Origin of the sequence: Sporolactobacillus shoreae (genome assembly GCF_004684935.1) — a bacterium.
Taxonomy (GTDB): Bacteria; Bacillota; Bacilli; order Bacillales; family Sporolactobacillaceae; genus Sporolactobacillus; species Sporolactobacillus shoreae.
On record NZ_SRJD01000003.1, the window covers coordinates 115,344 to 173,014 of the forward strand.

At 47.7% G+C, this 57,671-nt stretch carries 57 protein-coding genes, 1 other RNA gene, 1 pseudogene and 2 other annotated features (1 of these 61 only partly in view); of the genes and pseudogenes, 46 read left to right on the forward strand and 13 right to left on the reverse strand.

From position 1 onward, the window contains the following. Positions 1-120 precede the first annotated feature (120 nt). The 10 genes from minC (at position 121) to obgE (ending at position 8,041) form a co-directional block, all read left to right on the forward strand. The gene (gene minC, locus E4665_RS03945) at positions 121-813 is read left to right on the forward strand and encodes a septum site-determining protein MinC (RefSeq protein ID WP_135347510.1); all 693 of its coding nucleotides are present in this window, start codon (positions 121-123) and stop codon (positions 811-813) included. Positions 814-841: 28 nt separating this feature from the next. After that, positions 842-1,639, forward strand: coding sequence for a septum site-determining protein MinD (minD, locus tag E4665_RS03950; RefSeq protein WP_135347511.1), 798 nt, complete (start codon positions 842-844; stop codon positions 1,637-1,639). A gap of 122 nt (positions 1,640-1,761) precedes the next feature. Next, the gene (locus E4665_RS03955) at positions 1,762-2,541 is read left to right on the forward strand and encodes a M23 family metallopeptidase (protein ID WP_135347512.1); all 780 of its coding nucleotides are present in this window, start codon (positions 1,762-1,764) and stop codon (positions 2,539-2,541) included. Beyond that, positions 2,534-3,388: a M50 family metallopeptidase gene (locus E4665_RS03960; protein WP_135347513.1), complete on the forward strand. Its 855-nt coding sequence runs from the start codon at positions 2,534-2,536 to the stop codon at positions 3,386-3,388. The genes E4665_RS03955 and E4665_RS03960 overlap by 8 nt, the downstream gene beginning before the upstream one ends. Before the next feature lie 74 nt (positions 3,389-3,462). Further along, positions 3,463-4,596, forward strand: a complete 1,134-nt coding sequence (locus tag E4665_RS03965; protein WP_135347514.1) for a ribonuclease E/G — start codon at positions 3,463-3,465, stop codon at positions 4,594-4,596. 84 nt (positions 4,597-4,680) lie between these two features. Beyond that, positions 4,681-4,778: a sequence feature (ribosomal protein L21 leader region), on the forward strand. Positions 4,779-4,794: 16 nt separating this feature from the next. After that, positions 4,795-5,103, forward strand: coding sequence for a 50S ribosomal protein L21 (rplU, locus tag E4665_RS03970; protein ID WP_135347515.1), 309 nt, complete (start codon positions 4,795-4,797; stop codon positions 5,101-5,103). Positions 5,104-5,114: 11 nt separating this feature from the next. Then, positions 5,115-5,471: a ribosomal-processing cysteine protease Prp gene (locus E4665_RS03975; RefSeq protein ID WP_135347516.1), complete on the forward strand. Its 357-nt coding sequence runs from the start codon at positions 5,115-5,117 to the stop codon at positions 5,469-5,471. Then, the gene (rpmA, locus tag E4665_RS03980) at positions 5,458-5,754 is read left to right on the forward strand and encodes a 50S ribosomal protein L27 (RefSeq protein WP_135347517.1); all 297 of its coding nucleotides are present in this window, start codon (positions 5,458-5,460) and stop codon (positions 5,752-5,754) included. The genes E4665_RS03975 and rpmA overlap by 14 nt, the downstream gene beginning before the upstream one ends. A gap of 467 nt (positions 5,755-6,221) precedes the next feature. Continuing rightward, entirely contained in the window at positions 6,222-6,779 is a 558-nt protein-coding gene (locus tag E4665_RS03985) for a Spo0B C-terminal domain-containing protein (RefSeq protein WP_135347518.1), read from the forward strand. After that, positions 6,761-8,041, forward strand: a complete 1,281-nt coding sequence (gene obgE, locus E4665_RS03990) for a GTPase ObgE (protein WP_135347519.1) — start codon at positions 6,761-6,763, stop codon at positions 8,039-8,041. The genes E4665_RS03985 and obgE overlap by 19 nt, the downstream gene beginning before the upstream one ends. Positions 8,042-8,087: 46 nt before the next feature. On the opposite strand, the gene E4665_RS03995 is transcribed toward obgE, so the two are convergent. Beyond that, positions 8,088-8,624, reverse strand: a complete 537-nt coding sequence (locus E4665_RS03995) for a transcription repressor NadR (RefSeq protein WP_135347520.1) — start codon at positions 8,622-8,624, stop codon at positions 8,088-8,090. A 167-nt stretch (positions 8,625-8,791) separates the two neighbouring features. Between E4665_RS03995 and E4665_RS04000 the strand changes: the two genes are divergently transcribed. From E4665_RS04000 to yajC, 9 genes are all read left to right on the forward strand, one after another. Beyond that, the gene (locus E4665_RS04000) at positions 8,792-10,240 is read left to right on the forward strand and encodes a LysM peptidoglycan-binding domain-containing protein (protein WP_167815106.1); all 1,449 of its coding nucleotides are present in this window, start codon (positions 8,792-8,794) and stop codon (positions 10,238-10,240) included. Positions 10,241-10,340: 100 nt separating this feature from the next. After that, on the forward strand, positions 10,341-10,895 hold the full coding sequence (locus tag E4665_RS04005) for a YhcN/YlaJ family sporulation lipoprotein (RefSeq protein WP_135347522.1): 555 nt from the start codon (positions 10,341-10,343) through the stop codon (positions 10,893-10,895). 236 nt (positions 10,896-11,131) lie between these two features. Further along, positions 11,132-11,860 (forward strand): YebC/PmpR family DNA-binding transcriptional regulator, encoded by a 729-nt coding sequence (locus tag E4665_RS04010; protein WP_135347523.1) that lies wholly within the window; start codon positions 11,132-11,134, stop codon positions 11,858-11,860. A 207-nt stretch (positions 11,861-12,067) separates the two neighbouring features. After that, positions 12,068-12,658, forward strand: a complete 591-nt coding sequence (ruvA, locus tag E4665_RS04015) for a Holliday junction branch migration protein RuvA (protein ID WP_135347524.1) — start codon at positions 12,068-12,070, stop codon at positions 12,656-12,658. Between the two features lie 16 nt (positions 12,659-12,674). Further along, a complete protein-coding gene (gene ruvB, locus E4665_RS04020; protein WP_135347525.1) occupies positions 12,675-13,676 on the forward strand; it encodes a Holliday junction branch migration DNA helicase RuvB in 1,002 nt (333 codons plus the stop codon). A 4-nt stretch (positions 13,677-13,680) separates the two neighbouring features. After that, a complete protein-coding gene (locus tag E4665_RS04025) occupies positions 13,681-13,881 on the forward strand; it encodes a DUF2905 domain-containing protein (RefSeq protein WP_135347526.1) in 201 nt (66 codons plus the stop codon). Positions 13,882-13,904: 23 nt separating this feature from the next. After that, on the forward strand, positions 13,905-14,951 hold the full coding sequence (gene queA / locus E4665_RS04030) for a tRNA preQ1(34) S-adenosylmethionine ribosyltransferase-isomerase QueA (protein WP_135347527.1): 1,047 nt from the start codon (positions 13,905-13,907) through the stop codon (positions 14,949-14,951). Then, on the forward strand, positions 14,948-16,090 hold the full coding sequence (tgt, locus tag E4665_RS04035) for a tRNA guanosine(34) transglycosylase Tgt (protein WP_135347528.1): 1,143 nt from the start codon (positions 14,948-14,950) through the stop codon (positions 16,088-16,090). Before queA ends, tgt begins: the two co-directional genes overlap by 4 nt. Positions 16,091-16,112: 22 nt before the next feature. Then, a complete protein-coding gene (yajC, locus tag E4665_RS04040; RefSeq protein WP_135347529.1) occupies positions 16,113-16,439 on the forward strand; it encodes a preprotein translocase subunit YajC in 327 nt (108 codons plus the stop codon). A 56-nt stretch (positions 16,440-16,495) separates the two neighbouring features. Here yajC and E4665_RS04045 read toward each other — a convergent pair whose 3' ends face one another. Then, positions 16,496-16,879, reverse strand: a complete 384-nt coding sequence (locus E4665_RS04045; RefSeq protein ID WP_135347530.1) for a TIGR04086 family membrane protein — start codon at positions 16,877-16,879, stop codon at positions 16,496-16,498. A gap of 257 nt (positions 16,880-17,136) precedes the next feature. Here E4665_RS04045 and E4665_RS04050 point away from each other — a divergent pair, with 257 nt between their 5' ends. Further along, positions 17,137-17,682, forward strand: a complete 546-nt coding sequence (locus E4665_RS04050) for a YetF domain-containing protein (protein ID WP_135347531.1) — start codon at positions 17,137-17,139, stop codon at positions 17,680-17,682. Here E4665_RS04050 and spoVB read toward each other — a convergent pair. Then, positions 17,679-19,232 carry a stage V sporulation protein B gene (spoVB, locus tag E4665_RS04055; protein ID WP_135347532.1) on the reverse strand — a complete coding sequence of 518 codons (1,554 nt, stop codon included), beginning with the start codon at positions 19,230-19,232 and terminating at the stop codon, positions 17,679-17,681. The genes E4665_RS04050 and spoVB overlap by 4 nt on opposite strands. 197 nt (positions 19,233-19,429) lie before the next feature. Between spoVB and E4665_RS04060 the strand changes: the two genes are divergently transcribed. The 10 genes and pseudogenes from E4665_RS04060 (at position 19,430) to ssrS (ending at position 32,036) form a co-directional block, all read left to right on the forward strand. Next, positions 19,430-19,711: a post-transcriptional regulator gene (locus tag E4665_RS04060; RefSeq protein WP_135347533.1), complete on the forward strand. Its 282-nt coding sequence runs from the start codon at positions 19,430-19,432 to the stop codon at positions 19,709-19,711. Positions 19,712-19,784: 73 nt separating this feature from the next. Next, positions 19,785-22,029 (forward strand): annotated as a pseudogene (secD, locus tag E4665_RS18790) (protein translocase subunit SecD). Positions 22,030-22,071: 42 nt separating this feature from the next. Further along, on the forward strand, positions 22,072-22,422 hold the full coding sequence (locus tag E4665_RS04070) for a LapA family protein (RefSeq protein ID WP_135347534.1): 351 nt from the start codon (positions 22,072-22,074) through the stop codon (positions 22,420-22,422). Positions 22,423-22,468: 46 nt separating this feature from the next. Continuing rightward, positions 22,469-24,823 (forward strand): single-stranded-DNA-specific exonuclease RecJ, encoded by a 2,355-nt coding sequence (gene recJ, locus E4665_RS04075; RefSeq protein ID WP_241654658.1) that lies wholly within the window; start codon positions 22,469-22,471, stop codon positions 24,821-24,823. Next, the gene (locus tag E4665_RS04080) at positions 24,813-25,325 is read left to right on the forward strand and encodes an adenine phosphoribosyltransferase (protein WP_135347535.1); all 513 of its coding nucleotides are present in this window, start codon (positions 24,813-24,815) and stop codon (positions 25,323-25,325) included. The genes recJ and E4665_RS04080 overlap by 11 nt, the downstream gene beginning before the upstream one ends. 343 nt (positions 25,326-25,668) lie before the next feature. Then, positions 25,669-27,837 (forward strand): RelA/SpoT family protein, encoded by a 2,169-nt coding sequence (locus E4665_RS04085; protein WP_135347536.1) that lies wholly within the window; start codon positions 25,669-25,671, stop codon positions 27,835-27,837. Between the two features lie 19 nt (positions 27,838-27,856). Then, the gene (gene dtd / locus E4665_RS04090) at positions 27,857-28,300 is read left to right on the forward strand and encodes a D-aminoacyl-tRNA deacylase (RefSeq protein WP_135347537.1); all 444 of its coding nucleotides are present in this window, start codon (positions 27,857-27,859) and stop codon (positions 28,298-28,300) included. Between the two features lie 84 nt (positions 28,301-28,384). Further along, positions 28,385-28,615: a binding site (T-box leader), on the forward strand. 110 nt (positions 28,616-28,725) lie between these two features. Beyond that, positions 28,726-30,000: a histidine--tRNA ligase gene (gene hisS, locus E4665_RS04095; RefSeq protein ID WP_167815107.1), complete on the forward strand. Its 1,275-nt coding sequence runs from the start codon at positions 28,726-28,728 to the stop codon at positions 29,998-30,000. A 2-nt stretch (positions 30,001-30,002) separates the two neighbouring features. Then, entirely contained in the window at positions 30,003-31,775 is a 1,773-nt protein-coding gene (gene aspS / locus E4665_RS04100; protein ID WP_135347539.1) for an aspartate--tRNA ligase, read from the forward strand. A gap of 78 nt (positions 31,776-31,853) precedes the next feature. Further along, positions 31,854-32,036, forward strand: a non-coding RNA gene (gene ssrS / locus E4665_RS04105) — 6S RNA. A gap of 76 nt (positions 32,037-32,112) precedes the next feature. On the opposite strand, the gene E4665_RS04110 is transcribed toward ssrS, so the two are convergent. Genes E4665_RS04110 through E4665_RS04145 form a run of 8 tightly spaced genes read right to left on the reverse strand, consistent with a single transcriptional unit; the run spans position 32,113 to position 39,661 of the window. Next, a complete protein-coding gene (locus E4665_RS04110) occupies positions 32,113-32,904 on the reverse strand; it encodes a hypothetical protein (RefSeq protein ID WP_135347540.1) in 792 nt (263 codons plus the stop codon). Between the two features lie 2 nt (positions 32,905-32,906). Then, positions 32,907-33,482, reverse strand: coding sequence for a hypothetical protein (locus E4665_RS04115; RefSeq protein ID WP_135347541.1), 576 nt, complete (start codon positions 33,480-33,482; stop codon positions 32,907-32,909). Further along, entirely contained in the window at positions 33,479-34,429 is a 951-nt protein-coding gene (gene pilM, locus E4665_RS04120) for a type IV pilus biogenesis protein PilM (RefSeq protein WP_135347542.1), read from the reverse strand. Before pilM ends, E4665_RS04115 begins: the two co-directional genes overlap by 4 nt. Before the next feature lie 18 nt (positions 34,430-34,447). Then, entirely contained in the window at positions 34,448-35,215 is a 768-nt protein-coding gene (locus tag E4665_RS04125) for a prepilin peptidase (RefSeq protein ID WP_135347543.1), read from the reverse strand. Continuing rightward, positions 35,215-35,682, reverse strand: a complete 468-nt coding sequence (locus E4665_RS18670; protein ID WP_135347544.1) for a prepilin-type N-terminal cleavage/methylation domain-containing protein — start codon at positions 35,680-35,682, stop codon at positions 35,215-35,217. Before E4665_RS18670 ends, E4665_RS04125 begins: the two co-directional genes overlap by 1 nt. A gap of 27 nt (positions 35,683-35,709) precedes the next feature. Beyond that, the gene (locus tag E4665_RS04135; protein WP_135347545.1) at positions 35,710-36,918 is read right to left on the reverse strand and encodes a type II secretion system F family protein; all 1,209 of its coding nucleotides are present in this window, start codon (positions 36,916-36,918) and stop codon (positions 35,710-35,712) included. Between the two features lie 7 nt (positions 36,919-36,925). Beyond that, positions 36,926-37,960: a type IV pilus twitching motility protein PilT gene (locus E4665_RS04140; RefSeq protein ID WP_135347546.1), complete on the reverse strand. Its 1,035-nt coding sequence runs from the start codon at positions 37,958-37,960 to the stop codon at positions 36,926-36,928. A 36-nt stretch (positions 37,961-37,996) separates the two neighbouring features. Beyond that, positions 37,997-39,661: a GspE/PulE family protein gene (locus tag E4665_RS04145; protein WP_135347547.1), complete on the reverse strand. Its 1,665-nt coding sequence runs from the start codon at positions 39,659-39,661 to the stop codon at positions 37,997-37,999. A 114-nt stretch (positions 39,662-39,775) separates the two neighbouring features. Here E4665_RS04145 and E4665_RS04150 point away from each other — a divergent pair, with 114 nt between their 5' ends. Genes E4665_RS04150 through E4665_RS04160 form a run of 3 tightly spaced genes read left to right on the forward strand, consistent with a single transcriptional unit; the run spans position 39,776 to position 42,049 of the window. Continuing rightward, positions 39,776-40,183, forward strand: a complete 408-nt coding sequence (locus tag E4665_RS04150; RefSeq protein ID WP_241654659.1) for a type IV pilus modification PilV family protein — start codon at positions 39,776-39,778, stop codon at positions 40,181-40,183. A 16-nt stretch (positions 40,184-40,199) separates the two neighbouring features. Continuing rightward, on the forward strand, positions 40,200-40,658 hold the full coding sequence (locus E4665_RS04155) for a prepilin-type N-terminal cleavage/methylation domain-containing protein (RefSeq protein WP_241654676.1): 459 nt from the start codon (positions 40,200-40,202) through the stop codon (positions 40,656-40,658). Next, the gene (locus tag E4665_RS04160) at positions 40,655-42,049 is read left to right on the forward strand and encodes a type II secretion system protein (RefSeq protein ID WP_135347549.1); all 1,395 of its coding nucleotides are present in this window, start codon (positions 40,655-40,657) and stop codon (positions 42,047-42,049) included. Before E4665_RS04155 ends, E4665_RS04160 begins: the two co-directional genes overlap by 4 nt. Positions 42,050-42,128: 79 nt before the next feature. On the opposite strand, the gene E4665_RS04165 is transcribed toward E4665_RS04160, so the two are convergent. Beyond that, positions 42,129-42,830: an RsfA family transcriptional regulator gene (locus E4665_RS04165; RefSeq protein ID WP_135347550.1), complete on the reverse strand. Its 702-nt coding sequence runs from the start codon at positions 42,828-42,830 to the stop codon at positions 42,129-42,131. Between the two features lie 184 nt (positions 42,831-43,014). Continuing rightward, complete coding sequence (locus E4665_RS04170; RefSeq protein ID WP_135347551.1) at positions 43,015-44,352, reverse strand: AAA family ATPase; 1,338 nt, start codon at positions 44,350-44,352, stop codon at positions 43,015-43,017. 271 nt (positions 44,353-44,623) lie between these two features. Here E4665_RS04170 and cymR point away from each other — a divergent pair, with 271 nt between their 5' ends. From cymR to E4665_RS04235, 13 genes are all read left to right on the forward strand, one after another. Continuing rightward, entirely contained in the window at positions 44,624-45,046 is a 423-nt protein-coding gene (cymR, locus tag E4665_RS04175; RefSeq protein ID WP_135347552.1) for a cysteine metabolism transcriptional regulator CymR, read from the forward strand. Between the two features lie 150 nt (positions 45,047-45,196). Next, positions 45,197-46,363: a cysteine desulfurase family protein gene (locus tag E4665_RS04180; RefSeq protein ID WP_135347553.1), complete on the forward strand. Its 1,167-nt coding sequence runs from the start codon at positions 45,197-45,199 to the stop codon at positions 46,361-46,363. Beyond that, complete coding sequence (mnmA, locus tag E4665_RS04185) at positions 46,360-47,493, forward strand: tRNA 2-thiouridine(34) synthase MnmA (RefSeq protein ID WP_135347554.1); 1,134 nt, start codon at positions 46,360-46,362, stop codon at positions 47,491-47,493. The genes E4665_RS04180 and mnmA overlap by 4 nt, the downstream gene beginning before the upstream one ends. A 46-nt stretch (positions 47,494-47,539) precedes the next feature. Then, positions 47,540-48,214 carry a tetratricopeptide repeat protein gene (locus tag E4665_RS04190; protein ID WP_241654660.1) on the forward strand — a complete coding sequence of 225 codons (675 nt, stop codon included), beginning with the start codon at positions 47,540-47,542 and terminating at the stop codon, positions 48,212-48,214. A 49-nt stretch (positions 48,215-48,263) separates the two neighbouring features. After that, a complete protein-coding gene (gene recD2 / locus E4665_RS04195; RefSeq protein ID WP_135347556.1) occupies positions 48,264-50,582 on the forward strand; it encodes an SF1B family DNA helicase RecD2 in 2,319 nt (772 codons plus the stop codon). Between the two features lie 361 nt (positions 50,583-50,943). Next, entirely contained in the window at positions 50,944-51,141 is a 198-nt protein-coding gene (locus tag E4665_RS04200) for a hypothetical protein (protein WP_135347557.1), read from the forward strand. A gap of 75 nt (positions 51,142-51,216) precedes the next feature. After that, entirely contained in the window at positions 51,217-52,278 is a 1,062-nt protein-coding gene (locus E4665_RS04205; protein WP_135347558.1) for an AI-2E family transporter, read from the forward strand. Between the two features lie 302 nt (positions 52,279-52,580). Further along, positions 52,581-55,223, forward strand: coding sequence for an alanine--tRNA ligase (gene alaS, locus E4665_RS04210; RefSeq protein ID WP_135347559.1), 2,643 nt, complete (start codon positions 52,581-52,583; stop codon positions 55,221-55,223). Between the two features lie 88 nt (positions 55,224-55,311). Beyond that, a complete protein-coding gene (locus E4665_RS04215) occupies positions 55,312-55,569 on the forward strand; it encodes an IreB family regulatory phosphoprotein (protein ID WP_135347560.1) in 258 nt (85 codons plus the stop codon). Continuing rightward, positions 55,566-56,009 (forward strand): Holliday junction resolvase RuvX, encoded by a 444-nt coding sequence (ruvX, locus tag E4665_RS04220; protein ID WP_135347561.1) that lies wholly within the window; start codon positions 55,566-55,568, stop codon positions 56,007-56,009. The genes E4665_RS04215 and ruvX overlap by 4 nt, the downstream gene beginning before the upstream one ends. After that, positions 55,996-56,313, forward strand: a complete 318-nt coding sequence (locus E4665_RS04225) for a DUF1292 domain-containing protein (protein ID WP_135347562.1) — start codon at positions 55,996-55,998, stop codon at positions 56,311-56,313. Before ruvX ends, E4665_RS04225 begins: the two co-directional genes overlap by 14 nt. 164 nt (positions 56,314-56,477) lie before the next feature. Next, entirely contained in the window at positions 56,478-57,569 is a 1,092-nt protein-coding gene (gene mltG, locus E4665_RS04230; protein ID WP_167815108.1) for an endolytic transglycosylase MltG, read from the forward strand. Between the two features lie 35 nt (positions 57,570-57,604). Then, a protein-coding gene (locus E4665_RS04235) for an O-methyltransferase (protein WP_241654661.1) crosses the window boundary here: on the forward strand, positions 57,605-57,671 show its 5' end (the start). The gene runs 614 nt beyond the window's last position; only the first 67 of its 681 coding nucleotides appear in the window; the start codon lies at positions 57,605-57,607; its stop codon lies off the right edge, out of view.

Sequence of the window (57,671 nt, forward strand, 5' to 3'; positions counted from 1 at the left end):
TAAATTCAGAGAAGAAATCTATAAAAATACTTATTTGATTTTCATAGTTTACTGATTACTGTGGGAAGGATTTTTGACTGTCTTTATTGAATATCAATCATAATGAGGTGAATGATTCCCATGTCTGCCAGCCAGCCACTCGTCACAATGAAGGGCAGGAAAGACGGCCTTGTACTTGTGATGGATGAAATGTGCGCTTATGACGCACTGATCGATGAATTAAAAGAGAAATTGTCGGTCAATCGTCATTTTTATAAGGAAGGGCCGATGATCTCGGTTAAAGTTCAGACGGGGAACCGTTATATCAGTGAATCTCAGCGATCTGAACTGGTCGCAGTGATCCGTTCCTATGACCATCTTCAGGTCGAGTCGATTGAATCAAATGTGATGACTTCTGAAGAATTTGAGAACAAGCGGATAAGGGAGAGGCTAACCCCTATTACCCGTATCGTGCGCTCCGGACAAGTTCTGTCTGTGGAAGGAAATCTGCTGCTGATCGGGGACGTAAATCCCGGAGGAACAGTATCCGCTACAGGTAATGTCTATATTCTTGGCGCGCTGCGTGGAATCGCCTGCGCGGGCAGTTCTGAAAATGAGAGTCGTTCGGTCATCGTTGCTTCGATTATGAAACCGACACAATTAAGGATAGGTGGACGGATCAGCAGAACTGAGGAAGAGCCTATGGATGAATTGAAGAATGATCATATTCTTGAATGCGCATATGCCGATCCGTCGCTTGACAAAATTGTAATTGACAGGCTTCAGACAGTACTGAAACGGATTGATCTGCCGGTTTTATTTGCGCAGCCGTAAATTTTCAATACACAGAGGGGTGTTTTCGATGGGGGAAGCAATTGTCGTAACTTCAGGCAAGGGTGGTGTCGGCAAAACAACGACATCGGCAAATATCGGCACAGTACTGGCTCTTCAGGGGAAAAAGGTTTGCCTTGTAGATACTGATATCGGGCTGCGCAATCTGGATGTGGTGATGGGGCTCGAAAACCGCATTATCTATGATTTGGTTGATGTGGCCAATGGACGATGCAAGCTGAGTCAGGCATTGGTCAAGGACAAGCGATTTGATTCCCTAAGCATGCTCCCCGCGGCGCAGACAACCGACAAACTGGCGGTCAAGCCCGAAGAAATGAAGAAAATGGTTGACGAGCTCAAGGCAGATTTTGACTATGTGATTATAGACTGTCCTGCCGGAATAGAACGCGGTTTTCGAAATGCGGTAGCGGGCGCGGATCATGCGATTGTCGTTACGACGCCAGAAATCTCCTCCGTTCGCGACGCGGACCGGATTATCGGACTTCTTGAACAGGAGAAGCAGATCACTCCCCCCCGCTTGATTATTAACCGGATCCGCCAGCATATGATGAAAAGCGGAGGCATGCTGGAAATTGATGAAATTATGAACATTCTGGCCATTGATCTTCTCGGCATCGTTCTCGATGATGATGTGGTTATCGCGTCCTCAAATAAGGGAGAACCTGTCGCGCTCAATCCGAATTCGAAGGCTTCCCAGGCATACAGAAACATTGGAAGAAGGATCCTTGGTGAAACCGTACCTCTGATGACCATTGAAGAAAAAGGCGGTTTTCTTCAGAAATTCAGAAGTCTTCTCGGCATGCGTTAATCCATGGAACCACTATTCGGCCTACTTTAGCGACCCTTACAGGGGTCTCATTTTTGTTTCTCATAATCCCCGCCTCACCGCATATGATTCACTAAGAGGACAAGCGGGAGAGGAAGAAAATCATGACTGCATATGAGGAATTCAAAAAGAGGCACAATGACAGGAAAGACAGAAGACTGCGAATGATCGGCGGACCGGATGGGCGGAATAAAATTTCAGATTATCCCGATTATTACAGGCGCTACAGTCCGGCGGATGACCCGGGGCACGGCCGAACGGATCCCGGCCGTCCGGGCCGGCGCTTTCTGGCCCAGTGCCTGATCGCGGGTGCGCTCTTTGGCTCTGTTTATTGGGTAGAAGCAAATAGCAGTGCCGTTTTCCTGCCCGTGAAAAACGCCATTGCGGCTTCAATGACTGATGAATTTCAGTTTGCGGCTGTGTCTTCCTGGTATGAAAAAAACTTTGGCAATCCGATCAGTTTTCTGCCTGGTGCAGTCAATCAAAACACGGGGAAATCTGCCACGACGAACGGTGCTTCCGCAACCCCGAATCCTAACTTTGCGGAACCGGTGATCGGTGAAGTGACAGCTCCTTATAGCAGCAAAACAAAAGGTGTGGTTGTGAAAACAACTTCCTATTCCTCAGTTAAAGCCGTGAAGGATGGACTGGTTGTTTTTGTGGGGAAAAAAACGGATACAGGTGAAACGGTTATTATTCAGCATAAAGGGAGCGACGAGTCCTGGTACGGAAAACTGGATAAAGCCAATGTCAAAGTCTATGACGAAGTGAAGCAGGGACAAATCATCGGGACGACCTCAGGTGGGAAACAAGGAACTTTCTATTTTGCTTTAAAGAAGGGAGCGAAATTCATTGATCCTATTCAGGTGATGTCCTTTGATTAGCTTCTTGTATTCAAAAATCAGCATTCATCCCGTATTCTGGTTGGTCATTGCGGCGGGAATGTTCACCGGACATCTTTGGGAAACCGTGATTGCTTTTGCGATCGTGCTCATTCATGAATGCGGACATGCCGTCGCGGCATACCGAATGGGCTGGAAAGTGGAGGCGATCGAACTTCTTCCATTTGGTGGCGTGGCAAAAATAGATGAAAGCAGAGAACATCCGTTCTGGCAGGAATGTATTGTTGTTTTAGCAGGTCCGTTTCAGAACGTCTGTCTCTTGTTTCTTGGCTTACTGGTTGCCCCGGGGCCCTTCTGGGGCATGCAGCAGCAGGAAATCTTTTATAATCAGAATATGGCTATTCTGCTCTTCAATTTGCTCCCAATTTGGCCGCTGGACGGAGGAAGGCTCCTCCATCTTTATTTGGAGAGACTGTACCCATTCAAACTGGCCTATAAACGGACCCTCCTGTTCTCTCTGATGGCTCTGCTCTCTTTAAGCGTGGTCATGGTTCTTTTTTACCCTCTATCTGTAAATCTTTGGGTCGTTATTTCTTTTATCGCACTGTCCATTTATAAAGAACGCCAGGTGATTCCGCTTCATTTCATGAGATTTTTGCTGGCTCTTTCCGCAAGAGCTGGACCCAGCCCAAAAATCAGACACCTGTTTTTTGAACCCGATACATCCATTGTTAACGTGTTTTCAATGTTCTATAAGCATACGGATCATCGTATCCACGTTGAAGGGAAGAAGGATATGATCCTGGATGACCGGAGGCTCGCATCTGCTTATTTCAAAGGATTCCGTGCGGATGGTACACTTGAGGACTGCAGCAATACTATGGGCTGAGAAGTGTCGCTGCGTTGCATCCTTCCGCAGAATTTGCGATAATGTGTGCAGCGTACCGGATAAGAGGTGTCCAGATGAGTAATGGCAATGAACCGGTTATTATTGTTGATCAAGATGAGTCCGGACTCCGCGCCGCTTTTCTAGAATATGGAGGCGTCCGGTCTTTTTATTTTTTTTCTGAGAACATCAATGTTGGTGATTTTTATTTAGCCAAAGCCAGTGACAGCCAGCCGGGGGAAATCGGCTGGTTTATGGATCTGGGTGATGGCCAATACGGCTTTCTACCCCGCAATAAAGCTCTTCCCGGGAAAAAACCATTCACGGGAGAATTGAGGATTGTGCAGGTTGAGAAAGAAGCTTGGGATGGAAAGCCGGCACAACTGACTGAACAGGTGCAGGTGGTCGGCCGAGGTATCGCCTATCTTCCGAACGGGGGCTATGTCGCTGTGTCTCGCCAGATCGCTGAACCTGCGAGAGAATCATTGCGGAAAATGGCATTGGAATGGTGCGGGAATCAGGAAGGGATCGTCATCCGGACCATTGCTTCCGGGATGTCACCGGATCAGCTTTTTTCGGAACTGGAAGGAAGCAGGGCTCGTTGGAAGAAAATTGAAAATGACGCGAAGAATATGGATAAGACAGGCATCATTGTCCGTCCGTTTTCTTTTATTGAATCCATATTAAATGAAAATCACAACCCCACGTTCTGCACCATTTACAGCAATATTCCGTTGAAGGAAAAATTTCCCGCAGACAGGGTAAAAATCATTTATCAGGCTCATAAAAATCTTTTTTCACTGCATGGCCTGAATAAGGAGTACGCGTCCGCAACGGAACACATTGTCCCTCTGCATGACGGCGCGACACTGGCTTTTGATTATGCTGAAGCACTGACCGCGATCGATGTGAACTCGGGATCGGCATCAGTGGGTACTGGCTGGGAAAAGTTCGCTCTGGATATCAATCTTCATGCTGCACGGGAAATCGCCCGCCAGCTCAGACTTCGGGAAATCGGCGGCATGATCGTCATTGATTTTCTGCGCCTGCATGATTCTGCGGATCAGGAAAAAGTGCTGATGGAATTAGAAGCTGAGCTCTCGCACGATCCGGCAACGATTAAAGTATTTGGTTTTACAGAAATGGGACTTTTTGAGTTGACACGGAAAAGGCGGCGCTCCGGGTTGAAAGACCGGGTGGCCGTCCGGTAGAGACCAAATAGCAGTGTTGACAGATGATCATAGAGTATGCTAAGATAAAAACTGTTATTGTCTGAAATAACACAGACGGGGAGCCTCTTGCTCCAACCGCACGGAAAAAGGCGGGATAAATGATTTTTCCGGTTCCCGAAAATGCCTTTGAGCTGCCCTTTCCGGCGAGTCTGAGATTAATGAAGGAGGTGCATCAGTATGTATGCAATTATTGAGACAGGTGGCAAGCAGTTGAAAGTAGAGGAAGGTCAGTCGATCTTCGTTGAAAAGCTCGCTGCGGAAGCAGGAGAAACAGTTACTTTTGACAAAGTCCTTTTCGTTGGTGGTGACGACGCAAAAGTCGGAACACCAACTGTTGAGGGAGCCAGCGTTACGGCGAAGGTTGTTGAACAGGGACGCGCTAAGAAGATTATCGTTTTCAAGTTCAAGAAAAGAAAGAATTATCGCCGCAAGCAAGGACACAGGCAGCCGTTCACAAAGGTCACCATTGAAAAAATCAATGCTTGAGGATCGCGGCTATGATCACTCTGAGGGTGGATCGCGAATCTGACGGCAGAATTACAGGTTTCCTTATGCAGGGGCATGCAGGCAGCGGCCCCCATGGGTTTGATCTCGTGTGTGCCGGCGCATCGGCTGTATCCTTCGGAGCTCTGAACGCAGTTGAGGAACTGGCTGACGTGGAACTCAGCGTCCGTCAATCACCGGACGGCGGATTTCTTCTGTGCAGTCTTCCAGCGGGTTCAGATCAAGGCGACCGTGCGAAAGCTCAGTTAATCATGGAAGCGATGCTCGTTTCCATGCGAACCATTGAAGAATCTTACGGAAAATATATTCATATTATTGATAAAGGAGGTACCGATCATGTTGAAACTTGATCTTCAGTATTTCTCATCCAAAAAAGGTGTCGGCAGTACAAAAAACGGTCGTGACTCGATCTCCAAGCGCCTGGGCGCAAAGAGGGCGGACGGCCAGCATGTCACCAGCGGTTCGATCCTGTACCGTCAGCGCGGAACAAAGATCTATCCGGGAACCAATGTTGGACGCGGCGGCGACGATACATTGTTTGCCAAGGCGGACGGCGTTGTCAAGTTTGAAAAGTTTGGTCACGATCGCAAAAAAGTCAGCGTTTATCCTGTTGACGCAGTCAAAGAAGCTTGATTGCGCTGCATGCATAAGCGTTAACTTCGGAGCATATAAAGAGGAGGCAGCGAATAGGTTTTTTGCAGAAGCAAAAGGCTATATTGGCTGCCTTTTTATCATGTTTATGGCAGAATAAGCGATGCGGGAGACCTGAATTCATTCGTTTTATTAATACTGTTAAGTATAAGGCTATGTTTAAATTCAATGTTGATCTTGCCACTCCGTTGATTGGAGCGAAAACAACAGACAAGTTTAATAAAGCCTAATATTAGAAAATTAAAGATTATTGTGCAAGGGCAAACAGAAAGCCGCGTCCTGTCGCTTGTTTGACATTAGGCCGTACCTGACTGTCACAACTAAGGTTCAGCCTGCACCAAAGGCTTGACTTCACAAAATTTTCTTTATCACTTGCGTCCGTGATGGAAATCACAGCCAATTATTTCTGATATACTTAACATATTGAGAAAAAACGGAAGGATGGTCGAATGATGATTGAGGAAGAGAAGGGAATCCAGTATATCAGTTCAGCAAGACATGTCTTACTCAACGATATTCAGCTGATTAAGGGCTATCTTTTTATGAACAGGCCAAAAAAGGCGAATGAGGTTATGGATCGGATCACTGAGAAGTTAAGAAACCATGCCCGGCTTTCCCATCTCCATATACCAGAATGCGCGTTTTATCTTATTGTTTATGAATGGGCGGCCCATCCTTTTCTCCTTCAATTAAAAGTTTCTTCAGATGAAAGAGATCTGTCGAGATATGACCGGTATTTTACTGATTTTTTCCGCGGGTTTTTCAGCATACTGGAAGAACAGGTTTCGGACAGGGTTGAAAATCTTGTTGAAATTATATTTGAAAATACGGAATCATCTTATAATATCGAAGTTATATTCAGCGGAGTGCTGAAAGATGCGATAAAAGCGCGCATCAGAATGAACGCGCTGAAATTGAATCAAACCGTCGATTGGGTTGAACACTATGTGATAAATGACAGCCCTAATGAGAAAATGAGGTGGAATCTGTGTTTGTCGATCAAGTAAACATTTATGTCAAAGGCGGTGACGGCGGCAACGGAATGGTCGCTTTCAGACGTGAAAAATATGTGCCGGACGGGGGACCGGCAGGCGGTGACGGCGGCAAGGGGGCCGATGTTATTTTTGAAGTGAATGAGGGTCTCAGTACGCTGATGGACTTTCGCTATAAGCGCCACTTCAAGGGTCAGAAGGGTGAAAATGGGCGAACCAAAAATCAGCATGGACGGAATGCGGAATCGCTCATTGTCCAGGTTCCTCCGGGTACGCTCGTCCGTGATAGGCTGACCAATCAGGTGCTCGCCGATCTGACGGAAAATGGCCAGAAACAGGTGATTGCTTCCGGAGGTCGCGGCGGAAGAGGCAATACCCGATTTTCAACGCCGGCTAATCCGGCGCCGTATATATCGGAGAACGGGGAACCGGGCCAGGAGCTTGAAGTCCAACTGGAGCTAAAGCTGCTTGCTGACGCGGGAATGGTAGGATTTCCGAGTGTCGGTAAATCAACTTTGCTGGCGGCTGTTACTTCAGCGAAACCCAAAATTGCTGCTTATCATTTTACAACACTTGTTCCCAATCTGGGTGTCGTTTCTGTCGATGAAGGGCAGAGCTTTGTTCTGGCTGACCTTCCCGGCCTTATTGAGGGCGCGAGCCAGGGCGCGGGGCTTGGGCACCAGTTTCTGAGGCACATTGAGCGTACACGGGTGATCATACATGTGGTTGACATGTCGGGTAGTGAAGGACGGGATCCTTTTGAGGACTATCAAAAAATCAATGAGGAACTTAAGAGTTATCAGATGCGTCTCACGGAACGTCCGCAAGTAATCGCCGCAAGTAAAATGGACATGCCGGACGCTTCACGGAATCTTGAACGATTCAGAGAAAAAATCGGTCCGGAAATCCCGATATTTCCGGTGTCATCATTGACCCACTCCGGGCTGAACGCGTTGACTGGCAAAGTTTATGAATTAATTAAAAGCACACCGGTTTTTCCTATGGAAGAAGAGAAAACGGATGATGCAACTGTTTACCGGTTTGAGGAGGAAGAAGTTCCTTTTGTCATTACAAGGGGAAGCGATGGTGTCTTTAATGTCTCCGGGCCAAAAGTGGAACTTCTGTTCAAAATGACGAATTTTCATCATGATGAGGCGATCCGAAGATTTGCGAAGCAACTGCGCAGTATGGGTGTAGATGATGAATTGAGAAAACGCGGTGTGACAGAGGGAGATACAGTCCGCATTATGGACTTTGAGTTCGAATACACGGACTGATCGGACCATTAAATAAAAGTATAAAATTTTTGCGAAGTAAAGCGGGTTAGAGCAGATAACCCGCTTTTTTTAATGCACGGACTGCATCGTCAATTTGTCTGTCGGTAGGCGCTTCAAACTGATGGAGATGGATTCCGCCCGTCAGGGAAGAAAGCAACGAGGCACCTGTTGTTTCAAGACGGCTGATAAAGTGGGCAATATCAGCATGATTGCGGATCATCAGGGAACCGGTGATTTCACCATAAAGCGGATGTTCCACCGTCACGTTAATAATGGTGACACCACAACTTACAACTAGGGTCAGTTCATTTTCTGTTTCCTGAACGCTGTGTCTGCAGGCGACAGTACGTGTTTTCAGATCAGATCTGGACCTACCGATGAACAGGTAACCTTGTGAGGTCGCAATGATCGGATACTCTTTCGCTTTTATCAGCGAAATATCCTGTACAATCACCTGACGACTGACATTCATCTGTTCCGCTAGCTCACTCCCTGTTATAGGGTCGGTGGATGACTGGAGGCGCTCCAGAATCAGGTGGCGTCTCTCCTTCGCAGTGATACGTTTCTCTTCTGTCTCAGTCATGCTCAACACTCCGCAACAATGTGTATTTGCTTTTTATTATAGACAATCATTGGACGACTTGCACGCTGAAGATTAATCGTCTGAGCATCCCCCTTTCTCTTTTAAGTGGCAAAAAGCCCAGATCAGCCATATATATATAAACGACATTCACAGGAGGGATGGAAACCGTGAAATTATATGTGGTTCAGAAAGGCGATTCAGTGGCGGCTATTGCTCAGAAACACGAGATGGCGATTAATGATTTCCGGGATATGAATAATGGTCTGACTGATGAAGAACTGATTCAAGGAATGAAGGTCAAAGTTTCTGGAAACGTGCAGCCCCTGAAGGTCGAACGTTCCGAAAAACCAAAAAAACAGGCACAGGTGCAGCCTTCGGTAACAGCACCTATACAGACCCAGAAGCCGGCAGCTTCTCCTTCACCGCAAGTCGAAGCTGCCAAGAAACCGCCCGCTGTCTCGGGGGCACAGGAAAAGGCAAAGGAGAGCCCGGCAACCGGTGGACATCCTACGGGCGGAGCGACTGATTTTAATACCATATTTTATCCAAAAGTCAGTCAAAATCAATATCAATATCCAGGGGTAACGGCGGGAGCTTTTCAGAATGTGCCTGGCTCGCTTCCATCCCAGAGTGCGCCGATGGGGTCAGGATACCCGAATTATCCAGGGCTGACAGGGAATATTGGAGGGGCTGTCAATTCTGCTGTATCACCTTACGGCATAAATCCGTATTCACCTGCTTATTCCGGGAATCCGGGCACCGCTGTAAGCCCCGCAGCACAGTCTGGACAAATGAGCCCTTATTCCCAGCCCTATCCTCCCTATTCCAATCCGGGAAACTTAGTCAGTCCGGCGATGCAGCCGAATCAGGCGTCACCCTATTCACCGGCTTCCGCAGGGAAAATGGGGAACGCGTACAGCCCGATATCGCAGCCTGCCGCGGTTAATCCTTATTCGGCGCTGTATCCCGGCAATCCATCGGGTACGGTCAGCCCCGTGACGCAGTCCGTACCTACGAATCCCTACTATCAGGCACCAATAACTCCTCAGGTTAGTCCGGTCGGGATCACCAATCCTGCTATGCAGTCCGGAGCCAGCAACAAAAAAAGTATGCCAATGATCGCGCCGGAGTATCAGAATCCCGTATCCGGAAAGACGGCGAAAGCATCCATGAACCCGACAAAACAGGCTGCCTATTCTCCTCTCTCCAAAGGAGCAATTCAGCCGGCCGCGGATTATCAGCTTCCAAACGCAGCTCAGGCACCCGTAAGCCCATGGATACAACCAGGCCAGCCCTCAGTTGCCAACGTGGGGACATCGGTGCAAAATGCGGCTAATCCGTTGGTTCAGGGGCAGCAAAGTATACCAACTCAACCGGCCGGTCAGGGAACTATTGGCGGTTATCCATATCCATATATGCCACCCATGGGTCAGCAAAGGCCATGCGGATGTGGCGGGCCTTCCGCTCAGCCCTATTCGCCTTTTGCCACATCGCCCACTTACGGGTATTACGGAGGGAATCTACCGCAGGCTGAAATGCCTTATTCAGAAATGGGGTCGATTCCTGCACCGGTATTTCAGCTTGAAAAACCGATTAAGCCGACCAGCAAAAAATAACTATTGTCTTTCTTGTTAATATTTACTGTCCCTGCGGAAAAATTCACCCGTGTAAAATCCTCTCTCATCACACAAAATAAGTGTGAAAGGGGGATTTGCATTGAAAAAAGCAGTACTTGCACTCAGCGCTATTCTGACAATAGGCGGCATATTGCCCGGCTGCGGGGCCTACAACTCTGCATACAATAATCCGAACGCGCCGCGTAATGTCACTTACAGGAACAATCCGAATACCACTTATCCAGTGAATCCGAATTACAATACCACTGAGCAGACTTACAGGACGGACCGTAATGGATATCGCAATGACCGCCTTTTGGCCAAGAAAATTGCCGATAAAGCGAATGCCGTGAGCGGTGTAAGCAACGCCTATGTTGTTGTAAACAATGGAAATGTCCTGGTCGGTATCGTGCCGGACAAAACCGTGACCAATACAGGTGCATTAACAAACAAGGTCAAAGCCGCAGTCAGGCCGCTGACTGGAAGCAGGACGATTTACGTCACAACGGACAATCGTTATATCCAGAGAATCAGAAGAGCTGCAACCAATTTTAATGCTGGTAAAGGCATGCGCGAAGTGAGCTCCGACATCACAGGAATAATTGACGATTTAGCGCGCGCGCTGAAACGCCCGTTTCAGAATAACAGCAAGTAATCAGACAAAAAGATAAGCAAAAAAGAGCAGGGAAGCGTTTCCTTGCTCTTTTTTTCAGGGACAAAAATAGGTATAATGAAATCGGTGTTGCGTTTGGATCTTGCGCGGAGTATATAGAGCAGCAATCTGAATGGGCTGGAATTCCGGGACTTCCCTGGGGTGTTTTCAGAGGGATGTTCAAGAAGAGAGGCCAGTGCTTCAGGCAAACTGACAGCGTGTATGAGAGGAGAAGAAATATGTCAGGACATTCAAAATGGAACAATATACAGCATAAGAAGAATGCGATGGACGCGATCCGCGGGAAAGCATTTATGAAACTTTCCAAGGATATTTTTCTTGAAGCGAGGCGAGGCGGCGGCGACCCGGATATGAACGCTGGGCTGAGGCACGCCATCGAAAAAGCAAAAGCCGCAAACATGCCGAATGATAACATTTCCCGGGCAATCAAGAAGGGGACTGGCAACCTGGATGGTGTCACATATGAAGAAATCACGTATGAAGGATACGGACCAGGTGGTGTCGCGGTCATGGTGGATGTGCTCACAGACAATAGGAACAGATCCGCATCGGAAATACGCCACGCTTTTTCAAAGAGCGGGGGAAATCTCGGCGAATCAGGCAGTGTCGCTTTTATGTTCGACAAGCAGGGATTAATTGAAATTGAAAAAAAAGACGGACTTGACGAAGATCAGGTGATGATGGATGCGATTGATGCGGGTGCTGATGATCTGCGCACCGAAGAGGATCGTTTTGTGATCACCACGTCTCCAGAGGTTTTTGACAGTGTCAAGAAGGCACTTGAAGAAGACAAGGGTTATGAAATTGACCGTGCGGAGGTCGCCATGGTTCCCAAAACAAAAACGGCGCTCTCAGGAGAGGATCTTGATAAAATGGATGCGCTGATGGATGCTCTGGAAGACAACGATGATGTTCAGGACATCTACAGCAATCTGGAGGAAGCCTGAACATTAATCCGCAATGCACTATCCAAACCATATAATTTTAAAAATACAGGAAAATCGGGACATTGATGTAAAAATGTCCTTTTCTTTTTGCCAGCTTTTTTTGCTTTTACTCCAGTAATTTTTGTGACAAATCCCGGCTGTGTGATATGATATTTATTATAACGAAAACAGGCAGGGTTCACACCAGCCCATTGAGGAGCAAAGCAAGTGTTTGATTATATAAGCGGTCTTTTATCTTATCTGTCGGGAAACGGCATTGTGATTGAACAAGGCGGCATCGGCTACAAGATTACGTGTGCCAATCCGTTCAGTTACCAGCCGATGATGAATAAGGAAACAAAGGTATATATTTACCAGTATGTGCGGGAAGACGCGATGATTCTGTATGGTTTTAAGACTAGAGAAGAACGTGAATTGTTTATCCGGCTTCTTAGTGTCTCGGGAATTGGTCCGAAAAACGCACTGGCCGTTCTTGCCTCCGGAAATCCGGATGAAATTATCCGGGCGATTGAGTCAGAGGATAATCGCTATCTGACCCGTTTTCCCGGAATCGGCAAAAAAACAGCAGGCCAGATTATCCTTGATTTGAAAGGAAAGCTTGCCGATTTCTCCATCTCCGGCATTTCAGAAAGTGGAACAGGCGATGAAAGTTTGGCCCTCAGCGAGGCGTTGGACGCTCTGGAAATGCTGGGCTATTCAGAGAGAGAAATTCACAAGGTGATCCCCGAGCTGAAAAAACAGGAACTGACGGCGGAAAATTATGTTAAAGAGGCGCTGCGCCTTTTGACGAACGCGTGATAAGGAGGCGGCTGAGGTGGAAAACGACCGTTTGCTTTCCAGTGAGTCCACACTGGAGGATCAGAGTATGGAGCGTTCCATACGTCCTTCTGATCTCGAGCATTACATCGGGCAGGAAGAATTGAAAAAGAACCTGAAAGTTTTTATTAAGGCTGCCAAAGAACGCCATGAGCCCCTCGACCATGTACTCCTCTATGGTCCTCCGGGACTTGGCAAAACGACATTGGCTATGATCATTGCGGGTGAGATGGGGGCACAAATCCGCACAACCTCAGGTCCCGCTCTTGAGAGGCCTGGGGATCTTGCGGCTGTCCTTTCATCTCTTGAGCCGGGGGACGTTCTTTTTATCGATGAAATACACAGGCTAAGCCGGCATGTTGAAGAAGTGCTTTATCCGGCGATGGAAGATTTTTGCATGGATATTGTGATTGGAAAGGACGACACGGCACACTCGGTCCGTCTGAATCTGCCTCCGTTCACTCTTGTCGGAGCGACAACGCGCGCCGGCTACCTGTCACCTCCGCTCAGAGACCGTTTCGGGGTCATCAGCCGTCTGCAGTTTTACAGTCCGGATGAGCTGTCACAAATTGTCCGGCGGACGGCATCTGTTTTAAATGCCGAGATCAGGGATGATGCCTGTAAGGAAATTGCCGGCAGATCTAGGGGGACGCCGCGCATTGCCAATCGTCTGCTGAAGAGGATACGCGATTTTGCCCAGATTGAAACGGGCGGAATTATTGACAAGGAGACTGCTCGGATGGGGCTGACGAGGCTTCAGGTCGATGAAGCAGGGCTTGACCGTGTGGATCACCAGTTACTTGAAGGAATGATCCATAAATTCGGTGGTGGTCCTGTTGGCCTGGATACCCTTGCGGCCGCGATTGGCGAAGAGCGGCACACCATAGAAGATGTCCATGAACCGTTCCTGCTGCAGAACGGTTTTATTCAGAGGACGCCTCGTGGACGCGTGGTTACGGACTTGGCGTACCGGCATTTCCATATTGAAAGGAATGATTGAATCCATGGGGGATATCGGTAAGTTTCTGATGATCGCCGGTGTCGTCCTTTTTTTAATCGGATTGTGCTGGCCGCTCGTTGGCAGGCTCCCGGGTGATTTTATTATTAAAAAAGGAAATGTCACCTTTATGTTTCCGATTGTCACGTGTCTTGTGATCAGCATTGTAATATCACTTATTTTTTATATCATTAACCACCTACGTTAACGGAAAGAGAGTGCATAAGAGTTATGGATGTTTCAGATTTTGATTACGATCTACCTGAAGAACTGATTGCCCAAACACCGCTGAAAGACCGCGCGGCATCAAGATTGATGGTGCTGAATCCGAATAGCGACAGGATTGCCCATCATCATTTTTCGGAAATTATTGATTATCTGAATCCTGGCGACTGCCTGGTTCTGAATGATACGAAGGTACTTCCGGCACGCCTGATCGGCCATAAGGAAGAAACCGGTGCAAAAATTGAACTGCTGCTGCTGAAACAGACGGAAGGCGATTCGTGGGAATGTCTTGCCAAACCGGCGAAACGCGTACATGAAGGTGAACATATCCAGTTTGGCGACGGCAGACTTGAAGCGGTTTGTACGCAAGAACTGGACGAAGGGAGAAGAATCGTCACTTTTCATTATGAAGGCATCTTCTATGAAGTGCTTGAAGAACTGGGGAAAATGCCTCTTCCTCCATATATTAAAGAACAGCTGGATGATCCTGATCTCTATCAGACGGTTTATGCGAAACACCGCGGGTCTGCAGCGGCACCGACAGCCGGCCTTCACTTCACAAAAGAATTGCTGGCTAAAATTGAAGAGAAGGGGATTCATCTGGTTTTCATCACGCTTCATGTCGGGCTTGGCACATTCCGCCCGGTCAAAGTGGACAAGATAGAAGAGCATACCATGCATTCGGAATTTTATCAGATGTCCGCGCAGGCTGCGGACACACTGACCAATGCCAGAGCGGAAGGGCACAGGATCATCGCGTGCGGGACTACAGTCATCCGCACATTAGAGACGATCACGGCTAAGTACGATGGAAAATATCAGGAAGCTTCCGGATGGACCGATATTTTTATCTATCCGGGTTTCCAGTACAGAGCTATTGACGGGATGATCACAAACTTCCATCTTCCGAAGTCCACTCTGATTATGCTTGTCAGCGCATTTGCTGGGAGAGATTTCATTTTAAAGGCATACAGGGAAGCAGTGAAAGAAAAATACCGCTTTTTCAGCTTTGGCGACGCGATGTTTATTGAGGAAGGAAACAAGAATAAATGACCGTACCCGTTACTTATGAATTAATCAAGACTGACCGGCAGACCGGCGCCCGGCTCGGACGGCTGCATACACCGCATGGGGTATTCGACACGCCGATGTTTATGCCTGTCGGGACGCAGGCGACTGTGAAAACAATGAGCCCACGTGAGCTTAAAGAGATGGGCGCCGGAGTCATTCTGAGCAATACCTATCACCTTTGGCTCAGACCAGGCGAGGATATTATAGAAGAGGCCGGCGGGCTTCACCAATTTATGAATTGGGATCAGGGCATTTTGACGGATTCCGGCGGATTCCAGGTTTTCAGCCTGAGCAAACTGCGTGATATCACAGAAGAGGGCGTCCATTTCCGTAATCACCTGAACGGCGCAAAAATGTTTCTGACTCCGGAAAAATCGATTGCCATCCAGAACGCGCTTGGATCGGATATCATGATGTCTTTTGATGAATGCCCGCCCTATCCGGCCACTTATGAGTATATGAAGCAGTCGGTTGAACGGACAAGCCGGTGGGCGGAACGATGCCTTGCCGCGAACAGCCATCCTGACCGGCAGGCCCTTTTCGGTATTGTCCAGGGAGGCGTCTTCAAAGAACTGAGGAAACAGTCGGCACAGGAGCTGACATCGCTGGATTTCCCGGGGTATTCCATCGGGGGGCTTTCAGTCGGGGAGCCCAAGCCGGCGATGAATGAGATGCTGGCCTACACGACACCTTTTCTTCCGGCGGATAAGCCGCGGTATCTGATGGGTGTCGGATCACCCGATTCTCTGATTGACGGTGCAATCCGCGGCATTGATATGTTTGATTGCGTGCTGCCGACGCGTATCGCCCGCAATGGCACCTGCATGACATCACATGGACGGCTGGTTATAAAGAATGCCGAATTTGCGCGTGATTTCGGACCGATCGACGATCAATGCGACTGCGAAGTCTGCAGAAATTACTCACGGGCTTATATCCGTCATCTGGTCAAAGCGAATGAAACTTTTGGATTTCGCTTAACCTCTTACCATAACCTGTATTTTTTGATAAAATTAATGGAGCATGTCCGATCAGCCATTCGGGAAGATCGGCTGCTTGAATTCAGAGAACAATTCTTTGAATCTTATGGTTTTAATAAACCGGATGCGAAAAACTTTTAACATCGGAAGGATGGATTAAGAAATGCAAAGTTTAGGTCAATTTGCTTTACCTCTGATTATCTTTGTTGCGATTTTCTATTTTCTGATTTTGCGCCCGCAACAGAAGCAGAAGAAGCAGGTACAGGAAATGCAATCTTCACTGTCGCGAGGCGACAAAATTATCACAATTGGAGGACTTCAGGGTACTGTTGAATCGTTCGACGACCAGAATATTGTCCTGAGAAGCAGCGGAAGCAAGCTCTCTTTTGAACGCAGCGCGATTCGTTCAATAATTAAAAAATCCGGTTCAGCTGCCGAAGAAGATTCAAAGAAGAAAGATGATAAAGAAACGACTGCTGAAAAAGAATAAGTGCAACCGTAAAAAAGCGACCCCAATCGGCCGCTTTTTTATTTTGGAAAGAGCGATCAGTACCTATGCTTTCCTGAAAAGAGATTGACGCCGATGGTGCCTCCGAGCGCGGCCGCCGCGATATTGGCAAGAAAATAAACAAGCTGTATCAGCCCCGGCGCGCGGTCAAGGGCGAGGTACTGGAAACTGAGGCTGAACAGACAATAAAAAAGTCCGGTAATTGCGCCAATCATGAGACCTTTTTCCTTCATTTTTGAGCCTGCAATTGTCCCTCCGATAAATAAAGCAATAGCGGAAATGATTATTGGAAGAGCGGTTCCGCTGGTTTCCGCGAATGAAGTAAAGCGGAGCAGCGAAGCAAGAAGTACAGCGGAAGCAAGGATAATGATGAAGGATGCGACCATCCCGTAAGTAATGGCGGAAAGCCAGTTGCGAGTCATACAAAACGCCTCCTGTGAATCCAGAAAATTTTATTTCAGGCGGAATGAGTCGGTTAATGCTAAATGGGAAGAAGAAACGGCCAGTAAAATTTATGACCAGAGCGACATGTGTTCCGGAAGAGCCTGTCAGCCTGAAATCCTGCTTAAAGTCTATTCGGACAGCCTGTGTTTGATGACTTAATCTGAGAAACATCGGCTTATGTTATCTGCCCGTCTGCACATAATAACCTATAGAAAATAATCAGGGGAGAACAGCTATGGGTACTTCGGCCGCAAGGATGTTGCTTTTTATCATACTTCTGAAATTTGGGCTCCGTGATATTCTGGGCGCAAAACCGGCGGAGCGGACTTTGGCGGATTTCACCGTTCTTTTTTTCGCGGCCGATCTATCGCTTTTAGCGGTGATCCGTCCGAATCAGCCGTTAGCCTATTTTCTTGTACCGTTCGGCATACTGATTCTCACTTACCGGCTTCAAAAGATCGTTCAGCAGTCCTCTGAAAAATGGCTGACACAGGATCCTTCTGTGCCGCCTTCAATGGTGCGTGAGCATGAGCTCTCTATGTCCGGAGCGGCGTACGCATCCGGCACGGATCATAAATACTGCCCGCCGATGGCACTGCCCCTGATCGAGAACGGAAAAGTGCGCGGTGACAATCTCAGGAAAATCGGCAAGACACAGCTTTGGCTCAGGCGGGAACTGAGAAATTTCGGTTATCGGGACTTGCGGCAAGTCAATTATCTGACCATGGACGATACAGGAAACTTTTTCATGGATCTGAAGAATTATTCTCCAGAAAATTAGCGAATCCATTTGCCGATTACGAGAAACTGAGCAAGCTGATCTTTCTGAATCATCCCGAGAAATAAAGCGAAGAGGGCATAGAACAGGGCGATCAGGGAAATCAGGAGAAGTGTCCGCGGAACAAGGCTCATGGCGGTGAAGCTTCTCTGAATCAGCAGATGTGAAAGAAAGCCGGAAAAGGCGATCAGAATGCCTGTCCGGACATAATCTTTAAGTATCAGTGAAAAACCGATGGCCCGGAACATCACGGCAGCATGCAGCATGGTGACCAGCACGACATTGAAACAGATGGCCAGCGCCGTACCCTTGATACCGTACTCGGGACGGCTCGTTAAAAAGAAGAGCAGGAAGATTTTCACTAGAGCTCCTATAAACGTATTGATCATTGCCGCCTTAGCCAGATCGAGCGCCTGAAGGACGGCATGCATCGGAGCCTGAAAATAGAAAATCATGAAGAAGGGCGCCATTGTATAGAGAAACTGCGCCGCTTCAGGCGCGTCATAAATAATTTTCATCAGAGGCTGGGCAAAAGAGTAAGTGACAACAATGGAAAGGCCGCCGGTCAGCATGGCAATGCGAAGCGCCTGATTGAGGCGGTAGTGAATCATCCCATAGGATTTTCGGGCGAAGGCTTCACTGACTGCCGGAACAAGAGAAACATGCAGCGCATGGGTAATGAAGCTGGGCAAAAGGAGAAGGGTCATCGCGTAACCGGTCAGCTGTCCGTACAGTTCAGCTGAGGCTTTGATCGAATAGCCTGCCATGACGAGGCTGTGCGAGACAATCATCGGTTCAAGAAAATTCCCAATTGATGCAATCAGCCGGCTCCCCATGGTCGGAAGCCCGATGCCGAGCAAGTGCCGCAGGGTGGTACGGCTTCCCTGCAGCGATTTGCGCCCTTTTCCTTTAAATAAGTGATTGCCCTCTTTCTTAAACGCATGGAGCATGTATAACAGTGATGCGCATTCGCCAGCGGAACCGGCGATCATTGCGCCCGCGGCTGCGTAGGCGACGCCATAGGGCATCAGCAGATTGGCAAGCGTGGCGACCAGTGAGATACGCACCACCTGTTCGACGATTCCGGACCAGGCGTATGGCTTCATATTGCGGATTCCCTGGAAGTAGCCGCGGAGTACGGAACTGACCGCGACAATCGGAATGACCGGAGTAATAGCAATTAAGGGGTAAACGACGCGCGTATCAGCAAACATGTATTTAGCAGACACCGGGATGAGGACAAGCATAGCGAGAGTCAGGATAATGCTGATTGTTCCAACGATCGAAAGCGACAGAGCGAGAATCAGTTTAATACGCCGTTTGTCGCCGAAAGTCTCCGCTTCGGCGACGAGCTTAGAGATGGCGACAGGCAGCCCGAGTTCGGTCAGTGTGACGACAAGCAGCATCGCCGGGAAAGCCATCATGAAAAGGCCAACGCCCTCATCGCCGATCACCCGGGCCAGCACCATCCCATTGATCATGCCAAGTATGCGTGTAACCAGACCTGCAGCCATCAAAATAAATGATCCTTTTAAAAATGATTGCCGTGCCATGGGCTTGTCCGCCTTTTCTTCTTAAAGTTGCGGCTGTGACGCACGCTTAATGCATTTATATGCATGGAGCGCGTCTCCACATGACAAGCCCTTGGATTATTCTCCGGATTCGCTTCAAAAGGTTTATCGGAATACCGATTTTGTGTTTCGTATTATCTGCCAATTATGCTATGATAAACATTATGGGAGGAATAGACATGCCGGAATCCTTTGATGATCTGGAAAAGTGGCGGAAAGAAATTGCTCCGTTTCTGCAAAGCAAACTGGATGAGTTTCACTTGCTTGGGCTCAACCATCTGAAGATGGACGAATTCTGGCAGTTTGTAAAGGAATCACTGGAAAAGAAGAAGGAGGACAGGCCGGAAAGAATCCATGAAGTCGTGGCTGCTGTCATGTCGCTGACCGTGAACGATTACATGAACAAAATCCGCATGGATATGTTCAAAGACAATTCACTGAGTCTTGATGGCCTCAATTAAACAAGTCGAATAAACAGAGAGCGGGTTCGGATAAGCCCACCCTCAGAGATAGAGAAGGGAGCAAGTTAAGGTCATGGTTAAGAAAGGACATATTTTTTCCTTTTTTGCAATTCTTATTGTTGCAGCGGTCATAATGGGTTTGGTTACAGCACCAATCATACATAACGTGAAATTGGGCCTTGACCTGAAAGGCGGCTTTGAGGTTCTTTATCAGGTCAAGCCGCTCAAGGCCGGACAGAAAATCGATCAAAATACAATGAGCAACGCGGTTGCGGCACTTAATAAGCGTATTAATGTACTCGGCGTCAGCGAGCCGAGTATCTCCATTCAGAACGGCAACCGGATTGATGTTCAGCTGCCCGGGGTTAAAGATGAAAAACGCGCACGTCAGTTATTGTCGACGACCGCCAATCTAACATTCCGGGACTACAAGGACCACTTGATGTTGGACGGATCGGATCTGCAACCGGGTAAAGCGCAGGTTGCTTTTGACAGCCTGAACCATCCGATGGTCACGCTGCAGCTGAAAGACCCGAATAAATTTGCCAGCGTTACCAAAAAGGTTCTCAGCTATGGTTACCCGAACAATGTTTTGGTCATCTGGATGGATTTCGGCAAAGGTGATTCTTATCAGAATGAAGTGGGGAAAGCGAATCACAAATTTATTTCCAATCCCTCAGTTGACAATGTATTGAACACAAGCGATGTCCAGATCTCGGGCAATTTTACGGTCCCTGAAGCGACCACTCTGAAGGATCTGCTTAATTCAGGTTCGCTTCCGGTGAAGATGACTGAAATCTATTCGACATCCGTCGGCGCTCAGTACGGACAAAATTCCATGAAGGATACCTTGTTTGCCGGCGCATTGGGCGTTGCGGCGATTCTCCTGTTTATGCTGCTCTTCTACAGGTTCGGGGGACTGATCGCCAACATCACACTCGCTTTTTACATTTATATTGTAATGGGCGTTTTTGTCGGCTTGCAGGCTGTGCTGACATTACCGGGCATCGCTGCGATGATCCTCGGTATTGGTATGGCCGTTGATGCAAATATCATCACTCTTGAGCGTATAAAAGACGAGATACGAAGCGGTAAATCGATTCTGTCCGCATTCCGGGCAGGGAGCAAGCGCGCCCTGCCGACGGTAGTGGACGCGAACCTGACGACAATCATCGCCGCAGCGGTTCTTTTTATGTTCGGTGAAAGTTCTGTTAAAGGCTTTGCTGTTATGCTGCTGATCAGCAACTGCGTCACTTTCATTACTTCTGTTTATGGCGCGCGCCTGTTGCTCGGGCTTCTGGTCCACAGCAAGGCCCTGAATGATAAACCGTGGCTGTTCGGCATCAAGAGGAGTGATATTCGTGAACACTAATAGCAACATGAATTATAAGCATTACAATAAATTCTATGGCCATCTTGACTTTATGAAATATAGAAACGTTTTTTTCATATTTTCAAGTGCTTTGATTATACTGGGGATCCTATCGCTTTTTGTATTTAAACTTAACCTCGGTATTGATTTTTCGAGCGGTACCCGGATTGATATTCAGGGCAGCCAACCGATGTCGGTGGCGAAAGTGGCAAGGGTGTTCACGGATATGGGTTATAATGCCGAGACGCCAGTGCTTGCTGGTAATCAAAATAGTATGGCTACTGTACGCCTGAATCAGGAACTGAACCAGGGACAGATCGCGCAGATCAAGAGCGTGATTCAAAAGCAGTTTGGCGTTAATCCGAACGTCAACACTGTTTCTCCGCAAGTCGGGCGGGATCTCGCAAAGAACGGATTGTACGCTTTGATCATCGCTTCAATTTTCATTATTGTCTATGTATGGATTCGGTTTGAATTCCTTCAGGGGCTGACGGCGGTACTCGCCCTGATTCATGATGCGTTTTTCATTGTGACAGTGTTCAGCCTCTTCCATATCGAAGTCAATATCCTATTTATCTCGGCCGTTCTGACCATTGTGGGTTATTCGATCAATGATACAATCGTGACGTTTGACCGTGTCAGAGAGAATATCAAGCTGAGCCGGAAGCGGCTGACGACGCTGCAGGAACTCGGCGATGTTGTCAATCTCAGTATCCGTGAAACGCTCACCCGGTCGGTGAACACCGTATTGACGGTGCTGTTCCCGGTTATTTTCCTGCTGATCTTTGGCAGCGAGTCGATTCGGACCTTCACGATCGCGCTTTTAGTCGGACTGATCTGCGGGGTTTACTCCTCGATCTGTATCGCATGTCCGCTCTGGGCAGTGATGAAATCCCGTTATCTTGCTTCCAGAAAGGAAAAGAGAACGGTTCGGACGGAAAGCTAACGTGGGTGCAATGATACGGATAAAGTAAAGGAGCGAGAGCTCATGAGAAAACAATGGAACATTCTGATGGTGTTGATCTTCATACTGGTGATTGTGTTGCTGTCAATTAGTAATGCTGACAGCGTCACGATCAGTTTCCTGTTTGGCGAGGCCAGTCTTCCAAAAATCCTAGTGATTATCGTATCTGTTCTGATCGGAGCTTTGTTGGTCGGTTCTTTTACGTACTTAAAAATATACAGGCAGCAGCACCGGATCCGGCAGATGGAGAAGGAACTTCACCGGATTGCCGAATTGCATCCTGAAGATGCCAGCCGAATTTCAGTGACGAACACAACCGGTGGCGATGAAGCGGAGACCCGCACATCGTCAAGAAGGTCGTTTTTTAAAAAATAGGATACCGTCTGTGTGAAAAAGAATAAAAAGGGGGGCACAGGGACGGGTGCTGGAATCAAACTATCAATGGATCATAAAAAAAGCTGATGAAAATAAAGTCCGTGAACTCTCGGAAAGAATGAAAATTTCAGAGATGACCGCAAAGCTTCTGGTTCTGCGCGGCATTGAAGATCCGGGGGACGCGGATCTTTTTCTGCACCCTGGCAAAGTTTCTTTTCATAAACCGATGAGTATGCTTGGAATGAAAAAGGTGTCAGATCGAGTGAAACAAGCTGTCTCTGATAATCAGCCAATCCGGATTTTCGGTGATTATGACGCGGACGGGGTGACGTCCACAGCGCTGCTGTTCCGGGCACTTAAAAAGATCGGGGCGGACGTCTCCTACTACATTCCTAATCGTTTCAAAGATGGATATGGTCCGAACGCAGCCGCCGTGGAAAAAGCACAGGAAGATGGTATTGGCCTCATTGTTACTGTGGACTCAGGTATTGCGGCTTTTGAAGCCGCCGAGAAAGCAAAATCTCTGGGTATTGATTACATTATCACGGATCATCACGAGCCTCCTGAATCTCTCCCCGATGCATATGCGATTCTGAATCCCAAACAGCGCGGATGCGACTATCCGTTTAAAGGGCTTTCGGGTGCGGGGGTCGCACTGAAATTAGTCCAAAATCTGTGTGACGAGGATCAGTTCGATGAAGATTGGCTCGCTTTGGCCGCGATCGGGACAATCGCCGATCTGGTCCCTCTCAGAAATGAGAATCGCCTGATCGCTTATTCCGGACTTGAGAAAATTAGTGTGGGATCTCTTCCCGGAATCGATGCACTAAAAGCTAAAGCTGGGCATCCGGGTCCGGTGGACAGCGAGGTTGTTGGTTTTCAGATGGCACCGAGACTCAATGCAGCGGGAAGATTGACCGACGCGGTTCCGGCCATTCGCTTGCTCCTGTCCGATGATGCCGCAGAATCTGCTGACCTTGCCGATCAGTTGGAGTCTTTAAACCAGAAAAGAAAAAAGATGGTCGACCAGGTCTCAGAAGAAGCAGATGCCATAGCTGCGGAATACATTCGGAGGGGTGATAGGGCGCTTGTCCTGGCTGGAAACGGCTGGCACCAGGGTGTCATCGGCATTGCGGCGTCACGCATTGTTGAAAAATATTACCGGCCGGTTATCCTACTGAGCATTGATGAAGAAAAAGGTGTGGCGAAGGGTTCGGGACGAAGTATTAACGGATTCAACCTCTATCAGGGGCTAACAGAGAGCGCAGGGCATCTGATTCAGTTTGGAGGCCACCAGATGGCGGCGGGACTGTCTCTACGCGCAGATAGTATAGACGCTTTCAGAGATGATTTTGTTCAGAATGCGGCACGTGTGATCACTGATGAGATGATGATTCACGGGCTTTCGGTTGATGGTGAATGCCAGCCGGATCAGGTTACGGCGGAACAAGTTGATCAGTTGGCCATGCTCGCCCCATTTGGTACGGATAACCCGCGTCCCGTTTTTCAGATGCGTCAGGTCAGGTTGGCCAAGATTAACTCGATCGGCCGCGATAAGGCCCACCTGAAGGTTTCGTTTATAGGTACGGACGGTGAATTGGACGGTATCGGATTTAGGCTCGGCAAAGCGGCAGACCGCATCTCAATTAACGATCCGATCAGTGTGATCGGCGAATGCCAGATTAATGAGTGGAATGGATTCAGAAAACCACAGTTTCTGATCGAAGATGTGCGGGTTGACGGACCTCAAGTTTTTGACTGGCGCGCCGAACGTGAACTGCGTGAGAAATTGAATGGCTTGCCGACTGAATCATCATCTGTTCTCGCTTTTCATTCAGAAACTGCCCGGCGTTATGCGGCGGACGATACTGCTGTTCTGTACCATTCGGGAATGACGTTCGGCAAACCTGCCCTTATTCTCCTGGATCTTCCGGACAGAAAGGAACAACTGTCTGAATTAATCAGGAGCAATCCCCTTGTCAATCGTTTTTATGTCGTTTTTGCCCATGACTCCGATCACTATTTCTCTGCTTTCCCAACACGGAAGCATTTTATCTGGTATTACGCGCTGATTAAGCGGGAACACTCATTTAAACTTGATCAAATGGCCGGGGAGATTGCCAGATTCAAAGGCTGGTCACAGCGGACGGTTTTTTTTATGACAAAGGTGTTTTTTGAATTGGGGTTTGTTAAAATAGAAGATGGTGTCTTGACAGTGAACCCAGTGCCGTCAAAGGCGCCGCTGACCGATTCGGACACTTACAGAAAAGAAAAAAATCAACTGGAACTGGAAGACTTTTTTTGCTACTCATCGATTTCGACTCTGAAGTCGTGGTTTATAGAAATGAAGAAAAGCAGGGAACAGGCAATCGAGCCGGAGGGGAAAATAAATGGATTATAAAAAGTACATTGACTCTGTCATGGATTTTCCAACGAAAGGAATTAACTTCAGGGATATTACGTCATTGCTGCAGGTCGGACCTGTTTATCGTGCTGCAATTGACGAGATGGCCGAATTTGCCAGAAGCAAAAATGCGGAAGTGGTTGTCGGGCCGGAAGCACGCGGATTTGTGATCGGAGGGCCTCTGGCATATTCTCTGGGGGTTGGCTTTGTTCCTGTCAGAAAACCGGGGAAACTGCCTCGCGAAGTCGTCACCGTTTCCTACGAAAAAGAATACGGTGTTGATGAACTATGTATTCATAAAGATTCGATCAAACCAGGGCAGCGTGTGCTGGTTACCGACGATCTGCTGGCAACCGGGGGAACCATTGACGCGACGATCCGACTGGTCAAAAGCCTGGGAGGTATTGTTGTTGGGGTTGCTTTTCTGATTGAATTGAAGGAACTGGACGGGGAAAAACTGTTGAAAGACTATGATGTGTTTTCATTGATTGATTACTGATGAAGAAGATGAGGGGAGTGCCTGAGCGCGGGCACTCCTTTTTCAAAAAGATAAGGAAGTAAAAATCTGGCCAATAAAACAGGGCCTTGGTTGAGATTCAAAGCGGAGGTGCGAGACGCCCTCGGCAAGCGAAGAGCCGAAGCGTTGATCCAACACCTCAATAATACAGGATTAATGATTAGGGACCGGGCTTGCCCGGTTTTCTTAACCTTATTTCTGTGTTGATGTTTATCGCATGTCCGATAAAGGGAAAACTGAAATTAAAAACTTTACATTAATCTGAATTTCTCAGATAATGATCATAATCTACTTATCCAACGAAGGCTTCACAGGTGATAATAATATGACAATGGACGAACTGATTCAGAAAGCATCCACATATCTCGAACAAAAAGATATTGAACTCATAAAACAAGCCTATGAATTTGCGCGCAAGGCACATGAAGGGCAGATGCGTAAATCCGGCGAGCCTTATATCAACCATCCGGTTGAAGTGGCAGGGATCCTGGTCGATCTTAAAATGGATGTGACCACGATTATCAGCGGTTTCCTGCACGATGTCGTCGAGGATACTCCGATCACTCTGGAAGACATCAGAAAGGAATTCGGAGATAACGTCGCGATTCTGGTCGACGGCGTCACGAAGCTGAGGCATTTCGAATATACATCCAAGGAAGACCAGCAGGCCGAAAACCATCGGAAAATGTTTGTCGCGATGGCGCGCGACCTCCGATGCGTGATTGTCAAGCTAGCTGACCGTCTTCACAATATGCGCACTCTCAAATTCATGGCACCGGAAAAACAGATTCAGAAAGCCAATGAAACCCTCGAAATATTCGCTCCGCTGGCCAACCGGCTCGGAATTTCCGCTATTAAATGGGAACTTGAAGATATTTCACTGCGCTATCTTAAGCCGCAGCAATATTATAAAATTGTCAACCTGATGAAGCAGAAGCGGGAAGAGCGGGAAGCCTACATTTCTCAGGTTGTGGAAGACCTGAAAAAGTACGTCAAATCCGTGCACATTGAAGCCGAAATTTCGGGGCGGCCGAAACATATCTACAGCATCTATCGCAAAATGGTGAACCAGCATAAACAATTTAACGAGATCTATGATCTTTTCGCGGTGCGGATTATTGTGGAAAGCATTAAAGACTGTTATGCCATTCTGGGCATCATTCATACACACTGGAAACCGATGCCTGGACGATTCAAAGATTATATCGCCATGCCGAAAACGAATATGTATCAGTCGCTGCATACGACGGTGATTGGTCCTAAAGGCGATCCACTTGAAGTCCAGATCCGGACGGAGGAGATGCATGATGTCGCGGAATATGGTATCGCGGCGCATTGGGCCTATAAAGAAGGAAAAGCACGGAATCTCAATAATAAATTTGAAGACAAGCTGACATGGTTCCGTGAAATCCTGGAGTATCAGAACGAGACTGATGACGCTAAGGAATTTATGGAATCCCTGAAAATGGATCTGTTTTCGGATACCGTTTTTGTTTTCACCCCAAAGGGAGATGTCATCGAGCTTCCTGTCGGTTCCGTCCCGATCGATTTTGCCTTCCGGATCCATACCGAGATAGGAAATAAAACAGTCGGTGCGCGGGTCAACGGAAAAATGGTGCCACTGGACTATAAACTTAAGACCGGCGATATTGTGGAAGTCATGACTTCAAAACATTCCTATGGCCCGAGCCGTGACTGGCTGAAGATCGCCCAGAGTTCAGCCGTGAAGAACAAGATCAGGCAATGGTTCAAGCGTCAGGAGCGGCAGGAAAATGTGGCCAAGGGCCGTGAAATGATCGAGAAGGAATTGAGAAATCAGGGGCTTAGCCTTAAAGATACACTGACTGAAGAAAATATCGCCAACGTCGTAAAAAAATATAACTTTTCACATGAGAATGAGCTGTTCGCTGCCGTCGGTTATAACGGGATTCCGGTCAAGCAGGTTGTTACCCGTCTCAGGGAAGACGACAAGAAGCCTAAAGAGCCCGAGACTGAAGAAGTTGTAAAACAGATATCTGAAACAAAAAGCACGAGTCAACGCAAGACGTCGCTAGGGGTCCGCGTCAAAGGTGTGGATAATTTGCTGATCCGACTGGCGCGCTGCTGCAATCCTGTGCCGGGCGATCCGATTGTCGGTTACATTACCCGTGGCCGTGGCGTAACGATCCACCGTGAGGATTGTCCGAACATCAAGAATGAAGAGGACCAGCGGCTGATGGAAGTTGAATGGGAAAACAGCGAGTCGAAATCCAAAGAATACAACGTTGACATTGAAATCACGGCATTTGACCGGAACGGCCTGCTCAACGAAGTTCTTCAGTGTGTCTCTGACACACACACACCGATTAACGCTGTCAAGGGCCGCGCGGATAAAAACAAGGTCGCTAACATCAGCATGACAATTGCCATCACGAATATTGATCATTTATACCGTGTCGTGGAAAAAATCAAGAGGATACCGGACATCTATTCGGTCCGCCGTGTCATGCAATAATTTTCAAGGGGCTGATTCTGTGAAGGTCGTTATGCAGCGTGTTAAAAAAGCAGCGGTTGAAGTCGACGGGGAAACCGTCGGCAGCATTGATCACGGATTGCTCCTTCTTGTCGGAATAAAAAAAGGGGACAATCCTGAAGATATCAATTATGTTGCGGATAAAATCGGATCGCTGCGCATCTTTGAAGATGAAGCGGATAAAATGAATCTGTCGGTTCATGATGTCGGCGGGGAGGTTCTGTCTGTTTCCCAGTTCACACTGTATGGGGACACCACTCACGGGCGGCGGCCAAGCTTTATTGAGGCGGAGCGACCGGAACAGGCGGAGCCGTTATATGAAGCGTTCAATGACAGACTGAGGGGGCAGGGGCTACGCGTCGCAACCGGTAAATTCGGCGCGATGATGGACGTCTCCCTGATTAATGACGGACCGGTGACCCTTATTGTTGAGAGTAAAAAATAAATAGAGTGAACCAGTGTTGCTTTAACTGTAACAAGAATATAATCTGTATCTTGACATTTTCTGAGAATATTCGTACTATATAAAGACAAACCAATGACGGAGAAAGACTGTGGATTCACTGCCAAAGAGAGGATACGCCGGCGGCTGAGAGCGTATCTGGCATGGTGACCGCAGGAGGACACTCCCAAGGTGTTTTTCTAAAAACCAGATGGTGAGTAAGAAAAACCGATCCCCGGGCGTTAACCGGATTGAGAGGAAACTTCAGGTGAAGTTTCAATTCAAGGGTGGCACCGCGAATGTTCATTCGTCCCTTGTTCGTCATGTTTTATGGCGGACAGGGGCTTTTTATTTTCCGGCCCAATATACCGGATTTTCTGAATATCACATAAAGAGAAAACAGAACTCAGATGAAGGAGGAAACACGGTTGCTTATTCAAATTCCACGCGGAACGTATGATGTCCTGCCGGACGAATCGGCGGTCTGGCAGAAAATTGAAGAGACCGCAAGAAAAGTCTGTGCGTTGTTCAACTATAAGGAGATCCGCACCCCTCTTTTTGAATCAACGGATTTGTTTCAAAGAGGGGTTGGCGACACAACAGATATCGTGCAGAAAGAAATGTACAATTTCAAAGACAGAGGAGATCGCAGTCTGACGCTGAGGCCTGAAGGAACAGCGTCGGTAGTCCGCGCGTTCGTGGAGCACAAACTGTACGGGCTCCCCAACCAGCCTGCGAAAGTGTACTACATCGGGCCGATGTTCCGTTATGAACGGCCTCAGTCCGGAAGAACCCGCCAGTTTACCCAGTTCGGTATCGAGGCGCTAGGTTCGCAAGATCCATCGATTGACGCAGAAGTGATCGCGCTGGCGATGACTTTTTACCAATCACTGGGTTTGAAGAAATTGAAACTTGTTCTGAACAGTCTGGGGGATCCTGAGAGCCGGGAAGCCCACCGGAATGCGCTGATTGCCCACTTCAAGCCGTCGATTGGCGAATTTTGCGAGGATTGCCAGAACAGGCTGGAAAAAAATCCGCTACGCATCCTTGATTGCAAGAAGGATCACAACCATCCGCTGATGGAGACGGCGCCGTCGATCATTGACTACCTGACGGATTCCGCCAGAGACTACTTCAGCCATGTTAAGGAAATGCTTGATGAAATGGGCATTACGTACGAACTGGACCCGACACTGGTCAGAGGTCTGGATTACTATAATCACACAACTTTTGAAATCATGGGATCCAGTAAGGGCGCGATCACGACGCTGACTGGCGGCGGTCGCTATAACGGCCTTGTCAGTGAATTAGGCGGCCCTGAAACGCCAGGTGTCGGTTTTGCGCTCAGCATCGAGCGGTTGCTGCTGGCCCTTGAGGTGGAAAACATCTCACTTCAGAGCGAGGGAGCGCTTGACTGCTTTATTTCGTCGATCGGGGATGAAGCTGGCAAGAAAGCTTCTGTGATCCTTTATGAACTGCGTCAGGCGGGGCTTCGCGCTGATAAGGATTACATGGATCGGAAGGTCAAAGCCCAGTTTAAGCAGGCAGACAGGGATCATGCGAAATTTGTTATTGTGATCGGTGATGAGGAACTTGAGCAGCAGAAAGCCGTACTCAAAAATATGGCCGACGGCACACAGGAACAAGTCGCTTTTGTTTCATTGGCTGACTTTATTAAATCAAAGATAAGCAGTGGGGTGTAAGTATGTATCGGAATGCTAATTGCGGCGAGTTAACCGCGGATTTGGCAGGGAAAACCGTAACACTTGCCGGATGGGTCCAGAAAAGAAGGGATCTCGGCGGAGTTATTTTCATCGATCTCAGAGATCGTTCAGGTTTCGTTCAGATCGTATTTAATCCTGAAGTCTCTCAGGAAGCATGGAATACGGCTGACAAGGTACGCAGTGAATATTGCTTGTCTGTCACCGGACAAGTGTCAAAGCGCGATCCTGAAGCCGTTAATCCGAAAATTAAAACCGGCGATATTGAGATTATGATCAGCGAAATCAACGTGTTGAACAAGTCCAAGACGCCGCCGTTTCCAATTGAAGACGGAATCGAGGCTTCGGAGGATGTCCGTCTGAAATATCGCTATCTCGATCTCAGGCGTCCTGAGATGCTTGAAACGTTCAAGATGCGCAACAGGGTAACGCACACGCTCAGAAGCTTTCTTGATGAAAAAGATTTTCTCGATATTGAAACCCCGATTCTGACGAAGAGCACTCCGGAAGGCGCACGCGATTATCTCGTGCCGAGCCGTGTCCATCCAGGTGAATTCTATGCTCTGCCCCAGTCGCCGCAGCTGTTCAAACAGCTGCTGATGGCTTCCGGTATCGAGAAATATTATCAGATTGCGCGCTGCTTCCGTGACGAAGATCTGCGGGCAGACCGCCAACCTGAATTTACTCAGGTTGACATTGAAATGTCATTCTTTGAACTCAAACCGTTCCAGGATATGATTGAAGACATGCTCGTCAATCTTGTCAAGAAGGTCAAAGGCATTGATATTCCGCGGCCATTCAAACGGCTGACCTACGCGCAGGCGATGGATCTGTATGGCAGCGATAAACCGGACACACGTTTTGGCATGACACTGATTGACCTGACGGATATTGCCGCGGACAGCACGCTGAAGGTTTTTAAAGAAGTTCAGGAAAAAGGCGGCAAGGTTAAGGCAATCAATGTCAAAGGAAAAGCGTCCCACTTCTCACGCAAGCAGGTGGATGAAGACCTGCGCGGCATTGTGTCGCCATACGGAGCCAAGGGTCTTGCCTGGCTGAAGGTTGAAGAAGGCGGAATGAAGGGGCCGATTGCTAAGTTCTTCGACGAAGCGCTGACTGCGCGAATTGTTGAAAGGACGAACGCGGAGCCCGGAGATCTTTTGCTATTTGTTGCTGATAATAAAAAAATTGTCGAGAGCAGCCTTGGGGCATTGCGTCTGCATCTCGGCAAAATTTTGAATCTCATCGACAAATCAGCCTTCAATTTTCTCTGGGTTACGGAATTTCCGCTGCTCTCTTACAGTGAAGAGGAGCACCGGTTTGTCGCCGAACATCACCCGTTCACTATGCCGGTACTCGAAGATCTGGATAAGATCGAGAGCGATCCGGGCAGCGTCCGCGCCCAGTCCTATGACATGGTGCTGAACGGGTTCGAACTGGGCAGCGGCTCTGAACGAATCTGCAACCATGAAATGCAGGAAAAAATGTTCAAAGTGCTTGGCTTCACAAAAGAACGTGCCGAGAAGCAGTTTGGATTCCTGATGGAGGCGTTTGAATACGGTACTCCACCGCACGGTGGCATGGCACTCGGCATCGATAGAATCGTGATGCTGCTCGCCGGACGATCCAGCCTGAGGGACACCATTGCTTTCCCGAAGACAGCCAGCGCGTCGGATCTATTGACGCATGCGCCAAGTGAAGTCAGTGAAGCACAGCTCGGAGAACTGCATCTGGATGTTGCTACGCTCCTTAAATGATCATTCTTCCTGAATGTGGCAGGGGCAATAGCTTGATAAGCGCTTTCAACTATGCTATGATGTATTCAGAAATTGAAGAGAGTCCTGAAGTGTTAGTCGAACGCTGATATGTTTTGACCGAACATATACTTTTTGGGAGTCCGTTGTTTTCACTCGTCACGCATGCCCGCGCCGGGACCCGTATACTGTGGAACAGGGCACCCACCTGCTCACGAGCGGGTTTCAAAGCTGCGGCTTCACAACGGCACGTTCGGGATTTCTTATTTCTTAATTAAAAAAGTTAAACCGGGATCAGGGTTAAACCCCTAATCCCGGTTTTCATTTTGTATGAGAAAAATCAGTGTTTCTCCGAATAGAGCGTCAGAGTGATGGTTGCTGTATATTGAGGCTGCTGCGGCTGCACCGAAGTTGTAGAACCGGACGACTGTGAACTGGTTGCCTGGCTTGTCTGACTGGAAGCAGTACTTGGAGTAGCTGATGAAGCTGAAACAGTGCCGCTCGCTGACAAAGATGCAGCCGGGCTGCTTCCTGATGATGACGGGACCTCAGCCGCGTTGTTCATTTGAAAACTCATCTGATTGATCACCAGCAAGCGCTTCTGTGATTCAAGATAATCGATAAAATTAAGAAGGGACAACTCGTTATCCGCCGTCAAATTGAGCGAGTAGGTATCCGATTCAAGTAGTGAAACGAGCGGCTTTGTGTTCTTGCTGCTTTTTTGATTTGATGTGGTGTTATTTGTATTTGATTGCTTGTTGTTTGCCGCCTGAGCACTAGCGTTTGTCTGATTCTCTGAAAGAGAAGCGAATGTGACTCCCAAAGATTCAGCTTTTTCATGAGCGGTTGAAAAAAACTGCTCGATGTCCGGACTGGTGGGGAGGATGGATGTGCTGACATTCTGTCCCAGTGCTTCCTGTCTTGCTATTTCCTGTTTCCGCTCCGCCAGCGCTTTATTTTTCTGTTCTAGTTTTTTCTTGTTGATGGCCACTGTTTCCTGATAGATCCGGATGTTCTGCTTTGAAGCGTCAATGCTCTGCTGAACAGGCACAATTTTAAAAAAATAGAACATTCCGAAGCCAAAACAGACGATTATGACGGATATACAGCTGATAAAAAATGTTCTGTTCATCGTTACTGAGCCTCTTTCGGTTCGGTTGAAAGAATAAATCCGGTCGTCATGGTCAGCGTGACCTGATAGCCCTTACTTGCCGTTAAGGACGCCGATCCCGCAGTGTTGTTTTGATCCACTCTGTTAGCCTGTGTCATGACTACGTTTGTGAAGCCCTTTTCCCTCAATTGATCCGCAAACGGCTGAATCTCCGAAAAGGTACCCACGTTGCACTGCACGGTCATGCTCCCGTCGCTATTGTAATTAATCGTTGCGACGCTTCCGTCACTGGGAAGAAGACGATCCACAAGTGCCCAGGCATGAAAGACAGAAAGACGTGTCGCTAGGAGTTGACTCACGGCGTCGGCGGGGGTGGGTTTTGTACTTGAAGCAGGAAGTTTCAGATCGACTTTTTTTGATGCCTGTGCCTGCCATTGGCTCTCTTCTTTCTGAACGCTTCTCAGCTGTCCGTCGAGATGCCAGGCATAGATGCAAAGCGCCAGCAAGATGGCTAGACAGGCGGCTCCAAAGAGGGTGGCGACCCAGATCATCTTTCTTGAAACCTTTTGTTCATAGGGCAGCAGGTTGATGTCAATCACGCCGTCACCCCCTTCATGGCGAGGCCGATCGCGGGTATAAAGCTGGCATCCAAGTCATCAGGACACTGTACACGTTCACGGTCAATCTGTAAAAGTTTCACAGGTACGGAAACCACTTCTCCAAGGACAGTTTTAAATTCATTCATCGTATCTGGGCTTCCGAGAAGCTGAATTTCGGAAACCTGGAAACTGCCCTTCTGCAGGCTGTACTGGTAGAAATTAAGCATGCGCTCTACTTCTGTGGCGGCGTTCAGCAGCAATGAATCCTCTGTCTGCATATTTTCAGCATCCTTGAGGCTGATCTGACGGATAAAGAGAGGTGTGTCCCCGTGAAACACAGCGACGTTCAGTGTTTCTTTTTCGAGCTGAGCATACATCCGATGGTCCTCAGGTTTACCAGAAATAAAATGCTGAACCCAACGGTCGATGCCGAGCGCGCTGAATTCGGCGTTTACCGGATCAAGCCCCGCTGCGTCCAAAATCTTGCGATACTTCCTCACCATTGTCTCTGGCGCGGCAAATAGAAGGACCTTCGTCCCGGTGGCACTGCGTTCCAGTACATGGAAATCAAATACCGCGTCTTCAAAGGGCAATTGAATTTTATTGCCGATCTCGATAAAAAAATAGTTTTGAAGATCAGGATCGGAAAGGATACCGGGCAGATCGAACTGGCGAAGCACAAGCTGAGCGTCGGGAATTGCAAAAAAAGTTTTCCTGTGCCGTACTTTAAGTGCGTGTACCATTGTTTTCAAAACGTCGGAGAATGTCTGCTCATCTTTGATACGTCCGTTCTCGACAATACCCGGTTTCAGCCATTCCTCCCAAAACTGAAGGTGGGAAAGGTCATCGGCATTTCCCTTGAAACGGACCATTCGGATGGAGTGGTCGGAGAACGTGAGTCCGACATTCGTATGGCTCTGAAAAAGGTGCAGTTCTTTATTAAGCAAATGACATCATTCCCACTGTTAAAATAGAAGATTCAGATAGAGCGAAATCAGTTGGTCGCCAAAGAAAAAAGCAGTCAGCATTCCCAGCACAATAAATGGGACGAAAGGGACCGGTTGCCTGCGTCTGATCAGGCCCGTCAGTAAACCGCCAACCCCAATAATCGCTCCGAACAGGGTGGAGAAGAAGAAACCGAGAAGAACGATTTTCATGCCGACAAGCAGCCCCATCACAGCAAATAACTTTACATCTCCGCCGCCCATACCGCCTTGGCTGACAAGAGCAATAATCGCCAGAAGGGCAAATCCTGAAGCAGCACCCAGGAGCGAATCCCACCAAGGAACGAGGTGGTAAATTCCCCGGAAAATGATGAAGAACGCAAGGAACCAGATGAGAATCTTATCCGGAATCATCATTTCTGTCAGATCCGTAACTAGCACGATCATCAGTAGTGACACCAGCAGCCATCCGGCCAGCATTTCTTCGATTGATGTTGCACGGAGAAAGCTGAATAGGAACAAAAGCCCGGTCGACGCCTCAATAATCGGATAAATCGGCGAAATCCGCACATGGCATGTCCGGCATCTTCCCCTTAAAAAAAGGTAGGAAAAAACCGGCACCAGATCGCGAATAGTCAAACGCCGCCCGCATGACGGACAGTGCGATGGCGGCGTGATAATAGATTGACCTTCGGAAACCCGAAGGCCAACAACATTGTAGAAGGAACCTAGGACTAGGCCTAGCAGAAAAATGTAGAAATTAGCAACGTTTGATAGTAAAAAGTCCATTATTTATTGAAATTGATTAACGTATTTTCTGTATATCCGCCAGTAGCACTGTCGCCTGAAAGTCCAGAGATACTACTTATTTCTGTATCACCAGTGATCGAGTAAGTTCCATTGTTATAAACGACTACAGCATTTGGAAGATCAGAAGTGGACCGTTTCGCATAATTTGACCAACCATCATTAGTTGAAGTATCGGTACCACTAGAGGTAGTGCCCGCTTGACCACTCTGAATATAAATTGGGCCATTTCCATTTATATTGTGATCAGCAACAAATAATTTTGCCCCATTTATAATTGTTAAAGCATCTTGCACTTTTGCTTTATTAGACTGACTATTAATAATCGAAATAACACTCGGAATCGCAATTGCTGCAAGAATAGCCAAGATAACAATTACAGCCAACAGTTCGATCAACGTGAAGCCCTTCTGATTTTTCTTTGACTTTGCCCGAAGCACTTTAAGCATGATTTTTCCTCCCCAGGAAATCTGTTTTTAAAAATTCTGATAGAGCTGAAACATTGGAATAACCACAGCCAGAACAATAAAACCGACAACGACAGCCAGGAAAAGAATAATTGCTGGTTCAATCAGTGCCTTAAGCCGCTCGGTGATCTGCTCGACGTCGTTTTCGTAATATCCTGCGACGTGGTTCAGCATCTGATCTAGCATACCGGTTTTCTCACCAATCGCCGTCATGTGATAAACAATTGACGGGAAAATTTTTTCCTGCTGGAATGCTTCGGAGAGCGGTCTGCCGAAATCCAAGGCTTCTGCAACGTTATGTATGGCCCGCCGGATGGCAAGGTTGGATGTAATCTTTTCGACGGACTGAAGCGCGTCGATGACCGGTACGGAACTTGAGATCAGCAGAGCGAACATCCAGAGCAGCCGTGAAAGTTCACTTTTATAGACCAGTGGACCTATTAAAGGCAACCTGATTATAGCATAATCTAGTCTTAATTTACTAGACTTATTTTTAATCGCAGCGTATATAATCCCGATTGCAATGATTAACAAAACAATTAGCACAGGCCAAAAGGCCCTCAGCCAATCACTCATCGACAGAATGACCCGAGTGATCAACGGCAGCTGAGTGTGCAGCCCGGAAAACATGGTTCGGAACATTGGAATGATCGATGTCAGAAGAAAGATAATCACACCGAACGACATGAGAAGCACGAAAACCGGGTAGACCATCGCCGTCGACAATTTCTGCCTCGATTTGTGCTGGCGTTCATAATAGGTAGCCAGATGATCGAGGCTTTCTTCAAGACGCCCGCTTCCTTCCCCCGCGCGGATCATGTGTACAATCATCGGACTGAAGATTTTGCTCTGGTTCTCAAAAGCCTGCGAGAGCGACTGGCCTTCCTTCAGATCGGATGACATTTTTTGAATGACTGATTTGAAGTATTTATTTTTCTCTTCCTGATCCGAGAGAATTTCAAGAGCTTCGGATACCGTAACCCCGGCTTTGATAATCGTCGCAAATTGTCTCAGAAAAACAACCTTGGTCTGAAGCTTTACGCTTGATCCAAGGGAGAGCTCTTTGTACCAAATGGAGTCATTGTGTTCCCGAACCGATCGGATTGTGAGCCCTTGCCTGGCAACATTGAGAAGTGCGCCTTGTCTGTTTTCGGCGGTGAGGCGCCCTTTTTTTGCTCTGCCTGTCTGATCGGTTCCTACGTAATCAAATAAAGGCATGCTCTATTCACCCCTTTAGAAGAAATGTCTCGACCGATTCACCAGTGATTTCACGGCGCGCCAGCATATCTTGAATACAAGATGCCATGGTCTGCATGCCCTGGGCCCGGTTCACTTGGATCACGCTCGGAATCTGATAAATCTTCTTCTCACGGATCAAGTGGCTGATCGCTTTGTTATTGATCATCACTTCTGTCGCGACCCGGCGGCCTGAAAAATCCGGAGTTGGGAAAAGGCGCTGGGAAATGACGGCCACGAGTTCGGCTGCGAGCTGGATCCGGATCTGTCCCTGCTGTTCGGCAGGGAAGACATCAATGATCCGGTCAACAGTCGAGACCGCGTCGTTGGTGTGCAGCGTGGCGAGCACCAGGTGACCGGTTTCGGCAGCAGTCAGCGCGGTGCGGATGGTTTCAAGATCACGCATTTCACCGACAAGAATCACATCCGGATCCTCGCGTAGTGCGGCGCGAAGGCCGAGCGCAAACGAGTGGGTATCATTTCCGACTTCGCGCTGCTGTATGATGCATTGATTATGTTTGTGAAGATATTCAATCGGATCCTCAAGGGTGATGATATGGCGTCTCATGCTTTTGTTCATATCGTCGACCAGTGCAGCCAGAGTCGTTGATTTTCCACTGCCTGTAGGGCCTGTGACAAGAAACAGGCCATGGGGGCGCTGACAGAGCGACGCGAGAATTTCAGGAAGCTGCAGAGACGCAAGATCCGGCACGTTCTGCGGAATGACCCGGAAAGCCAGGCTGAAGCACGACCGCTGGCGAAAGGCGTTGACCCTGAAACGGGACAGTTTTGGAATGCTGTAGGAGAAGTCCAGCTCTCCCTGGCTGTCCAGTTTGGAAAATTGCTCGTCCGACAATATACCGCGGACCATCGCGTCCGAGTCTTCGGGGCTGATCACTGGTCGGTCAAGTGCCACAAGTTCACCATTGATACGGATGGTCGGCGGAATACCGACAGATATGTGAAGATCAGAAGCTTTTCGCTCACAGGCAATTTCCAGATATTCTTTTAACAGATTGATCATGATGGCAGACCTTCCTATCGATACGTCATTATTTTTTCAGCTGATAATTTTAAGCAGTTCATCAACGGTCGTCACGCCGGCGGCAACTTTGACCAACCCGTTTTCAAGCATGCTTTGACCGCCTGAGCTATGGACAAGGTTCTGAATATCCTGATATGAATGGTGGTTAATCAGCTTCTCCGACACGTTTTCAGTTACTTCAATCATTTCATGGACGGCGGTTCGTCCGAGATACCCGGTGTTGTGGCATGACTTGCAGCCAATCCCTTTCATCAGAACGTCAGGGCAGGCCATTCCCGCTTTGGCAAACATTCCCCGTTCGATGGGTGAGGCTTCAAAGGGACGGGCGCAGTCGTGGCAAACCCGCCGGACCAGCCGTTGGGCGACCACTCCCGTGAGTGAGGCAGCCACGAGAAAAGGATCAACTCCCATATCGATCAGGCGGTAAATCGTGGTCGGGACATCGTTCGTATGCAGGGTAGAAAGTACTAGGTGCCCTGTGAGACTCGCCCTGATTGCGATCTCAGCTGTTTCTGAGTCACGGATTTCACCGACCATGATGATATTCGGATCCTGACGCAGAACTGCGCGAAGACCGGCGGCGAAGGTCAGTCCGACCGGAGCGTTGGTCTGGATCTGGTTAATGCCTTCAATCTGATATTCGACCGGATCTTCAATTGTGATAATATTTTGATCTTCACTGTTCAGATGGTTCAGTGCCGCGTAAAGAGTAGATGTTTTGCCGGAGCCCGTCGGACCTGTAATCAGCACAAGACCGGTAGGCCGAGTGATCATTTTTGTAAAAACGGTTTCCTGCTCCTTTGTAAAACCGACATTCGGGATTTTCAGAAGCAGATCATTGGTATTAAGAAGTCTGAGTACAATTCGTTCCCCAAAAAGGGTGGGCAATGTCGACACACGGAGATCAATCCGCTGATTTCCAATGGCAACCTTGACCCGGCCGTCCTGAGGCAGACGTTTTTCCGTAATATCAAGCTGGCTCATGACTTTGATACGAGTCACGAGCACGCTGAGCATTTCTTTTGGAAAAGTACGGAATGTCCGCAGCGCTCCGTCAATACGGAACCGGACGACAACACTGAGTTCACGAGGATCAATATGAATATCGCTCGCCCGATCTTCAAGGGCGCTCGTGAGTATTTTGTTTATGATTTTGATGATCGGTGTATCGTTTTCAGCCGCCAGTGCGGGAGTTTCTTCAGTTGGTCTGACATTGATTGTTGTCATCAGTTCAGTAACCGAGTCTTCTTCATTGTACAGGCGGTTGATTGTGGCCGTGATCTCGCTTGGAAGAGCAAGCGAAACATTAGCTTGAAAACCAGTCATCATCTGAATGTCGTCAATCGCGAAAAAATCAAGCGGGTTGGCCATGGCGACATACAGAATACCATCGATTTTACGGTAAGGAACCAGCTCGTTCCTGCGCGCGAAATCCTGATCGACAAGGTTCGCGGTACTCTGATCGATCACAATATTGGAAAGGTGGACCTGTGGAATGGACAGTTGTTCAGATAGTACATCGATCAGCTGTTGTTCCGAAATATAGCCGCGTTCGATCAGAGCGTTTCCCAGTTTCTGTTTCGAGCTTTTCTGTTCGAGCGTAGAATTCAGTTGTTCAAGATTGATCAGGCCGGCTTCCACGAGCAGGTCGCCAAGCCGTCGGTGCGTTCGCTGTTGCATAGTGAACCTCCAACGTGTCAATTTCTTTGGGTCAAAAAGGAGTCTTTCAATCTCTGATTATTCCGTATAAAATAGACAATGTACATAGAAAGGGTTAAGAAGGGATCAGGACTTATGAACCGTAAACAGGCTGGCATGACACTGATTGAAGTAATCGTTTCTATTGCGCTGCTGAGCCTTGTGATCCTCACATTTGCTTATGTATTTATTCAAAGCCAGAGTGCCACCACTGACAATGGGACGAGGCAAACGGCGTTGCAGCTGGCACAGAGGCATTTATCCGATGTACTGAGCGGGGACAGCCTTCCGGCACCGGCTGCTTCACAACCTGTGCCGCCCTCTTCGCCCGGAAATGTTGATCACTATAAATATGATGGCAATGAAAAAATCGGAGATACATCTTTTGATACATATGTCTTTATTTTGAAACCAACAGATGGCAATCAGCCTGTCGTTGTCAGAACATTTTATGGAACGAAGTATGTCGAACTTTATAACTATTATACGACAAATGGCGAATGAGAGGTACCGGGAATTGGTGCATAACAATAAAGGCGTGACGTTAGTGGAATTGCTTGCGGTGCTGGCTCTCGCAACTATTTGTTTCGTCCTGATTTTCAGCATCTGGCTTTCCGGGCAGAAATCGGCAGACCATACGATGACTGAAAATGATCTGCAGAGTGATGCCAATCTTGTTCAGAAGCGATTGACAGATGCGTTCTATGATAAAAATCAGAAGCCGTTTACTTTATCAAACATTAATGGGCAGGTCGCAATTCAGTACGTTGGTTCATCCCAGGAGGAGACCATATCGAGCGATCAGTTTGTTTACTCCGGTACCCCAACTTCTATAGTAGTGAATCAGCAATCAAACATTCTTACGATTGATTATGATATTCAACCGAAAAAAAGTGCAGGAAACAGTGATCTGAGTTTTCAGCTTAAGACGACACTCAATTACCCATGGAACGATGACGGGAGCGGGACAAGCCAATGAACAGAACTGTAAAAATATGTAGAAATGAAAACGGGTCAACCCTCATCGTTGTCTTGCTGGTCATCGCTGTTTTTTCCGTTCTTGGGCTCACTCTCATTGGGGTTTCACTTGCCCATTCGCAGCAAACAAACCAGTCCACGTATCAGGTACAGGCAACTAATGCGGCTGAGATGGGGCTGAAAGCGTATGACCAGAAAATCAGTGAAGTACTCTTGGGCTTGAATAATAATGTCCCTAGTTCATTTAACACTTTTAAAGCTACTTTGGATAGTGATTTGCCAACTTCACTGGACTCAAATCAAGGGGTTAATTCAATGCAGGATAATCCACAATACGAGGTGATAATTGAAAATGAAAGTTTCATAAACAATGAGGTTCAATTTTTGATAAAGAGCACGGGAATGGTTCAAGGTGTACTGAGAACAATCACTCAAAACAAAGTATTCAATTATACTCCGCCGGGATACATGGGATTGTCATTACCTCATATGAGTGGAAGTTTAATTCACGCTGGCGATCTTTGGTGCAGTGGGAGCCAGACTTATATTAACGGTCAATTGTGCACTAATGATACCACACATCAGACAGTTGATCTTACATCAATAAAAGGTCTATTTATTAATATGCCACTGACCTACCCGCAAAATCAGCCAATCAATGGTGCGTCGACCGTGGAAGGAAGTAACGTTGTACAAAGTGAGTTTGATACCCCAGTCAACTTCAATTCTCAGCTCAACCTGAAGTCATCGGAGGATAGTATAGTTTTTAATGATCCGGTTTATGTAGGTGGAAGTATTAATACGGGTGGAACATTTAAATCAGTTGATTTTAACAAAGCAGTCGCAATTAATGGAGATATAAATGCAGGCCAAGCGGCAAATTATCATTTTAAGGATAATGTATATATAAATGGAAATTTAAATATTAGCGATGGGGCGTCAGTAACTTTTGATAGGTCTGTTTATATTATGAACGGAAATTTAAATTTGCATAACACGGGCTCAGTATATTTTGGAGGCAATGTTCACATGCAAACCAGTGGGCAACTCAATGGAACTGGTAGTGCAACATTTGTTGGTAATTTATATATAAATAGTGATTTCAATTCAAGTGGAAACGATTTATTCGAAGGGTACGTTTTCGTTAATGGCTCATTTAACAATAGTGGCCAAGTTACTTTTGACAGAACGGTCTATGTTCAGGGTAATTTTTTTCCTAAGGGAAAAGGTACCATTGCTAATTTTACTCATGGAGTTGTTACGGCAGGTGGCACTGCTTCTCCAAGTACAAACGGAAATGGGAAAATACTTATTGGTCCGATTCAATCAGGAGGAAATGATAGCGGTTCTGATCCAGTCACCGTAACTACGATTAATACAAATTACCAGTGATAATGGAGAGTTTACTAAATCAAAAGCCAGCTCTCATATTATAATTTATGAGAACTGGCTTTTATTGTTCTGAAATATCTTACTTCGCAATCTTCTCCAGATTGCCGTTCTGATCCATTTTGAATGTTGCACCCTGTGCGCTGTCCTGATCCTGAAAGGCGACCATCCGGCGCGCACGGTCCATAATGCCGATTAATGCTTGGTAATCATCTTCAACGGTCTGCTGCCGGTTCTGAAGGCTGCCAACTTCTTTTTCAAGCGTGTCCACTTTCTGAAGAAGACGGCTGTTTTCTGCTTTCAGATGGCTGTTTTCTTTTTCCAGGCGATCTCCTGCTGCGGAATTTCGTTGAAGTGTCTGTAAGTATGAAATGACTTCTGAAAGGCCCATTTTCCCGGAGTCAGTGACGGGACTGACAGGAACATTTTCCGTTTGCTGAGAAACTGTCTCCTCGGTTTCATCCTGCCGGAATTCCGCGGGATCTTCCATATAAGCTGTTTCCATTGAGGGAACTGCGGACGCAGGATGAATAACACGCGTCCGCTGCTCGTCCCGCTTTTTCTGCCTGCGCTGCTTCTTGGCAATACCAATCGCCTGCTCATATTTTCTGCGGACAATGGCGTTCCATCGAAAACCGCAGGCGGCACCGGTGCGGTTCAACCGGTCGCCAACTTCCTCGAACGCGTCCAGCTGTGTGCTTCCCTCACGAATGTGGCGCAGCACTGTTTCGGCCAGAAGCAGATCGTCTTCGTGCGACCAGGCGTCTTGTCTCACTTTTGTCATGGTATTCTCTCCTTCTTGCATTCTTACTTCTTTAAAGGAAACGTGTGAAGCCGGGTTCCGGCTATTCCCTTAAATCATTGAATTTTTTAACTCTATGTAAGAAGGATAGACAACCATAATTTTTTTTATACACAACTTTCTATTTTCAATTTGAGAGAAAAAGATTTTTGCAGAAGAGGAAGGATTACTTCTTATCCTGATCGCGTTGCGCAAAGTAATCCAACCTCTTCTGTACGGTCCGCTCATAGCCGCGCGGGGAAGGATGATAGAATTTTTTGTTCTGAAGATGCTCCGGCAGGTAATCCTGAGGAACATAGCCTCCTTCGAAGTCATGCGGATAGAGGTAACCCTTTCCGTGCCCGAGTTTTTCTGCTCCCTTATAATGCGCGTCGCGGAGATGTATGGGGACCTCTCCCGTTTTTTCATTTTTGACTGCCGACAATGCCTGGTCGATGCCAACGACAGCAGCATTGCTTTTAGGCGCTGTGGCGACATAAAGCGCGGCTTCAGCAAGCGGAATGCGGGCCTCGGGGAGCCCGATGAAAGTGACCGCCGTGACGGCGGCGTTGGCGACCAGGATGGCATTCGGGTCGGCGAGCCCGACATCTTCCGCGGCATGGATGAAAATACGCCGGGCGATAAATTTCGGATCCTCGCCTGCAGCAATCATCTTGGCAAGCCAGTACAGTGTGGCATCGGGATCAGATCCTCTCATGCTTTTGATAAAAGCGGATACCGTGTCATAATGGTTGTCTCCCTTTTTATCATACTGAAGCACTTTTTCCTGAATGGATTCTTCTGCTACGCTCCGGTCAATGTGGATGACTCCATCCCGGTTCGGGTCCGTGGTCAGAACGGCCAGTTCAAGCGCGTGCAGGGCGGTGCGGCTGTCCCCGTTTGCGACACGGACGAGATGGTCGAGCGCGTCATCATCTGCCTGAATCTTATAGTCGCCATATCCGCGCTTTTTATCGGTCAGCGCATTTTCCAGGATCGTTCTGATGTTGTCCTGAGTCAGCGGGATAAATCGGAAAAGGCGCGATCTTGAAAGCAGGGCGGGATTGATTTCGAACATCGGGCTTTCGGTCGTAGCGCCGATCAGAATAATGGTCCCTTTTTCAACGGATGGCAGCAGGGCGTCCTGCTGACTTTTATTGAATCGATGGATTTCATCAATAAAGAGGATTGTTTTCTGTTGATCGAATTTAAGACGGTCTTCTGCCCCGGCAATAACTTTTCTCAGGTCGCCCACGCCCGCCGTTACAGCGTTCAACTGTTCGAAATAGGCGGACGTTGATTTCGCGATGATATGAGCCAATGTGGTTTTCCCGGTTCCGGGAGGGCCGAAGAAAATCATTGGTGTCAGTTTGTCCGCCTGAATGGCGCGCCTGAGCAGCCGGCCTTTGCCGACAATCTGATCCTGGCCGACAAACTCGTCCAGCGTCTGAGGACGCATCCGGTCTGCGAGAGGGCGTCCGCCGATATTGCCTGGATCATCAGAGGGAAAATCAAAGAGATCCATCCCTGTCATCCTTTCGTGAAGTACTGTAAGCAGCTTTGTAAATTTAAAAACGTGCATGCCCAGTATTTTTCGTCTATAATAACTTGTAGTCTGTTCTTATTTTACCATAGATTCTCAGGCGGATTTGATTCCTGATTTGATTAAGGACTAATCTGGTAGGCAGAGAAGGGCCTCGTCGAACGGGAATCCCGACACGGCATAACGTATAAATAATTGTTAAAATATAATAACTGCTTCAGCTGTCATCTGGCAGCACACTAGGAGGTTCACGATGAAAATTTCGACTAAGGGGCGCTACGGCCTGACTATTATGATGGCCCTGGCAAAGAATAAGGGAAGAGGGCCGTTGTCCCTGAAAGCGATAGCGAATGAACATAATCTGTCTGAACATTATCTGGAGCAGCTGATTGCGCCGCTCCGAAACGCGGGACTGGTCAGCAGCATCCGCGGTGCTTATGGAGGTTATGTTCTTTCAAAGACTCCGAGTGAAATTACGGCGGCCGATGTGATTCGTGTGCTGGAGGGTCCGATTCAGCCTGTTGAGGTTATGGAAGATGATGATCCGGCGAAGAGGGAACTGTGGGTAAAAATCAGGGATGCCGTCAAGGATGTACTTCAGGGAACAACACTTGATGATCTGATCCATTATGACTCGGATCCTCAGGTCCAGGATCCGGACATGTTTTACATTTAAGGCTTTGCTGCTCCATTGATAGGAGCGAAAAGCATCAGCATTCACACAGTTATATTTAAAAACGGGTTGTGCTGAAGGTCCGGGATGTATTTATTCCTTCTGCTGCGATCTGATAAATCTTTGAAAGGCATTGCAAAGGAGTGATCTGGCATGGATCCTATTTATCTTGATCATGCTGCGACAACGCCGATTGATCCTAAAGTCCTGGAAGTCATGATTCAGACTTACCAGGAAGTCATCGGCAATCCTTCGAGCATTCATTCGTTCGGCAGGCAGGCGCGCAAAGTCATCGATGATGCGCGCCATAAGATCGCAAAATATATCGGTGCAAGGAGCCGGGACATCGTCTTTACAAGTGGTGGAACGGAAGGCGACAATATGGCGATTATCGGTGCCGCAATGGCGCACCGGAAATCGGGAAAGCATATTATCACAACGAAAATTGAGCATCACGGCGTTTTCAGAACATGCGAATATCTTGAAAAGCAGGGATTCGAAGTTGATTATCTCGACGTTGACCGGACCGGCCGGATTTCGCTTGACGACTTAAAGTCAAAACTCCGCGATGATACGATTCTTGTTTCAATTATGTACGGCAACAATGAAGTCGGGACGATTCAGCCGATCAGGGAGATCGCACATCTTCTTTCCGAACATCAGGCGCTGTTTCATACGGACGCTGTTCAGGCGTTCGGCACAGTGGATATGGATGTAAAAGATACTCCGATTGATCTCTTGTCCATGACCGGACATAAAATCGGCGGTCCAAAGGGCGTTGGATTTCTCTATATCCGGGATGGCGTTACATTGGCGTCGTTCACACATGGCGGCGATCAGGAGAGAAAACGCCGTGCCGGGACACAGAATGTGCCGGCAATCGCGGGGCTTGGCAAAGCGGTTGAACAGGTTGCTGGCCATCTATCCGAAAGGATCAGTGATTGCCTGCTTGCGCGCCGGTCTTTGCTTGGGGCACTGGATTCGTCGGGAATCAACTACCGGATTAACGGGAATCCAGAGCATTTTCTGCCGCAGGTGCTGAATCTATATTTTCCGGGGACGAATGTGGAAACGTTGCTGACCCGACTCGACCTTGAAGGCATAGCCGTATCGAGCGGATCGGCATGCACGGCCGGATCTATCGAGCCTTCCCACGTCCTTACGGCAATGTTTGGCCCGGACGCTGCGGAAACGAGGAGCTCTATTAGAATTAGCTTCGGAAGTGGTAACACACCGGAACGTGTGGCTCAGGCGGGAACAGTTATTGCTCGCTGCGTTCATGATCTTGTTGAATCAGGGAAGGCTGGTGAAACGCTTTGACGAAATCCCCCAGTCATACGAGGGTCGTCGTTGGTATGTCAGGCGGTGTGGATTCTTCAGTCGCCGCGCTTTTGCTGAAACAGAAGGGCTACGATGTAGTCGGGATATTTATGAAAAACTGGGACGATACCGATGAGAACGGTGTATGTACAGCTACCGAGGATTTCGAGGACGTTGTGCGTGTGGCCAATCAGATCGGCATCCCCTACTATGCGGTTAACTTTGAGAAGCAGTACTGGGACCGCGTTTTCAGTTATTTTCTTGAAGAATATAGAGCTGGCCGAACGCCGAATCCGGACGTGGTCTGCAATAAAGAAATCAAATTTAAAGCGTTTCTGGATCACGCCATGTCCTTGGGCGCGGATTATGTGGCGACCGGTCATTATGCGCGCACAGAGCTGAGGGACGGGAAAACGTGGATGATCCGGGCAGATGATCAGAACAAGGATCAAACCTATTTTCTCAACCAACTGTCCCAAGAACAGATATCGAAGGTGATGTTCCCATTAGGTGATTTGGAGAAACCGGAAGTCAGGGAGATTGCCCGAGACCATCATCTGGCGACGGCAAATAAAAAAGACAGTACCGGCATCTGCTTTATTGGCGAACGTAATTTTAAAGAATTCCTCAGCCACTATCTTCCGGCAAACCGCGGTGAAATCCGGACAGTTGACGGTGAGATGAAGGGTTATCATGATGGACTGATGTATTATACAAACGGCCAGCGCCAGGGCCTGGGGATCGGTGGACCGGGCGGACCGTGGTTTGTCTGTGGTAAAGACGTGCAACACAACATTCTGTACGTTGCTCCCGGAAAGGATCATCCAGCTCTGTACTCGCAGGGTTTAATAGCAGAGAATGTGAACTGGATCAGCGGGGAGCCTGAGAAAAAAGTCTTCCATTGTACGGCAAAATTTCGTTATCGCCAGAAGGACCGTCCAGTTACAGTCCATATTTTACCGGGCAATCGTCTGGAAATTGTTTTTGATGAGCTTGAATGGGCGATTACACCCGGCCAGGCAGTTGTTCTTTATGATTTTGATACCTGCCTCGGAGGAGGGACGATCAGTACCGTCCTGAATCAGGGGACGGATGCATCCATTGATTTTGTTGACTCGGCCCCAATCTAAGGACCGGGCCTTTTCATACATATTAAACATTCCGGAGGCGATTTGTGTGGCATTGAAGAGAGGAAGAATTCATGAACTCTTAAAAGGAAGAAAGTTTGAGGAAGTTGCGAAGTTACTGGATCAGGCAATTTCTGAAAAACCTGAAGATCCGGAAGGCTACACAAATTTTGGCAATCTGCTGGTGGCAATGGGTCAGCCTGAAAAGGCGCTCTCTTTTTTTGAAAAGGCAGTCTCACTTGCGCCTAAGAGTGCTGATGCTCTATTCGGATATGGAAATGCTTTGTTTGACACGGGAGACTATCAGCAGGCACTTGCACGATTTGAGCAGGCAACAAAAAAGGGTATGTATGACAACGACTTATGTTACATGATTGGGCGCACCGCTCTGCATCTTGATCAGAACGAACTGGCGATTTCCTCGTTTCGGAGGGCTGTTGACCTAAAGAAATCGGATGACGAAGCCAGATTTCAGTATGGTCTGGCTCTGGCAAAATCGGGGCAGCTTGGAACTGCGAAACAACAGTTTCTCACGCTCATCCGCAGGGATCCAAATCATGCCGATGCGCACTATAATTTGGGTGTGATTTGTGCGTTAACTAACAAACCTGAAGAGTCGGCCGATTATTTTAAAAAAACACTTGCTTTGAATCCAAAACATACGCTTGCAGTGGACGCACTCAGAGAACTTGAAGAAAAAGAATCTTCGGGTAAGGCTGAATAATCCTTTGGGTGGGCAGTAAACGGTTTGACAGGGAAGGACGGCGGGGAAAGTGACAGAACAGGCATCGATGCATCTTTTTTCCGAAGGGCGGCCATCAATAAAGGGCGAACCGGAGCGGATTGTCTTTCAGAACGGTGATAACGGTTATACCGTTCTGATGATTCATATCATTGAAACGGATGAGCCTGTTGACGGAAAAGAGATCACAGTTGTAGGTTATTTTCCTGCTGTTCATCTTCATGAGAATTATCAGTTTTTCGGCAGGCTGAAAAACCACCCGAAATATGGCCAGCAATATGAGGCGGAAAGTTATCACAAATTGCTTCCCCAGTCGCGAACGGGTATGGTCCAGTACTTGTCCGGCGATCTTTTTCCCGGAGTCGGGAAAAAAACTGCGGAAGCTATTGTTGAAAAAATTGGCGATAACGCCATTACTAAGATACTTAATAATCCTTCATGTCTTGAAACGGTCCCGAAATTGGACAAAGAGAAATCTGCATTTATCGCTGAAACGTTGCTTAAAAATGAGGGCCTTGAAAAAATACTGATCGGTTTGTCTGATTTTGGATTCGGCTCTCAGCTGGCGATGAAAATTTATCAGGCGTATGGTGACGAAACACTCGAGACAATCAGAGACAATCCTTACCAGTTAATCGAGGATATTGAAGGGATCGGGTTCCAGCGCGCAGATGAACTTGCTTCAACACTAGGCATTACCGGCAACAATCCGGCACGAATTCAGGCTGCTTTTCTTTACTGGCTTAATGAATGTGCGATGAACGACGGACATGTTTTTATGCCTTATGAAGAAACGATTCAGGCCGCCGGTAAACTCTTGTCGGTACCCGGAGCAACAGTCAGCGAAGGAGACATTGTCCGTGAACTGGACGCGCTTGAAGAAGACGGTAAGCTGGTCCTGGAAGGCGAGGATGTCTATCTCCCAGAGCTTTATTACGCGGAAAAAGGAATTGTGACGGGCATTCAGAAATTGACAGAGCAAACGGAATCTTCAGACGAATTTTCTGAAACCGAGTTTCTTGAAGCATTGGGTAAAGTTGAAGAAAAGTTATCCATGCAATACGCGGAAAGCCAGCAGAAAGCCATCCGTCAGGCGATTCAGTCGCCCCTGATGATTCTTACAGGGGGGCCGGGGACAGGGAAAACGACGGTTATCCGCGGAATCGTCGAAGTCTTTGCTGAGCTCAATAGCCTGTCTCTCGAACCGAAGGATTATGACAGCGAACATCCTTATCCCGTACTGCTCGTTGCTCCTACAGGACGGGCGGCGAAACGGATGAAAGAGTCGACAGGCATCCCGGCGGTGACCATTCATCGCTTGCTTGGCTGGACAGGCGGAGCCGGTTACACGCACGACGAAGATGACCCCGTCGAGGGGCAGCTGCTTGTCGTCGATGAAATGTCAATGGTCGATATCTGGCTGGCCAATCAGCTTCTGAAGTCGCTCCCGGAGGGTATGAAAGTTGTCATTGTCGGTGATGAGGATCAGCTTCCATCCGTGGGTCCGGGCCAGGTACTCAGCGATTTGATTCAGTCACAGGCAGTACCGGTTGTGCGTCTGACCGATATTTTTCGACAGGCAAAGGGTTCGTCCATCATTGAACTCGCCCATCAGATTAAAGAAGGCTCCGTTCAGGATGTATCTTTGCCCCGAGATGACCGCCGTTTTTTTCCCTGCAATCAGGGTCAGGTTGTCGAAGCAATCTGTCAAATTGCTTCAGGTGCGGAAAAGAAGGGGTATCAGCCTAAAGATATCCAGGTCCTCGCCCCAATTTATCGGGGCAATGCTGGTATTGAAAAAATTAATGAAGCGCTGCAGGAACTGTTCAATCCGGGATCGGATCAGAAGCGTTCTCTGGTCTTTGGCGACCATATTTTTCGGGTACGCGACAAGGTGCTTCAGCTCGTCAACAATCCGGACGACCAGGTTTACAACGGAGATATCGGAGAGATTGTGGCGATCATGAAGGCGAAGGAGACAACGGATAAGGAAGACACTGTCATTGTTTCTTTTGACGGGATTGAAGTCAAATATTTGAAACATGATCTGAATCAGCTGACCCTGGCCTATTGCTGCTCGATCCATAAAGCGCAGGGCAGTGAATTCCCCATTGTCATCCTCCCGATTGTTAGAGGCTATCATCGGATGCTTAAGCGAAATCTGATTTATACAGCCGTGACCCGAAGCAAGGAATACCTGATGATGTGCGGTGACGTGGAAGCCTTTAATCAGGCGATCAGTCGCAATGATGTAGATCTTCGCCATTCTAATCTCACGAAAAAGCTGCGCGAACGGCTTCATGTAAACCTTGAAAAGGATGAAGACAAAACTATAAAAGAAAACTTATAGAATCGTTTTTATAGAAGACCCTCGGTTTCTTTTCCGGGGGTTATTTGTATGGAAAAGATTTTCACGTAAAATACCATTCACCTGTTAATCATCCTGCATTGCCTGCCGAATATCTGCTCTTTTATAAAGGCTTTGTTTAAATTCAATGTTGTTTTTGCCCCTCCGCTGTTTGGAGCGGAAGGCGCGAGACTCCTGCAGGATCAGCGAGCGTACGGAGCGAAAGGCAACAGATAAGTTTAACAAAGCCTTTATAAAAAATAATGAAGAGGGTATATTCCACCTCTTTTTTGGACATGGATGCGAGTAATCAATACAGAAGTTTGACCGAAAGGGATTTCTTCTGACTATGAGGTGAAAGCAAATGAAATGTCCGAATTGTTCCAGTTCAAATATTGGCAAGCTGAGTGCCAATCAATTTTACTGCTGGAATTGTTTTATCGAACTGACACTGGAAAATGGAAGGCTGTTGCTTAATCAAGTTGAAGAAGATGGTACTCTGACAACACTTGACGATCTTTTCAGTGAATCAGAACGACAAGCCAAAGCAAATGGCTTTTAATGAACAGCAGTTTTTTCAGGAAGCTGGTGAAGATTTTTCAACGGAGTGGGCAGACTGAAGCATGGAGGGATGACCATGCGGAAGTGGCCCGCTTTGCAATGGATGAAAGTCCTAACAATTATCTTACTTCTTTTTCTGAATGGTTATTTATTTTATCGACTAATCCCGATGCTAAGCTCTGTCTTTCAGTTCATTCTGCGGGTCGCTTTCCCATTCGCGGCAGCAGGTATTATTGCTTATTTGCTTCACCCGCTCGTGAATCGGATCAGCAGGATGGGCATACCCCGTACGATTGCTATTCTCGGTATCTACGCCGTTTTTTTCGGGGTGGCAGGATTAGTCCTGTTTAAAGGCGGCCCGGTGTTTATACATGAGGTTCGGGGCCTGAACCAGGAATTTTCAAAATATGAAGCCATTTATCAATCCAATGTGGATCATGTATATGGGTCAACCCCTGAGGCCGTGCATGATCAGGTAAACAAAGGTCTGGCAAGAATTCGGCAAGGATTCGGAACTATGGGTGACAGAATCATGGACTGGTGTTCGGGCCTGATCCAGTCGCTCTTCACATTATTTATTATCCCCTTTCTTGCTTTCTACTTTCTGAAGGACGCAGAGAGGATAAAACAGGGAATGCTGCATTTGATTCCCCGGAGATGGCGCAGCCAAACGACTGGGGTTCTCTCCGAAATGGATCACTCGATTGGTGATTATATACGCGGACAATTGACTGTCTGCGCGATTCTCGCTGTGATGGCATCTCTTGGCCTGTGGATTCTGAAGGTACCGTATCCGATTGTTTTCGGTATTTTTATTGGGGCCACCGACCTTATTCCCTATTTCGGGCCGTTGATCGGAGCTGCTCCCGCAGTGTTGATGGCAGCCACACAGTCGATGTACTCGGTGATTGGTGTGATTTTGCTGATCCTATTGATCCAGTTTCTTGAGGGGAACGTCGTTGAACCGTTTGTTGTCGGAAAAAGTGTGAACATCCATCCCCTTTATATCATGCTCTCGCTCGGAATCGGAGGGGAGCTTGCGGGTATTGTCGGAATGCTGCTCGCTATTCCCTGTTTTATTGTCATCCGGACAACCTTCCGCCATCTCAGGGGGAGGTTATGGAGAATTGACAAATAAGGGAAATTTCATCTATAATAGCGGCAGATTAACGTAAGCGAGACGAAGAGAATAGCGGCATAACCGTTCGAACAGATAAATGCAGTGATTGAAGGCTCTTTTTCATTATAGAAGGGGATATTCTTTCCTGACCTGCTGAATGGGCTTTCCTGTCCGGGGTTTCAGATGTCTTTCTTTTCATTGCGGCATGAAAGTTTTTGTTCAGCGGGAAGCTTTCGTCCTCTCATGATGATAGGATGGAAGCTTTTTTCATTCTGCGCCTTTGGATTTTTCTCTTTATAATTTGAGTGGGGGTTCTAACGATGAAACAACTCAGTTCGTCTGAGGTCAGGCAAATGTTTTTGGATTTCTTCAAGGGGAAAGGACATACGGTTGAGCCGAGTGCTTCCCTGATCCCGGTTGATGATCCTTCACTTCTGTGGATTAATAGCGGTGTTGCAACGCTGAAAAAGTATTTCGACGGACGGATCGTTCCTAGGAATCCGCGTATTTGCAATGCGCAAAAGGCGATCCGCACCAATGATATTGAAAATGTCGGGTATACAGCCCGCCACCATACATTTTTTGAAATGCTCGGCAATTTTTCGGTCGGCGATTATTTCAAAGAAGAAGCCATTGCCTGGGCATGGGAATTTCTGACGAGCCCGGACTGGATTGCTTTTGATCCGGACAAGCTCTCAGTAACGATTTATCCGGAAGATGAAGAAGCTTATAAGTTATGGCATGAAAAAATTGGAATTCCGGATGGACGTATCATAAAACTCGAACATAATTTCTGGGATATCGGCGAAGGCCCGAGCGGACCGAATACCGAAATTTTTTATGACCGCGGGGAAGCATTCGGCAATGATCCAAGTGATCCTGAACTCTATCCTGGTGGTGAAAATGAACGCTATCTGGAAGTGTGGAATCTTGTCTTCTCCCAGTTTAATCATAATCCGGATGGGACGCATACACCGCTTCCAAAAAAGAACATTGATACCGGCATGGGGCTGGAGCGTATGGTCAGCGTCATTCAGAACGGAGAAACCAACTTCGATACCGACCTTTTCTTGCCGATCATTCATAAAATCGAAACAATTTCCGGAGCAATCTATAAAAAGGGTGAGAAAAACACAGCGTTCAAAGTCATCGCTGACCACGCCAGAGCTGTTTCATTTGCCATTGCTGACGGTGCCCTTCCATCTAATGAAGGTCGGGGCTATGTGCTTCGCCGATTAATCCGCCGCGCCGTACGCTATGCGATGGACATAGGGATCAACAAGCCATTTCTATATGAACTAGTTCCTGTTGTGGCCGATATCATGAAAGATTATTACAAAGAAGTACAGGATAAAGCGCCATTTGTGCAGAAAATAATCCGCGGTGAAGAGGAACGATTCCAGGAGACCATCCATGAAGGAATGTCCATACTGAAGGAAAAAATTTCTGATGCGAAAAAACAGGGTAATACTGAAATAGACGGCAGCGATGTATTCAAACTGTACGATACATTTGGCTTTCCTGTTGAGCTGACCGAAGAATATGCGAAGCAGGAAGGGCTGGCGATCGATCAAAAGGGATTTGAGCATGAGCTTGAACAGCAGCGCAATCGTGCAAGATCCGCCCGTCGCAATCAGAAATCGATGCAGGTTCAGAGTGATACACTCCGCAACATTACGGAAAAGAGCGAATTTGTGGGCTACAGCAGATTTACTGTCGATGATGCCCACATTATTGCGATTGTCAAAGATAATGAAGCAGTTGATTCTGCGTCAGAAGGCGACAAGGTTCAGCTGATACTGGACCGCACTCCTTTTTATGCGGAGATGGGCGGACAGATTGCCGACAAAGGAGTACTTTCGAATGAGAACGTCAAACTGCTGGTTACCGATGTCCAGAAGGCTCCAAACGGCCAGAATCTGCACACCAGTGTTGTTGAGAGTGGGCAGGTAACAGTCGGAAGCGCGGTAAGGGCAGAAATTGATCGGGAGGCCCGCCTTTCCATCGAGAAAAATCATACCGGCACGCATCTTCTTGACCAGGCTCTGAAGGATACGCTGGGCAGCCACGTCAATCAGGCAGGATCTTATGTGTCTCCTGACCGCCTACGTTTTGACTTTTCTCATTACGGCCAGGTTACCGATGATGAACTGCGACAGATTGAGCAGATTATCAATGAGAAGATCTGGGAACAACTGCCGGTCACGACGACTGAGATGCCAATCGACGACGCAAAAAAATTGGGGGCAGTGGCACTATTCGGTGAGAAATATGGAAAAATTGTCCGCGTCGTCAATGCCGGCGACTACAGCCTCGAACTTTGCGGTGGCTGTCATGTGAAGAATACGGCTGAAATCGGCCTTTTCACGATCGTCTCCGAAAGCGGAATTGGTGCGGGTACGCGGCGAATCGAGGCCCTTACCGGGAAGAAAGCGTACGAAAAGATGTATCAGGATAAGCTGGAGCTTAAAACGATTGCCGGTAAAGTGAAAGCGGCTCCCGAACTCCTCCCGGATCGGATTGATGTTCTTCTGCAGCAGATACGCGGCCTTGAAAAGGAAAATGAGGCTTTGATGGCCAAGCTTGGGAATGCGAAAGCGAATGAGCTGGAGCAGGCTGTCAAAAAAGTAGGTGAAGTATCATACGTTGCAGCCAAGGTGGATAATGTGGACATGAACCGGCTGCGCACAATGGCTGACGGGCTGAAAGACCACTTCCATTCACTTATTGTCGTTCTTGCCTCTGTCGAAGATGGCAAAGTTCATCTTGTATCCGGTGTGACAAAGGATCTCGTTGAAAAAGGGTATCATGCGGGAAAAATAATCAAAGAAATCGCCGCCATCTGCGGAGGCGGAGGTGGTGGCCGTCCGGATATGGCTCAGGCCGGAGGTCGTCAGCCGGAAAAAGTGGCTGACGCGCTGAAGGCAGTTTCCGACATGATTGAAAAAACCGCGGTACGCTGAAACAGTGTAGATACGGAGTACGTTTTTTCTCGTGACCTGAAAGGAATGACGTCATTAAGGGAATGTAGCCTTTACAGGGGATGATGATATGGATAAAACAATGATGTTTAACTTCGGCGAACAGGACAGGCACAATGTGCATGAAGTTCTGTTCCAGGTGTATGACGCTCTGGAAGAAAAGGGTTATAACCCGATTAATCAGATCGTCGGATATCTGATCTCCGGCGATCCCGCTTATATTCCCAGACATAAAGATGCGAGAAAACTGATCCGGAGAATCGAGCGCGATGAGATCATCGAAGAACTGGTCACTTATTATCTTAAGAAAAAGTGGGATAGAGAATGAGAATTATGGGTCTGGACTTCGGCTCGGTGACAGTCGGTGTAGCGGTTAGCGACCCGCTGGAACTGACGGCACAGGGGATCGAAACCATTCGCTATGCAGAGCACAAGAAAAACCTGCTTTTCGAACGGTTGAAGACTTTAATCGAACACTATGAAGTACAGTCGCTGGTTGTCGGACTTCCAATGGATCTGATCGGCACGGAAACCGCACGTGCGGAGGCGTCACGAGGCTTCGCAAAGAGTATGCGGAAAAAATTCCATCTGCCTGTTGAGATGTGGGATGAACGCCTCACTACCGCGGCGGCGGAGCGAATCCTGATTGATGCCGATCTGAGCCGGAAAAAACGTAAAAAGGTCATTGACATGGAAGCTGCGGTATTGATTCTGCAGAGTTATCTTGATAAAAAAGGAATGGAGAAAAAAAGAGATGAGCGAACATAATCATTATCCATTGATTCAACCGAGCGGTGAAGAAGAAGATCGGATTGTAATCCCTGATGAAAATGGGGATGAAAGCCTTTTTGATGTCCTGTTTTACTTTGATGTTCCCGAAACGGACAAATCCTACGTCGTAGTAACACCGGTCGAGGAACAGCACGATGAATCGGAAGATGAAGAGGACCAGGAAGTTTTTGCTTTCCGTTATGAAGGGGAAGACGATGCATTTAAGTTGTTCCCGATTGAAACCGATGAAGAATGGGATATTGTTGAAGAAATGATCAATACGTTCAGCGAAGAAGAATAAGAGAAGGCCCCTGCTGCAAGGGGGCTTTTTCGTATCTTTGGTCCGTGACAAGGAAGAAACGCCATTTCGACCCTTTGAAGAAACCGAATTTTGTCGAAATCTGAGCGCTTTTTTTTAAGTGTAGTGTATAATGGGTGAGGTACTCTTGGAAGGGAGCGGCTCATTTGAAGTTGCCAAAACTGCGATGGCAGATTGTCATCATCATAGTAAGCAGCGTTATTGTTTTATCAGCTGTTTCTGCATGGGGTTTTTCAACCTATTATTCAGGACTGCTGACTCCTGTTGACAGTAAGAATAACCAGAAAGTCACAGTGACCATTCCTGCCGGATCATCCTTGCAGGATGTCGGACAACTGCTTGAGAAAAAAGGACTGATCCGTAAGGCTTGGGCATTTGAATTTTACGCGAAATGGAATCATCTGGACAACTACCGCGCCGGTACCTATTCATTCACGCGGAAAATGTCTGTAGACAAAATGATGGCGCTTCTTAAGAATGGGCAGCGCCAGCAGATCATCCTTCTGGTCGATGTCCGCCAGGATATGTGGGTCAGTGAGATTGCGGGGGAAATGGCAAAGGTTTCAGGTCTTGATAAGAAAGAAATCCTGAGCAAGTTAAGCGACAGGGAATACGTCAGGACTCATTATATGAATCGCTACCCTTTCCTTACGAATGTAATTCTTGCTAAGGGCATTGATTATCCGCTGGAAGGATACCTCGCGCCTGGAGTTTATCGATTTATAAAGGGCAAAAAGCCGCTGACACTGGATCAGATGGTTGACCCGATGCTTACGAAAACCGGGCAGACGCTTGAACATTACTCTTCTGAAATAAAGCAAAACCAGCTGGGCTCGGTTCACAAGGTACTGACCCTAGCCTCACTGATCGAACAGGAGGCACCGGATGCCGCGGACCGTGAAAAAATAGCGGGCGTCTTTTTTAATCGCCTGAATCTGAATATGAAGCTGCAGACAGATCCATCTGTTGCCTATGGGCTGCAGCGCAGAATCAGGGACTACACGCAGAAGGATCTTACCACAGATACACCGTTCAATACGTATACACGGACAGGGTTGACTGTCGGCCCGATCGGAAGCCCCGCACCGGATGCCATAGAGGCGGTACTGAATCCCGTTCGTTCGAAAAATCTATTCTTCTATGCTCGGCCGAACGGAAAAATATATTATTCACAGACTTATGCGGAGCATCAGGCGATTATCGCAAAATATAGCCATGAATGGGCGAATAAGAACTGAGTAGGGACGGACAGGGTGAAAGGAAGAGAAAGTGATTGACAGATTTTGAAAAATTATCAGGGTATGCGGCAGCATTTACCACCCCTGAAAATGACCTTCTAC

What these genes read in the sequence shown, in the direction of transcription:
- minC (WP_135347510.1), top strand. Translation starts at nt 121, where the DNA reads ATGTCTGCCAGCCAGCCACTCGTCACAATGAAGGGCAGGAAAGACGGC.
- minD (WP_135347511.1), top strand. Translation starts at nt 842, where the DNA reads ATGGGGGAAGCAATTGTCGTAACTTCAGGCAAGGGTGGTGTCGGCAAA.
- E4665_RS03955 (WP_135347512.1), top strand. Translation starts at nt 1,762, where the DNA reads ATGACTGCATATGAGGAATTCAAAAAGAGGCACAATGACAGGAAAGAC.
- E4665_RS03965 (WP_135347514.1), top strand. Translation starts at nt 3,463, where the DNA reads ATGAGTAATGGCAATGAACCGGTTATTATTGTTGATCAAGATGAGTCC.
- rplU (WP_135347515.1), top strand. Translation starts at nt 4,795, where the DNA reads ATGTATGCAATTATTGAGACAGGTGGCAAGCAGTTGAAAGTAGAGGAA.
- E4665_RS03975 (WP_135347516.1), top strand. Translation starts at nt 5,115, where the DNA reads ATGATCACTCTGAGGGTGGATCGCGAATCTGACGGCAGAATTACAGGT.
- rpmA (WP_135347517.1), top strand. Translation starts at nt 5,458, where the DNA reads ATGTTGAAACTTGATCTTCAGTATTTCTCATCCAAAAAAGGTGTCGGC.
- E4665_RS03985 (WP_135347518.1), top strand. Translation starts at nt 6,222, where the DNA reads ATGATGATTGAGGAAGAGAAGGGAATCCAGTATATCAGTTCAGCAAGA.
- E4665_RS03995 (WP_135347520.1), bottom strand. Translation starts at nt 8,624, where the DNA reads ATGACTGAGACAGAAGAGAAACGTATCACTGCGAAGGAGAGACGCCAC.
- E4665_RS04010 (WP_135347523.1), top strand. Translation starts at nt 11,132, where the DNA reads ATGTCAGGACATTCAAAATGGAACAATATACAGCATAAGAAGAATGCG.
- E4665_RS04025 (WP_135347526.1), top strand. Translation starts at nt 13,681, where the DNA reads ATGGGGGATATCGGTAAGTTTCTGATGATCGCCGGTGTCGTCCTTTTT.
- queA (WP_135347527.1), top strand. Translation starts at nt 13,905, where the DNA reads ATGGATGTTTCAGATTTTGATTACGATCTACCTGAAGAACTGATTGCC.
- tgt (WP_135347528.1), top strand. Translation starts at nt 14,948, where the DNA reads ATGACCGTACCCGTTACTTATGAATTAATCAAGACTGACCGGCAGACC.
- yajC (WP_135347529.1), top strand. Translation starts at nt 16,113, where the DNA reads ATGCAAAGTTTAGGTCAATTTGCTTTACCTCTGATTATCTTTGTTGCG.
- E4665_RS04045 (WP_135347530.1), bottom strand. Translation starts at nt 16,879, where the DNA reads ATGACTCGCAACTGGCTTTCCGCCATTACTTACGGGATGGTCGCATCC.
- E4665_RS04050 (WP_135347531.1), top strand. Translation starts at nt 17,137, where the DNA reads ATGGGTACTTCGGCCGCAAGGATGTTGCTTTTTATCATACTTCTGAAA.
- spoVB (WP_135347532.1), bottom strand. Translation starts at nt 19,232, where the DNA reads ATGGCACGGCAATCATTTTTAAAAGGATCATTTATTTTGATGGCTGCA.
- E4665_RS04060 (WP_135347533.1), top strand. Translation starts at nt 19,430, where the DNA reads ATGCCGGAATCCTTTGATGATCTGGAAAAGTGGCGGAAAGAAATTGCT.
- E4665_RS04070 (WP_135347534.1), top strand. Translation starts at nt 22,072, where the DNA reads ATGAGAAAACAATGGAACATTCTGATGGTGTTGATCTTCATACTGGTG.
- E4665_RS04080 (WP_135347535.1), top strand. Translation starts at nt 24,813, where the DNA reads ATGGATTATAAAAAGTACATTGACTCTGTCATGGATTTTCCAACGAAA.
- E4665_RS04085 (WP_135347536.1), top strand. Translation starts at nt 25,669, where the DNA reads ATGACAATGGACGAACTGATTCAGAAAGCATCCACATATCTCGAACAA.
- aspS (WP_135347539.1), top strand. Translation starts at nt 30,003, where the DNA reads ATGTATCGGAATGCTAATTGCGGCGAGTTAACCGCGGATTTGGCAGGG.
- E4665_RS04110 (WP_135347540.1), bottom strand. Translation starts at nt 32,904, where the DNA reads ATGAACAGAACATTTTTTATCAGCTGTATATCCGTCATAATCGTCTGT.
- E4665_RS04125 (WP_135347543.1), bottom strand. Translation starts at nt 35,215, where the DNA reads ATGGACTTTTTACTATCAAACGTTGCTAATTTCTACATTTTTCTGCTA.
- E4665_RS18670 (WP_135347544.1), bottom strand. Translation starts at nt 35,682, where the DNA reads ATGCTTAAAGTGCTTCGGGCAAAGTCAAAGAAAAATCAGAAGGGCTTC.
- E4665_RS04135 (WP_135347545.1), bottom strand. Translation starts at nt 36,918, where the DNA reads ATGCCTTTATTTGATTACGTAGGAACCGATCAGACAGGCAGAGCAAAA.
- E4665_RS04140 (WP_135347546.1), bottom strand. Translation starts at nt 37,960, where the DNA reads ATGATCAATCTGTTAAAAGAATATCTGGAAATTGCCTGTGAGCGAAAA.
- E4665_RS04145 (WP_135347547.1), bottom strand. Translation starts at nt 39,661, where the DNA reads ATGCAACAGCGAACGCACCGACGGCTTGGCGACCTGCTCGTGGAAGCC.
- E4665_RS04150 (WP_241654659.1), top strand. Translation starts at nt 39,776, where the DNA reads ATGAACCGTAAACAGGCTGGCATGACACTGATTGAAGTAATCGTTTCT.
- E4665_RS04160 (WP_135347549.1), top strand. Translation starts at nt 40,655, where the DNA reads ATGAACAGAACTGTAAAAATATGTAGAAATGAAAACGGGTCAACCCTC.
- E4665_RS04165 (WP_135347550.1), bottom strand. Translation starts at nt 42,830, where the DNA reads ATGACAAAAGTGAGACAAGACGCCTGGTCGCACGAAGACGATCTGCTT.
- E4665_RS04170 (WP_135347551.1), bottom strand. Translation starts at nt 44,352, where the DNA reads ATGGATCTCTTTGATTTTCCCTCTGATGATCCAGGCAATATCGGCGGA.
- cymR (WP_135347552.1), top strand. Translation starts at nt 44,624, where the DNA reads ATGAAAATTTCGACTAAGGGGCGCTACGGCCTGACTATTATGATGGCC.
- E4665_RS04180 (WP_135347553.1), top strand. Translation starts at nt 45,197, where the DNA reads ATGGATCCTATTTATCTTGATCATGCTGCGACAACGCCGATTGATCCT.
- E4665_RS04200 (WP_135347557.1), top strand. Translation starts at nt 50,944, where the DNA reads ATGAAATGTCCGAATTGTTCCAGTTCAAATATTGGCAAGCTGAGTGCC.
- E4665_RS04205 (WP_135347558.1), top strand. Translation starts at nt 51,217, where the DNA reads ATGCGGAAGTGGCCCGCTTTGCAATGGATGAAAGTCCTAACAATTATC.
- alaS (WP_135347559.1), top strand. Translation starts at nt 52,581, where the DNA reads ATGAAACAACTCAGTTCGTCTGAGGTCAGGCAAATGTTTTTGGATTTC.
- E4665_RS04215 (WP_135347560.1), top strand. Translation starts at nt 55,312, where the DNA reads ATGGATAAAACAATGATGTTTAACTTCGGCGAACAGGACAGGCACAAT.
- ruvX (WP_135347561.1), top strand. Translation starts at nt 55,566, where the DNA reads ATGAGAATTATGGGTCTGGACTTCGGCTCGGTGACAGTCGGTGTAGCG.
- E4665_RS04225 (WP_135347562.1), top strand. Translation starts at nt 55,996, where the DNA reads ATGAGCGAACATAATCATTATCCATTGATTCAACCGAGCGGTGAAGAA.